The sequence below is a fragment of the Desulfolithobacter dissulfuricans genome (assembly GCF_025998535.1).
In the GTDB taxonomy this organism is placed as follows: Bacteria; Desulfobacterota; Desulfobulbia; order Desulfobulbales; family Desulfobulbaceae; genus Desulfolithobacter; species Desulfolithobacter dissulfuricans.
Window position 1 is genome coordinate 3,552,472 of sequence record NZ_AP024233.1, and the last position, 43,957, is coordinate 3,596,428.

Sequence of the window (43,957 nt, forward strand, 5' to 3'; positions counted from 1 at the left end):
TCGGTCAGGGCCACCGCATGCTGGATGATGTTTTCCAGTTCACGGATGTTGCCGGGAAAATGATACTGCATCAGCAGGTTCAGGGCCTCCGGGGTGATACCCTTGATTTTCTTTTCAAAGGCCCGGTTGGATTTTTCGATGAAATGCTGCACCAGCAGGGGGATATCCTCGCGTCGTTCCACCAGGCGGGGCAGGTGGATGGAGACCACGTTGAGGCGATAGTAGAGATCTTCCCGGAAAAGGCCTTCGCGGATCTGTTCCTGCAGGTCGCGGTTGGTGGCGGCGATGATCCGGATATTGAGATCAATGGGCCTGGTGCCGCCTACCCGCAGGACCTGGCGTTCCTGGAGGACATGGAGCAGTTTGACCTGCATGGACAGGGACATTTCACCGATTTCGTCCAGGAGTACCGTGCCGCCGGCGGCCGATTCAAAGAGGCCGACCTTGGTCGACACCGCGCCGGTGAACGAGCCCTTTTCATGGCCGAACAGTTCGCTGCAGATGAGTTCCTCGGTGAACCCGCCGCAGTTGAAATAGACAAAGGGATGTTTTTTTCTCGGTCCCAGTTCGTGGATGGCCCGGGCGGTGAGCTGCTTGCCGGTGCCGGTCTCGGCTTCCAGCAGGACATTGCAGTTGACCTGGGCCACCTTGCGGATGGTCTCGAAGATGGCTCGCATGGACTTGGAGTTGCCGATGAAACCCGGGATCAGACAGTGCTGGTCCATCGAACCGCGCAGGGTCCTGTTTTCCTGCCGCAGCCGGACCTTTTCCGCCGCCCGCTCGGCCATCAGGCAGATGTCATGCTTGCGGCACGGCTTGGTCAGGTAATAAAAGGCGCCTTCCTTGGTGGCCTCCACCGCATTTTCGATGCTGCCATGGCCGGTGACGATGATAGCCTCGGTTTCCGGGCTGGTGAGCCGCAGCTGGTGCAGCACGTCCATGCCGCTGATCCCCGGGAGCTGCATGTCGATGAAGACGATATCAAAGGGATTCTCCTGCATCCGGGCGAGAAAGGGTTCACCGGCGTTGAACACTTCCACCTCGAAACCGGCCTGCTCGAGAAACCGTTTGATCATGCGCCGGGCCGTGGCCTCGTCATCGATGACAGCAATACGAATCATGCTTTGTTGTCCTGTTCTTCCCTGTAACAGGGCAGGTAGACTGAAAAAGTGGTGCCCTTGCCCTGCTTGCTGGAGACCTCGATATAGCCGCCATGCCGTTTGACAATGCCATAGACAATGGCCAGTCCCAGCCCGGTACCCTTGCCGGCCTCCTTGGTGGTGAAGAAGGGGTCGAAAATCTGGTCGATGGCCTCCGGCGGGATGCCGGGTCCGGTGTCTGTCACGTCCACCCGGATCATGTCGTTATCCGCCCGCCTGGCCCGCAGGGTGATGGAGCCGTTTTCGTCCATGGCCTGTTCGGCGTTGATCAGCAGGTTGAGGAAGACCTGCTGCAGCTTGTTGATGTCGCCCTTGATCCGGGGCAGCATGTCCTCGATGTCCTTGGTCAGGGTGATGTTGTGGATGCGCAGTTCGTTGTCGATGAGATCAACGGTCTTGTGGAGCACATAATCCAGGTGGAGGGGCTGCATCTCCGGCGGCTGGACCCGGGAGAAGTCGAGCAGGTTCTTGACGATCTTGCTGGCCCGCTCGGTCTGGGCCATGATGTCCTCCAGGATCTCCATCTGCTCTTCCCTGTCCAGGGCGTCATACTCTTCCAGCAGGGTATCCGTTGACAGGGAGATGTTGTTGAGCGGGTTGTTGAGCTCATGGGCGATACCCGAGGAAAAGGTCCCGATGGAGGCCAGCTTCTTGGACTGGAGCAACTCCTCCTGCTTTTCCTCCAGAGCCACGGCCATCCTGTTGAAGCCTTCGATCAGCTCGGAGATCTCATCCCTTTCGTCCTGAACTTCCTTGATGGGGGTGAAGTTGCCCTTCTGCAACTCGGCCGTGGCCTTCTGGACAGAGGAGAGACGGTTGAGGACGTTTCTGGTCTGAAAATACATGGTCAGAACACTGCCCAGCACCAGGGCGGCCGGGACAAAGGTGTACCAGAACAGCAGTTCCCGCAACCCCCGGGAGAGGTTCTCCCGCTTGATGCCGACCAGCTCCGAGGCGGTGTCGGCCAGGGCCTTGCCGTGCATGCGCAGGACTTCGCTTTCGCTTTTGGCCAGCACCATGCTCTTGTCCTCTTCCTTGGGCCAGTGCTTGAATATCTTTTCATAGTCCAGATAATGCTGCCGGAACTGCCTGTACCTCTCCATGCCGATCAGCTTCGTAATCTTCGGTCCCAGCACGGCGATGTTTTCTTCTATCTTGTCCAGGTAGAGGCCGGCATTTTCCACGTTGTCGCTGCCCACCCCCAGCAGGATATCCTTTTCATAGCGGCGCAGTTCCAGGATGTCGCGCAGCAGGTCGTCGAACTGCTCCATGGTGATCAGCTTGTTCTCCAGGGAGACAATCTGGAACGAGTAGAGGGAGATCAGCATGAGAATGAAGGTAAAGGCAAGATAGTTGAGCAGGATCAACCGCTGTCGTATGGTGCATTTGCTGATCAGGCATCGAAGTTTCATCGGAATACTCCTGGTTAAGCCCCTGCCGGGGATTTATGGCCGGTACATGAAGGATGGACAGAAGGTCCTGCCGCCACGGACATGGTCCCTGCGCCCGTGGCCCGCTCCGCCTGCAGGAAAGACATAGTAGCACAGAGTGGAGGCCAGGGCAAATCACCCTCATGCAGGAACCCGGCGATGCGGTCCCTCGCAGGAATATCATTGTCAGGCGCCGTCCCTCACAAATCGCTGTCAGGGCGTCGGGGCACAAAAAAAAAGCAGTGGTACCGCCAGAAGCGATCGCACCGCTTTTTTCTTAACCCGCCGAACAACAACCACTCAAGATACGCGTCTGCAGGCCACAGGTAATAAACCTCGTGCTTGCGGCATCACGCAGGTGACCGGGCAAGCGGTACCAGGGGGAAACGTTCATCGCAGGAGCGGAGGAACGAGAATGTTCGGGCTGTTTTTATTGCTGCCAGGCTCCGTGGCGCCAGGCGTTGCTATCTTCTCATCAAGCTGAGATTCGGTGACAACCAGAAACCGGGGAGGACGTGATCCAGGATTTTATTGTGGACTGGTCGTAATCCCCTCTGATCGGGGCATTGTCCAGAACATAAGGAAAAATAAATCTGATCCCTTTTTCTCTATTCTTTTGCAAAATACTTCACTCCTCGAATACCTTTGAAATCTGAATCCATCGTCCAGAGGGTCGCCTCATACTTTCTGGCTGTTGCCAGAATAATGCTGTCCGCCATCGGCAGGTTATGAGTCATGCCAAGTTTTGAAGCAGTCATAGCGAGTGAAGTAGTAAGATCAATGACATTGCCTTTCTGCATTGCGGCGACAGCCAGCAGGGCTTCATTTTCTGTAGATTCACGCAATACAACCTTGAAAACCCCATAAATTGATATTGTCGGAACGACCAGGGTGGAGGGTACGCAGAAGAACCTCTTTATACTCAGATCTTGCTTGATCCATTTGAAAAACAGCTCGACCTGCCATCGACTGCGATACAATACTTTTCGTCCCAATTCAAAGCAGAAGTTGATGGAGCAGGTGCGCGAGGTATGGTAACTCGTCACAGGCCCCCATCTTCGAAGTCTCCGCTTATCTGATCGGTCGCGTCTGCCCGCATAGGGGGCTATAGCGGACAGCCACGACTGCACAAATCTTGGCACCTGAGACGAGTTACATTTTTTCCCTGGAAATATCGGCCTGGTGCGTACCCTGTGATCAGTAACGAGAGATCAGGCCGACGAAGATAGCTGTTCATGTTCAGGGCGGGTATTGCGGGGTTGCTTTTTTTCTCTTTTGCCATGATACTTTCAAGTAAATTAGATTTGAGGCTCCGTTGCAAGGCTATCGTCTTGATTTAGCAGGTCTTTTTCTTCTGTTTATTCCGGTTTGGGAGAGGTCGGCTCCAAAATGATTGGGGCCCAAAGGTTTGAGGGGAATCTGTGGCATCTGGAAAAGAGCAGCTGGTGTTTATCTGCGGGCAGTGCGGGTACGAGAGCCGCAAATGGCTGGGGCGCTGTCCTGACTGCGGGGAGTGGGGGTCGCTTGCCGAGGAGCGGCGGCCGGGCAAGGTCCGGAAGACACAGCGGAGCCAGGCATCCGTGCAGCCTCTCACCGAGGCCGTGCCCGGCGAGCAGGGGCGGCTGGTGACCGGGATCGGCGAGCTGGACCGGGTTCTGGGCGGCGGGATCGTCCCCGGTTCTCTGGTGCTCATCGGTGGTGATCCGGGTATCGGCAAGTCGACGCTTATCCTGCAGCTCCTGTCCGCCCTGGCCCGGGTGGGGAGGGTGCTGTACGTGACCGGCGAGGAATCGGCCCGCCAGATCCGCATGCGGGCCGACCGGCTGCGTATATGCGACGAGACCATTTTGCTGGCCACGGAAAACTGCGTCGAATCGATCACCGACATGGCCCGGGACACCAGGCCTCTGCTGCTGGCGGTGGATTCCATCCAGACCATGTACTCCGAGGAGGTGGGGTCGGCCCCGGGCTCGGTGACCCAGGTGCGCGAATCCACGGCCCGGCTGCTCACCCTGGCCAAGTCTTCCGGCCTGCCGGTGATCCTCATTGGCCACGTGACCAAGGACGGATCGCTTGCCGGCCCCCGAGTGCTCGAGCACATGGTGGACACGGTGCTCTATTTCGAGGGGGACCGGGGCCAGGTGTTCCGGATTCTGCGCACGGTCAAGAACCGGTTCGGGTCCACCAACGAGATCGGGGTGTTCGAGATGAAGGAGAGCGGCCTGGCCGAAGTGGACAATCCCTCGGCCCTGTTCCTGGCCGAGCGGCCGGTGAATGTGCCCGGATCGGTGGTACTGCCGTCGGTGGAAGGCACCCGGCCCATCCTGGTGGAGGTCCAGGCGCTGGTCAGTCCGTCCAGCCTGGGTACGGCCCGGCGGACAGCCATCGGCGCCGATCCCCAGCGCCTCGCCCTGCTGACGGCGGTGCTGGAAAAGAAAATAGGCGTCACCCTGTTTGACCATGACATCTTTCTGAACATTGCCGGCGGGATCCGCATCGACGAGCCGGCCCTGGATCTCGGCATGGTGGTGGCCCTGCTGTCCAGTTTCTATGAAAAGACCATTGACCCGGCCACCGTGGTCTGTGGCGAGGTGGGGCTGGCCGGAGAGATCCGGGCCGTGGGTCAGATGGACCTCCGGCTGCGCGAGGCCGAGCGGCTGGGCTTCAAGACCTTTCTCCTGCCCGCCTCCTCCACCCGTCAACTGGAGGGCAAGGTGGTGGATGGTATCGATCTGGTCGGGGTGCGAACCGTCCAGGATATTGTCAGCGAGCTGTTCACCGGGTAGAGAAGAGAAGAATGCGTTGCGGGTCCAGCCACCTCTTTCTTGTTGCCCGTCCACCCCTGATCCGATACAGTTGCAAAAATTCTTATTTGAGGAGATCAATGGATTTCGGCTATCACATGGAGCGGGCCTGGCAGGTGTTTGCCCGCTTTCTCCCCTCGGTGCTGCTCCTGACCCTGGCGCTCATCGGGATGAGCATGATCACCCTTGGTATCATGGCCCCGGTATGCACGGCCGGGTACATGCAGTCGCTGCTGCTGGCCCTGCGCGAGGACCGCAGGCCCGAGGTCCGGGATCTTTTTTCCCAGATGCGTCTCTTCTTTCCCCTGCTCGGGTTCGGTATTCTGGTGACCCTGGTCCTTCTGACCAGTTTTGCCCTGCTGGTTCTGCTCGGTCTGCTGGCCATGGTGGCGGTGAGTTTTGCCTGTCTTTACCTGGTCCCCCTGATGACCGACCGGAACATGGGGCTTTTCGAGGCCCTGGCCGAATCCTGGCGCATGGCGGTGCAGAAGCCGCTGGCCGAGCAGTTTGCCGTGGTGGCTGTCTACGTGGTTCTGACCTCCATCGGCAACTCCACCGGCCTGGGCGCGCTTTTTACCCAGCCCTTTGCCACCCTGTTTGTCCTGTCCGTGTACGAGGTCAAGCGGCGGCGTCTACTGCCGGAGCCGCCCCCACCTCCGATCCCCTGAATATTTTTTTATGATTACCACTGAAATTCAGCCACCGATGGATGAAGGTGTCGGCCTCACTTGTTGCACGGGTGTCTGTGGCCTGGATGGCCACAGTCAAGCCCCCAGGGACGGGTTTATGGCGTCCCGTGAAACAAGTGAGACCGACACCGATTTCAATGCTGAAGATTGATGGTAATCAGATACGTTTTTGAACTGGTACCACTATGATAGACTGGTCAGCCCGTCTGCACCGGCTGGAGCAGGACGGTATCCCCATTTATGTGAACCCTGAAACCCCTGACTGGTTTGTCCCCTCTACCCGGGGCGACCGTTTACTGACGGCGGCCGCGGGTTGCCAGACGATCGAACAGGCGGTGTTGAGGTATCGGGCGTTGTATGGCGAGGATGCGCAGCAGCTCGGGCGCGACTACCAGCGGTTGGCCATGGTTCTGGATACCCCTGAACCGGAGCCTTACCTGGGCCGCAAGGCCCATCTTCGTCTGGGGCGGCTGCGGGAGATCTGGTACCATCTGACCGACGCCTGCAACCTGGCCTGCCGCCACTGCCTCTTTGGCTCCTCTCCGGCCCGAAGCCAGGCCCTGGAACGGGATCTGCTTGACCGGAGCCTGGTGGAGGGATGGAGGCGGGCTGCCGGCTCTTCTATTTCACCGGTGGCGAACCCTTTGTCTATCCCGGTTTTGTCGAGATCCTGGCCCGGGTGCAGGAGTTGCATCCCCGGGCACATGCGGTGGTGCTGACCAATGGGTTGCTGCTTGAGCGGTGGCTTTCGGAATTGGCAGGATTGGACCGGGAGCGGCTGCACCTGCAGGTGAGCCTGGATGGGCTGGAACGGGAGCATGATCACCTGCGGGGCAGGGGCAGTTTCGCGGCCCTGGCTGCCAGCATGCGGTCCGTCCGCTCCGCCGGTCTGCCGGTGACCGTGTCGGTGGCTGTCAACCGGGTCAATGTCGATCAGCTGCCCGCGCTGGCCAGGCTGGCGGCCAGCTGGGGGGCCGCCGGCCTGCATGTGATGTATCATTTTGTCCGCGGTCGGGGGACCGATGCCCAGTTTGTCCCGCCGGAGCATATCGCGGCCAGGATGGTGGAGACCGGGGCGGTCTGCGCCGAGCTGGGGCTGAGGTTCGATAACCTGGAGGCCCTGCAGGCCCAGGTTTTCACCATGCCCGGAACCCGCCATGACCTGAGCGGCATGGGGTGGGAGTCACTGGCCATTGGTCCTGACGGGCGGGTCTATCCGTCACCGGCGCTGGTCCGGGTCGCAGCCCTGGACTGCGGTGGCCTGGACCAGGGTCTCACCTCGGTCTGGCGCCAGAGCCCGGTGCTGGCAGAGGCCCGCCGGGCCTCGCTGGCGGACGACCCGGACCTGGCGGCTGATCCGCTCCGTTTCCTCACCGGTGGCGGTGACCCGGATCACAGTTTTGTGCGCGGGGCCAGCTTTGTCGGCCACGATCCCTACCTGGAACTGGCCAACCGCCTGGTCCTGCATCTCATTGCCCGGGAAGCCGGCCGTTATCCGGATCAGGGACTCTTCCGGCTGCGGATGGGGGATCTTCGTTTTGATTGCCCCGACGGGGATGAGTCGGGCTCCGATGGCTCGGTTTCTCTCACCCACTGCAACTGCGTGGTTTCCCTGGCCGGACCGGACGGCCACCGGTCGGTGCGCGAGTTCTATGGTGAGGCCGCCCGGGAGGCCAAGCGCGATATCGTCAACCCTTTCGGACCGTCCGGCCTGGAGACCACTTTTATCCCTGACCAGTCCACCGAGCGTTCCTATGGCTGCGGCAGCCCGGTACGGGACGCGGCTCCACAACCCGGGGAGACCCTGGTGGATCTGGGCTCGGGCAGCGGGGTGGAGTGTTTCCTGGCTGCGGCCGAGGTCGGGCCGGAAGGACGGGTCCTCGGGATCGACATGACCGACGACATGCTGCAGCTGGCCATTGACTCGAAAAAACCGGTGAAGGAGCGGCTGGGCTACGACAATATCGAGTTCAGGAAGGGGTTTCTCGAGGCCATACCCCTGGAGGATGGCTGCGCCGACGTGGTGATCTCCAACTGCGTGATCAATCTCAGCCCGGACAAGCGGCAGACCTTTCTCGAGATCGGCCGGATCCTCAAACCAGGCGGCCGGCTGGTGGTCTCCGATATCGTTACCGATGGGCGGGTGGCGCCCTCCATTCGCAATTCCGCCCGGCTGCGCGGCGAGTGCCTGGGCGGGGCCATGGTCCAGGGTGACCTGATGCAGATGCTGGAGGATTGCGGCTTTGCCGGAATTTTCATCCACAGCCGTCATCCCTACCGCCTGGTGGGCGGGGACCGGTTTTTTTCTCTCACCTACGAGGCGCGCAAACCTGCCCACGGGGCGACCGGCGATCCGGTCCGGGTGGTGTACCGCGGTCCGCACCGGGCCCTTGTCACCGAAGAGGGGACCGTGCTTGAACGGGGGCGAATCACCACCATGGCCGCCTCGGAGGCCGCCCGGTGCGATGAATCGGTCTTTGTCCTTGATGATGAAGGGGGAGTGGTCAACGTGGAGCAGGAGCCATGCTGCTGCGCGTCCCCTCCCGAAGAGGCCACGGCGGCCGATGCTCCCCGGCACCCGCCGGTGCAGCCCATTGTCCGCCACCGGAGCGGCTGCATGCTCTGTGGCGCGGAGCTGGTCTATGACAACCAGGCCCGGGAGCAGGCCTGCCATTTCTGCGGCAGCCGCCAGCAGACCAACAGCCGCTGCCGGGAGGGTCATTTTATCTGCGATCGGTGCCACCAGGAGGAAGGGCTGGAGGTTATCCGCCATATCTGCCTGGAGAGGTCGGAGCAGGACATGATCCGGTTGCTAACGATCATCCGCTCCCATCCGGCCGTGCCCATGCACGGGCCTGAACACCATGCCCTGGTGCCCGGGGTCATCCTGGCCGCCTTTCGTAACAGCGGAGGCCGGATCAGCCACGAAACCATTGGTGCGGGAATTGAGCGCGGTGCCGGAATTCCGGGCGGAGCCTGCGGTTTCTGGGGCAGCTGTGGTGCGGCCATAGGTGCCGGAATCGCGGCCTCGCTCATCCTGGATGCCACCCCGCTCACCCCCCATCCCCGGCAGCAGGCCCAGGAGTTCGGCGCCCGGGTGCTGGCGGCCATTGGTGGTATCCGTGGCGGCCGTTGCTGCCAGCGGGAGACCTGGCTGGCCCTGACCACCACCGCCCGCCTGGCCCCGCAGTATTTCGGAATCTCCCTGCGGGCGGACAGTGTGATCCACTGTAGCCAGTACCGGCAGAACCGGGAGTGTATCGGTCGCCGGTGTCCGTTGTGGGAACACCGGCAGACAGAGGTGGAAGAGGATGGTAGCCGCCTGGGCCTGGATGTGCTGCAGCAGAGGATGTTGTGAGTGGTGATCGGTCTGGTGCGCACACTGTGAACAGTAACGGGTCAGTCCTGTTGCGGCTCCAGGGCGGTGGCGATCTCCTTCTGGATCCGGCTGACCATCTCCAGGGGCGCGGACGCGTCCCGGATGGGGCGGCCGATGACCAGGTAATCGCTGCCGTCACCAATGGCCCGGCCCGGGGTGGCGATGCGCTGCTGGTCGCCCGCATCACTGTCGGCCGGGCGGATACCAGGGGTAACCATGTCAAATTTTCTGCCCAGTTCGTGGCGCAGCATGGATGCTTCCCGGGCCGAGCAGACCAGGCCGTGGCAGCCGACATCCAGGACCCGCCGGGCCCGGGTCAGGACCAGTTCCTCCACCGTGCCCCCGAAGTTCAGCTCCGCCAGTTCCTGGCTGCCCATGGAAGTCAGCACGGTCACCGCAAGGATCTTCACTCCACTATCCGCTTCAAGGGCGGCCTCGACCACCGGCCGGTAGCCATGCACGGTGGCAAAGGTGATGCCCCGGTCCCGGAACTGTTCCACCGCCAGCCGCACGGTGGCCGGGATGTCGTAGAGCTTGAGGTCGAGCATGACCCGGTTGCCGCGGCTGGCGATATGTTCCACCACCGGCCAGCCTCCGGCCAGGAAGAGCTGCAGCCCCACCTTGAAGAAACGTATCCGGCCATCCAGCGCTTCCACCAGTTCCCGGGCCGCGTCCGCGGTGGGGACGTCGAGGGCGAAGATGATCCGCTCCTCCAGGGGAATCTTTTTTTCTTTTTCTTTTTCTTTTCTGTCGTTTTTCATGTCGCCTCTCGTGCCCGTTGGATTTCAGGCCGAAATCATCTCCTCCTCCAGGAGCCGGTCGGCGAAGTCGAGCACGAACTGGCGCTGGGCGGGCGTGGACCGGGCAATGCAGGAGCAGTGCATGTTGTCGGAGTTGCGGACCAGTAATTCAAACTTGAGCGCTTTTTCCTCCAGAACCACGGCAATGTAGAACGGAGCGCATTTGTCGTGTCCCTGCTGGGCCTCGGACCAGAGGTCACGGGGCAGTTCCAGCCAGAAGATACCCTCCATGGGGCCTGGCTTCAGGGTCCGTTTGAGGTAGCTTTCGATATTGTCGCGTTCAAGAAAGGAAAGTTCATCTATGACATACTGACGCATGGTTTTTGTTTTTCCTGTTTTTCTTTGATGCTGGAGGATTGTTGGCAGCCGGGAGGACGTGGCCCGGATCAGATATCGAGAAAGGTTGTATCCTGGTTGAGGTTTTCACAGCCGTCCTCGCGGACCACCACCATGTTTTCCAACCGGATACCGCCCCATCCGGGCAGGTAGATGCCCGGCTCCACCGTGACCACCATGCCCGGACGCAGCTTTTTCTTCGAGCGGCTGGAGAGGCGTGGCTCTTCATGGACGGCCAGGCCGACCCCGTGGCCCAGGGCGTGGCCAAAGGCCTCTCCGTATCCGGCCCGGGCGATGACCTGGCGGGCGGCCCGGTCCACTTCCCGGCAGGTGACCCCGGCGCGGATCGCCTCCATGCCGGCCAGCTGGGCCCGGCGAACCACCCGCAGCCGCTCCCTGAAGGTTCGGTCCGGTTTGCCGGCCACAAAGGTACGGGTCATGTCCGAGCAGTAGCCCTCAAGGACAAGACCCATGTCAACCAGCACCAGGTCGCCGGTCCGGAGTACCCGGTCGGTGGGTACGGCATGGGGTTTGGCCGCGTTTTCGCCAAAAGCGACAATGGTCTCGAAGCTCGGGGCCTCGGCGCCCAGTTCCCGCATGGTCAGCTCCAGGGCCAGGGCCACCTCCTGCTCGGTCATGCCCGGTTCGATGGTGTTGTAGACCAGCTGGAAGACCTGTTCGTTACGCTGGACCGATTTGCGAATGGCCTTGATCTCCTCTTCGCTCTTGATTTCCCGCATCCGCTCCACCAGCCCGGTGATCGGCACCAGGGTGAGGCTGATTCTGTCCGCCATGGCCTGGAGCTTGAGGGCGGTGGCATGGAGCATATAATCACTTTCAAAGCCGAGACGGTGGACGTGGAGCCTGGGCAGCAGCTGTTGCAGCCGGTTTTTGAGCCCGCGGGGATAGAGCTCGATCCGGAAGCCCGGAGCCTCTTCCCCGGCCTGGAGATGGAAGCGGGAATCGGTGAGCAGAAGCGGCTGGCCCGCGGCCGGTATGAGCAGGACGCCTGCGGTCTCCTGGATGCCGTGGTCCGCGGCCCGGTAGCCGCTCAGGTAGCGTCGGTTGTGGGGCTGGGTCACCAGCATGGCGTCGAGTTTCCTCCGCCTGAGCGTTTGCTGGAGCCGGTAGATTCGGTCGGGATAGCGCAGCTCCGCCATGGATCAGACTCCCAGTCGCTGTTTGAGCACGGTCTTGTGCTGTTCCAGGGCCTGGTTGTACTGGCCGCTGAGCTCGTTTTCGATCCGGGCCCATTCCTCCTGGAACTTCTGCTGCAGGGTCGCTTCGAGCTTCATGTCGCCGGGCGGCATGGCCCCCTGCTGACCCATGAGCTGCTCGTACTGCATGCGGACCTGCTCTTCGAGCTGGGTGCGCAGCTGGTCGCGGTGCTGGTTGTACTGGCCGAGGATGTGACCCATCTCCTGGCAGATGGCGGCAATGTCGCCGGCACCGCCGCTGAGCTCGACGAGGCCGTCGGCGGCCCGGTCACCGCGCTGTTTCTGGATCTCGTCGCGCGGCAGTGAGAGGTTGCGCATCAGCCCCTCGATCATGCCCTGGCGGATGATCATCTGCAGGGCCGGGTCTTTTGTCTCCAGTTCGGCTGCCAGGCTTGCCAGCTTGCCGGCCAGGTAGTCGGCGGCCAGCCGCATGCCTTCCTTGCGGGCTTCTTCCTGCTGCAGCTCTTCGCTGGAGGCCTTGCCCATGCGGGCGGCCCGTTCCATGACAAGATCCATGGTGGATTTGATTTCAGCCATCTGTCTTTTCTCCCCGGCACACGGCCTGCTGAGCCGACCCTGTCCGAAAGTAACTGGTGAATGGTAAGCAAACATACGGCGGACCCTGTCCGGGTCGGCACCGTGGTATGGTGTTCAGTATATGCAATTCGCCCTCAAAGCTCAATCTTCATCTCCGCGGACCATGCGGGCGCCGAAAAAGCCGTCGAGCCCGTCGGCCGGGGTCGGGCGGAAAAAGCCCTCCCGGTCGACCAGCTTCCGGGCCGGTTCCGGCAGCAGCTCCCTGCAGCTCTGGAGCTGGAATTGCGGATGTTTCTCCAGGAAGTCAGCCACCACCTCCTCGTTTTCCTCGGGTTCGAGCGAGCAGGTGGTGTAGACCAGCACGCCGCCGGAAGCGAGCAGGGCGGCGGCCTGGTCCAGGAGATGGAGCTGTTTTTCCCGGTATCGGGGAAAATCCGTGGCTTTCCGGTTCCAGCGGATATCGGGCTGCCGGCGGATGACCCCGGTTCCGGAGCAGGGGGCGTCGACGAGGATACCGGCGAACCGCTCTGTGGTCCGGGCGCTGAAATCCTCCAGGGTGGTCTGTGCCGGGGTGACCCGGTCCAGGAGTCCGAGCCGCCGGAGGTTTTCCCGCAGGAGGCGGAACCGCCGGCTGTCCGGCTCAAGCGCCGTGAGCGCGGCTCCATGCTCCAGCAGGGCGGCCAGGTGCAGGCTCTTGCCACCCAGACCGGCGCACCCGTCCAGGTAGTTCTGTCCGGCCCGCAGCGGTCCGAGCAGGAGGCTGGCCAGCTGGGCCGCTTCGTCCTGGATCTGGAAGAGTCCCTCGTCAAAGCCGGGCAGGCTTGTGACCGCGCCGCTGTGACCGGGGAGGATGATGCTGCCCGGTGCAAAGCGGCCCGGGGTAGCCTTGATGTCTTTGCGGTGCAGGAGATGGAGCAGCTCGTCCGGAGAAATTTTCAGGGTGTTGGTCCGCAGGCACAGGCTCGGTTCCAGGTTGTTGGCCGTGCAGATGGCCTCGGTCAGTGGCCGGCCAAACCGCTTTTCCCACCGGGTCACCAGCCAGTCGGGGTGGTTGCGGACCGGGGGATCCATTTTTCCGGGGGGTGGAATACGGCCCTCCTGGTGTTCCCGGGCGATTCGCCGCAGGACCCCGTTGACAAAGCCGGTCAGCCAGCGGGGCTGCCGGGCCTGGCGCAGGGCCTTGACCGTTTCGTTGACCGCGGCGCTCGCCGGGATCCGGTCCAGGAAGAGCAGCTGCAGGATCCCGACCCGCAGGGCCATCAGGGTGAGCGGTTTCATCTTCTCCGGCGGTGTTTTCGAGTAGCTGGCCAGGACGCGGTCCAGGTACTGGAGCTGGCGGAGCACGCCGCGGACCAGGTGGACGGCCAGCTGCCGGTCCCGGGCCGGAAGGTCACGGCCAAAGACAATGCGGTCCAGGTGGGAGGCGATGACCTCTCCGGAATCGTGCCAGGCAACCAGGACCTGGATGGCAAGGGAGCGGGGGCTGGAGGTGTTTTTCACAGTTCGGAAAAGGCGGTGACGTGGTTTTTACCCTGGTTCTTGGCCGCGAACAGGGCGTGGTCGGCATGGGCCAGCAGGTCGGTCAGGGTCTGGGCGTCGTCCGGGAAAGTGGCCAGCCCGCAGCTGACCGTGATGTGGATGGAGAGGCCCTGTTCGGCCAGAAACTCGGCCTCTTCGATGGCCCGGCGGATCTTTTCCGCCATGATTCGACCCTGTTCCCGGTCGTGACCGGTGAGGACGATGACAAATTCGTCGCCACCGTAGCTGACCCCGTAGCAGTCGGCGGGCAACCCCTGGCGCACCACATCGGCCAGCTCGGCGATGATGCGGCTGCCGTTTAAGTGGCCATAGGTGTCGACCACGTTCTTGAAATTGTCGATGTCCATGAATATCACCGACAGATGCCGGTTCTGGGCCCGGTGCATGTCCAGCTGACCCTGCAGGGTCTGGTAGAGGTAGCGGGTGTTGTAGAAGCCGGTCAGGTCGTCGCGGATGGCCAGCTCCCGGTAGCGGGCCTCGGAGGCCTTGAGTTTTTCCTGGGCCTGCTTGAGGGCCAGGTGGGTCTGGACCCGGGCCAGGAGTTCTTCCTGGGTATAGGGCTTGGTCACGTAATCCTGGCCGCCGGCGGCAAAGCCGGTGACGATATCCTCCTTTTCATTGCGGGCGGTGACAAAGAGGACCGGGATGTCGGCCAGGGCCGGATCTTTCTTCAGCCGCCGGCAGACCTCGAAGCCGGAGAGACCGGGCATGTCCACATCGAGGAGGATCAGGTCCGGCATCAACCTGGGGGCCAGAGCCAGGGCCTCGTCGCCGCTCTGGACAGCGGTTACCCGGTAACCGGCCTCGCCCAGAACCCGGCTGAGCAGTTTGGTGACAATTCGGCTGTCGTCAGCCAGGAGCAGTGATGGTCTACGGGGCTCGGTCATGATCGGAAGGGGGCTGTTTTTTTCGTCAATTTGAATTGGTACATGGTTATAAAGCAGGATACTGAAATTGCAAGCCCGGGGTGGTTTTCAGGGAAAGAAGATTGGTTTCGGATACTCCCGTTGTCGGGGCCTGGATATATTCAGCCCGAGGGTGCAATCGGGTGTAGACATTTGGTGGAAGCTTTGATATGTAATCTTTTCTGTAACAGGATTGTCGGCTGCGGGCCGGCAGGCCGTACGGGTTATACAAGAACGTAAACAAAGGAGTGCAGCATGAAAAAATTATCTTTGATCATGGTGGCAGTTTTTCTGATGATTTCCGCCTCTCTGGCCATGGCATCCACCAAGGATGAGGTTCAGAAGCGCGGCTACCTGCAGTGCGGTGTATCCACCGGCCTGCCCGGATTCTCCAATCCGGATGAAAAGGGCAACTGGACCGGCCTGGACGTGGACATGTGCCGGGCAGTCGCCGCCGCAGTGCTTGGCGACGCAACCAAGGTCAAATTCGTCCCCCTGACCGCCAAGGAGCGTTTCACCGCCCTGCAGTCCGGCGAGATCGATATGCTTTCCCGGAACACCACCTGGACCTACACCCGCGACACCTCCCTGGGCCTGAATTTTGCCGGTACCGACTACTATGACGGCCAGGGCTTCATGGTTTCAAAGAAGCTCGGCGTCAAGAGCGCCAAGGAGCTCAACGGAGCCGCTGTCTGCATCCAGGCAGGTACCACCACCGAACTGAACCTGGCCGACTACTTCCGCCAGAACAAGATGGAATACCAGGCGGTTGTCTTCGACACCTCCGATCAGACCGTCAAGGGCTTCGAGGCCGGCCGCTGCGACGTACTGACCTCCGACCAGTCCCAGCTCTATGCCCTGCGCATCAAGCTGGCCAACCCCGACGACGCCGTGGTCCTGCCCGAGGTTATCTCCAAGGAGCCCCTGGGACCGGTTGTGCGCCAGGGTGATGACGGCTGGTTCAACATCGTCAAGTGGTCCCTGTTCGCCATGATCAATGCCGAGGAAATGGGTGTGACCTCCAAGAATGTCGACACCATGAAGAACTCCAGCAATCCGGCTGTACAGCGTCTGCTGGGCACCGGTGGCGTCAAGGGTTCCTTCCTGGGCCTGAACGATGACTGGGCCTACCAGATCATCAAGCAGGTGGGCAACTACGGTGAGATGTTCGATCGCAACGTGGGCGCCGGCTCGCCGCTGAAGATTGCCCGGGGTCTCAACGCCCTGTGGTCCAAGGGCGGTATCATGTACGCCCCGCCGATCCGCTAAGGATTACGTCCCTGTACATACCGCAAGGAGCGTTCCTCTTCGGGCGCTCCTTGTGTTGTTTTGGCTGTTTCTGGTTTTTGTTTATCCGAAAATCGACCGTAGCTATGAGCCGGGATCAGATTTTCATAATTGGTTGTGGCCGGGAGCAAAAAACCTGGTCCAGCCATGCTGGTTTATCTGCATTTGAGGTGAGCTTTCTCACCGGATCTGCAGGCAAACGAACCTGAGTATCATGGCACCCGTGACACAGACTCGACCCAAATCGACTTCGTGGTGGAACAGCGCGCAGAACCGGGCCCTGGTTTTCCAGGTCCTGCTGGCGGCCGCTGTCATAGCCTTTTTCGTCTATATCGGCCGCAACACCGTGCACAACCTCGAACAGCGGGGTATTGCCACGGGTTTTGGCTTTCTGAACCAGAAGGCGGGATTCGGCATCATCATGCACCTTATCCCGTATGATGAGTCCTACACCTATGGCCGGACCTTCCTGGTCGGCCTGCTCAACACCGTGCTGGTTTCAGGGCTCGGTATTGTCTTTGCCACCATCCTGGGCTTTATCGTCGGCGTGGCCAGGCTGTCGCCCAACTGGCTGATTTCCCGGATGGCAGCGGTCTATATCGAGACCTTCCGTAATGTTCCCCTGCTGCTGCAGATTTTTTTCTGGTATTTCGCCGTGCTCCGGGCCCTGCCCGCGCCGCGGCAGAGTCTGCACATCGGCTCGGGGGTGTTTCTCAACATCCGCGGGGTGTTCCTGCCCAGGCCGATCTTTGAAGACGGGTTCGGCTGGGTGACCGGTGCCTTTGTTTTCTGTATTATTGCGACCATCATACTGAAGCGGTGGGCCACCAGGCGCCAGGAGGCCACCGGTGAACAGTTTCCGGTCTTCCTGACCTCGCTGGCCGCGTTCCTCATTCTGCCGACCCTGGCCTTTTTCCTCACCGGCAAGCCGCTGCACTGGGAGTATCCGGAGCTCAAGGGCTTCAACTTCCGCGGCGGTATCGCGGTGATCCCCGAGTTGACCGCTCTGCTCACAGCCCTGACCATCTACACCGCCACCTTTATCGCCGAGATTGTCCGCTCCGGTATCCAGTCGGTCAGCCACGGGCAGACCGAGGCGGCCTATGCGCTTGGCCTGCGGCCGGGCAAGACCTTGAGGCTGGTGATCATCCCCCAGGCCATGAGGGTGATTATTCCCCAGCTGACCAGTCAGTATCTGAATCTGACCAAGAACTCGTCCCTGGCCACGGCCATCGGCTATCCGGACCTGGTTTCCGTGTTCGCCGGGACCACGCTCAATCAGACCGGACAGGCTCTGGAGGTCATTGCCATGACCATGTCGGTCTACCTCAGTCTGAGTCTTCTGATCTCGCTGTTCATGAACTGGTATAACAAACGGAGCATGTTGAAGGAACGGTAATCATGAGTGTCAAGGTTCATACTCCACATCCTGATCTTCCACCCCCGGCAACTTCGGTGGGGGCCATAGGCTGGCTCCGGAAAAATCTCTTTTCTTCCGTACCCAACACCTTTTTCACCCTGCTGGGGATCTATATCCTCTACCGGGCGATACCGCCGGTCATCAACTGGGCCTTTCTGGATGCCAACTGGGCCGGCACAACCCGTGACGCCTGTGTCAAGGGAGGGCCTGCTGGGTCTTCATCAAGGTCCGGTTTCACCAGTTCATGTTCGGGTTCTACCCGTCCTCCGAGTACTGGCGGCCGCTTCTGGCCTTTGGGCTTCTGGCCTTTCTGCTGGCCTGGCTGCTTATCGAGCGGACTCCGAAAAAGGGCTGGGTCGGGCTGTTCACCATCCTGGTCTATCCCATAATAGCCTATATCCTGTTCTACGGCGGCCTGGGGCTGCCGGTGGTGGAGACCCATAAATGGGGCGGCCTGATGCTGACGCTCATCATCGCCACCATCGGTATGTTCTTTGCTCTGCCCTTTGGCATTATCCTGGCCCTTGGCCGGCAGTCCTCCATGCCGGTGGCCAAGTCGGTCAGCGTGATGTTCATCGAGCTGTGGCGCGGGGTGCCGCTGATCACCGTGCTCTTCATGTCGTCGGTCATGCTGCCCATCTTCATGCCCGAGGGCATGCACGTGGACAAGCTGGTCCGGGCGCTCATCGGCATTATCTTTTTCCAGTCCGCCTACATGGCCGAGGTCATCCGCGGCGGCCTGCAGGCCATGCCCAAGGGGCAGTACGAGGCCGCCGATGCGCTGGGGCTTTCCTACTGGCAGGCTATGCTGCTCATTATCCTGCCCCAGGCCCTGAAGACGGTTATTCCCGGTATTGTCAACACCTTCATCGCCCTGTTCAAGGACACCACCCTGGTGCTCATCATCGGCCTTTTCGACCTGCTGGCCATTGTCCAGTCCGCCTTTGCCGATCCGAAATGGCTGGGATTTTCCGTGGAAGGCTATGTCTTTGCCGGGCTCATTTACTGGATATTCTGCTTTTCCATGTCCCGGTACAGCCAGTACCTGGAGAGGAAACTGCACACCGGACACGAACGGCGTTAAAAAACATCAAGAAAGGTCAAGGAAGCGGATCAGCCGCTGGTTGGGTCCGTGGCCAGAGACGAAACATTACGGTAGAGAACTAGAACTATGACAGATCAGGCAGCGCAGCGCGAAACGGGCAAGGAAGAGATCGCGATCCTGATACGCAACATGCATAAGTGGTATGGTGATTTCCATGTCCTCAAGGATATCAACCTGACCGTTAAACGGGGGAACGGATTATCATCTGTGGTCCGTCGGGTTGCGGTAAATCCACTCTGATCCGGTGCCTCAACCGGCTGGAGGAGCATCAGAAGGGTGACATCTTCATCGATGGGATCGAGCTCAACGACGATCTCAAGCATATCGAGAAGATTCGTAAGGATATCGGGATGGTGTTCCAGCAGTTTAATCTCTTTCCCCACCTGACGGTGCTGGAAAACTGCTGCCTGGCGCCGATCTGGGTCCTGAAGAAGCCGCGCCGGGAAGCGGAAGAGGTTGCCATGAAGTACCTGGAGCGGGTCAAGATTCCCGACCAGGCGAACAAATATCCCGGCCAGCTTTCCGGTGGTCAGCAGCAGCGGGTGGCCATTGCCCGGTCGCTGTGCATGAGTCCCAAGATCATGCTCTTTGACGAGCCCACCTCGGCCCTGGATCCGGAGATGATCAAAGAGGTACTCGATGTCATGGTGGACCTGGCCAACGAGGGGATGACCATGCTCTGCGTCACCCATGAGATGGGCTTTGCCAAGACCGTGGCCGACCGGGTCATCTTCATGGATTCCGGCGAGATCATTGAGGAGAATGATCCGGAATCCTTTTTTACCAATCCCCAGTCCGACCGGACCAAGCTCTTCCTGAGTCAGATCTTGTAAGGGCTGGACCGGGGGCTTTTTTGCCCGCATCGCCATAACGAGGAATCAGGGGCACGAAGAGCATGGATGAGCTTCGTGCCCCTTTGTCGTTGGCGGCCCCTCCGGAAGAGCTCCGGGCCTGTCCCGGACCTTAGCGTCCCATGCCAGGTATCTCTTTCCGGTTGCAGGTCCTCTGTCTCCCGTAGCCCGGCCAGCCGGCCGGGTCTACCAGGCACCATGGGATGTCGTTGTTGACGAAATGCGATGGAAAAAGGTTTGCAAATCGGTTCTGATGTGCTACATGGTGGTATAGTATCACGCCTAAGCATTAACCCAGACAGGAGGCCGTAGTGAACGAAAGAAATGCGGAGCTGAAGTTTGAAACCCGGGTGGTCCATGAGTGTATTCTGCCGGAAGACTGGGACGGAGCTACCCTGCCGCCCATCTGCCAGTCGGCGTCGCATCGCCATCGCAGCGCCGAGAGCCTGAGCGATACCTTTGCCGGCAAGCAGAAGGAACATATCTACATGCGCCTGACCAACCCCACCAACTCCGTGCTGGAGAAAAAGCTGGCCGCCCTGGAGAACGGCCGCGGTGCGGTCTTCATGTCGTCGGGGATGGCAGCGATCACCAACACCTGCATGGCTCTGCTGCGGGCCGGAGACGAGTTTGTCGCCAGCCGCTCGCTGTTCATGTCCACCTACCTGCTCTTCAAGCGGGTCTTTGCCAAGTATGATATTCGCTGTCAGCTGGTCGATCCGCTGGATCTTGCGGCCATGGAGGCGGCGATCACCGACCGGACCAGATTCCTCTACCTGGAAACCATCACCAACCCGGGCATGGAAGTGCCCAATCTGCGGGCGGCCGCCGATCTGGCCCACCGCCATGGTCTGCCGCTGGTGGTGGACTCCACCCTGGCCACGCCCTGGCTCTGTCGGCCCCTGGAACACGGCGCCGATGTGGTGATCCACTCCACCACCAAGTATCTCTCAGGCCATGGCAATGCCGTGGGCGGGGTGGTCATCGACGGCGGCACTTTTGACTGGCTCGGTTCCGACCGGTTTCCTGATTTTGCGCCCTTTGTCGAGCGCAAGGGGGAACTGGCCCTGCTGGATAAGATCTGGCGCGAGCACCATATCAACTTCGGGACCACGGCCGCACCCCTGCACGCCTACCTGACCATGATCGGACTCGATACCCTGGCCCTGCGCATGGAGCGGCACATGGCCAATACCCTGGAGGTGGCCCGCTACCTCCAGTCGCACCCCAAGGTGAACTGGATCCGCTATCCGGGCCTTCCGGATCATCCCAGTCACGCCACGGCCCAGGAACTGTTCAAGGGCAAGGGCTATGGGGGGTTACTGGCCTTTGGCCTCAAGGACCAGGAGACCTGTTTCCGGTTCATAAACAGTCTCAAGCTGGTCTATCACCTGGCCAACCTGGGTGACTGCAAGACCCTGGTCATCCATCCGGCCTCGAGCCAGTACATCTCTTTTCCGGACCAGGAGCGCGAAGAGATTGGCATCAGTTCCGACCTGCTGCGGCTTTCGGTGGGCATCGAGGATGTGGATGATATCATCGCTGACCTGGAGCAGGCTCTGGCCAGCCTGTGATCTACTGATATGTTGAGACGTCCAGGGCCATGACTGCAAGTGTGAAGAGAACACCGGATGCGCCGCTTCTGGTGGAAAAGAAGTATTTCACCTTTGCCGAACCTCCGGAGGAGATGATCCTTGATTCCGGGGCCCGCCTCGGGCCCATTACGCTCGCCTACGAGACCCTGGGCGAGCTCAACCGGGACCGGTCCAATGCCATCCTGGTCCTGCACGCCTGCACCGGGGACTCGCACGTGGCCGGTTACTATCCCGACGACAATACCCGGCCCGGGTGGTGGGACGGGATGGTGGGACCGGGCAAGCCCATCGACACCGATCGCTGGTTTGTCATCTGCTCCAATATCCTCGGCTCCTGCATGGGTTCCACCGGCCCGGCCTCGATCAATCCGGCCACCGGTAAACCCTACGGACTCGATTTTCCCATGGTCACCATCCGCGACATGGTCCGGGCCCAGCGCCAGCTCATCGAGCACCTGGGAATCAGCCGGATCATGGCGCTTATCGGCGGATCGGTGGGCGGCATGCAGGTGCTGCGCTGGTGCGTGGAGTATCCCGAGATGGTGGGCTCGGCCATTGCCCTGGCCACCACCACCCGTCACTCGGCCCAGGCCATTGCCTTCAACGAGGTGGCCCGCCAGGCCATCATGTCGGATCCCGACTGGAAGGGCGGCCAGTACTACGACGGGCCCGGTCCCAGGCACGGGTTGGCAGTGGCCCGGATGATCGGCCATGTGACCTATCTCTCGGACGAGTCCATGCGCGAGAAGTTCGGCCGCCGGCTGCAGAACCGCAGCTCGCTCTCCTTTGATTTCGGGGTGGATTTCCAGGTGGAGAGCTATCTCCATCACCAGGGGGCCAAGTTCGTCGACCGGTTCGATGCCAATGCGCTGCTTTACATCACCAAGGCGGCGGATTATTTCGACCTGGAGTCGGGCGATGGCTCCAACCTGGTGGACGATCGGCTGCAGCATATCCGCTTTCTGGTCCTCTCTTTCTCTTCGGACTGGCTCTACCCCACCTACCAGTCCCGGGCCATTGTCTCGGCCCTGAAGAAGAACGGCTGCGATGTCAGTTTCTGCGAGATTGAATCCCGCTGGGGGCATGACGCCTTCCTCATGCCCTCCGAGCGGCTCTATACCCTGGTCAACCGGTTTCTCGACAGGGTGGACCGGGAGCTTAAGGTGAGTTGACCATGCGTTTTGATCTGCAGATCATAGCCTCATGGATCGAACCGGGATCCCGGGTGCTCGATCTTGGCTGCGGCAGCGGCGATCTCCTTCTCCATCTCCAGCAGACCAAGCAGGTGCGGGGAACCGGCATCGAGCAGAACGAGGAAAAGGTCAGCCGCTGTATCGAGAAGGGGCTCTCGGTGCTCCAGGGAGACTTCCGCGACGAGGTCCATGATTATCCCGAATCCAGTTTCGATGTGGTGATCCTCAGCCAGACCCTGCAGCAGGTGATGGATCCCAAGAACCTCATTCGGGAGTTGCTCAGGATCGGTGACCGGGTGATTGTCAGTTTCCCCAATTTCGGGTATTACCGTTCCAGGTTGCAGCTGCTGTTCAAGGGCCAGGCCCCGGTGACCGATCAGCTGCCCTACGAATGGTACGATACCCCCAACATCCGGGTTATCACCATCCGTGATTTCAAGCGGTTCCTCCGGGTGGTCGGCGTGCGGCTGGCCCGGGAGGTGGCCATCAACACCCACCACCATGACCGGGCGGGTAATATCGTCACATACTGGACCAACCTGCGGGCGACCTATGGCATCATGATGCTGGAGCGGCCCCACTGACATGGTCCGGTTTCCAGCAAGAGAGACCTGCCCGGATGCGTGGCAGGAACGTGTTTCAGGTGAACCAATCATGGGAAAACAGGAAATAATCACCGGCGAGTGCAACACCGAGGTTCAGCCGGCGGAAGGGTATTTCAGCGAGGTGCCGGGCATTGTCAGCGAGCTGACCCGGGGCTTTCTCGACGGCAGGTGGTCCAGCCATATCGAACCGGTGCCGATTCCGTCCCGGGACGAGGTGATCTCCATCATCAATCAGGCCCAGCGGATCCTTTTTCCCGGTTTTTTCACCCCGGACATCCTCAGCCCGGCCAGCCTGGAATACCATGTGGGCCAGGAGATGAGCCTGTTTTACGAGAACCTGGCCCGCCAGGTGAATTGCGCCATCCGTCACGACTGCCTGCGCCACGATCAGGTCTGCTCCCAGTGCGGTGAGCGCAGCTACCGGATCGCCCTGGATTTCATCCGTTCGCTGCCCAGTATCCGCGAGCAGCTCGAATCCGACATCGAGGCCACCCTGGCCGGTGATCCGGCGGCCGCCAATGCCGACGAGGTGATCTTCTCCTATCCCGGCCTGTTCGCCACCTTTGTCTATCGGCTGGCCCACCGGCTGGTGGAGCTGGAGGTGCCCATCATCCCGCGGATCATGAGCGAGTACGCCTATCACCGCACCGCCATTGATATCAACCCCGGGGCCCGGATCGGTGACTCCTTTTTCATCGACCACGGGGCCGGCGTGGTCATCGGTGCCACCACCGAGATCGGCAACCGGGTGCGGCTCTACCAGGGGGTCACCCTGGGGGCCCTGTCCCTGCCAAGGGACGCGGGCAAAAAACTGCGGGACAAGAAACGCCATCCCACCATCGAAGACGATGTGATCATTTACGCCAATGCCATTATTCTCGGCGGGGACACGGTCATCGGCGCCCGCTCCATTGTCGGCGGCAACGTGTGGCTTACCCAGTCCATAGGGCCGGATACCAAGGTCATCCTCAAACCCGCCGAACTGGTCTACCTGGGGAATGGCACCAAAAAAACGGAGGAGAGGTGATGCAGGTTTTTGATTCTCAGGCCGGCTCGGTCGGCCGGACGCCCCTTATCCACCTGCGCCGGATATGCGACCGCGTGGATATCCTGGCCAAGATGGAGTCTCGCAATCCCCTGGGTTCGGTCAAGGACAGGATCGCAGTGGCCATGATCGAGGCCGCTGAAAGGGAAGGTATTCTCAGGCCGTCCACCACCGTGGTTGAACCGACGTCCGGCAATACCGGCATCGGCCTGGCCTTTGTCTGTGCCTCCCGGGGCTACCGGCTGGTGCTGACCATGCCGGAGACCATGAGCATGGAGCGGCGCAAGCTGCTGGCCCATCTTGGGGCCGAGCTGGTCCTGACCCCCGGCGATCAGGGCATGAAGGGGGCCATCAGCCGGGCTTCGGAGCTGACCCGCGAACTTGAGGACGCCTGGATGCCCAACCAGTTCTCCAATCCCGCCAATCCCGCGATCCATCGGCAGCGCACCGCCGAGGAGATCTGGGGCCAGTGCGGCGGCCGACTCGATGTCTTCATCGCCGGGGTCGGCACCGGCGGTACCATCACCGGTGTGGCCGGAAGGATCAAAGAACTGGCGCCGCTCCATGCCGTGGCAGTGGAACCGGCCGATTCTCCGGTCCTGTCCGGTGGCAAGCCCGGGCCCCACAAGATCCAGGGTATCGGGGCCGGATTTATCCCTGAAATCCTCGATACGAGCCTTATTGACGAGGTGGTGCAGGTCACAGGCGATGAGGCCCTGGAGATGGCGCGAAAGCTTGCCAGGACAGAAGGGATTCTTTGTGGTATATCATCTGGAGCGGCAATGGCCGCGGCCCTGCGGCTGGCGGATCGGGATGAGTTTGAAGGCAAGCGGTTCGTGGTGGTGCTCCCCGATACCGGCGAGCGTTACCTGAGCACCGATCTGATGGCCTGAGCAGGGCGGATGGAACGGCCCCGGGTAGAGCTGCCCGACGGCTTATAACAACAACAGGAAGGACTGATGGGAAAGATTGTTTCGCTTAATATAAGCAGTAAGAAAGGGGTGAACAAGGAGCCGGTCGAGGCGGTGGAGCTTCGGGTGGACCATGGTATCGAGGGCGACGCCCATGCCGGCAAATGGCACCGGCAGGTGAGCCTGCTGGCCCAGGAGGCCATTGACTTCATGCGGGCCAAAGGGCTGGAGCTGGAGCCCGGTGCCTTTGCCGAGAATATCACCACCGAGGGCATTGACCTGGCCAGGCTGCCGGTGGGAACCCGGCTCCGGGCCGGCGAGGTGGAGCTGGAGGTAACCCAGATCGGCAAGAAATGTCACAAGGGCTGCGCCATCTTCCAGCAGGTGGGCGACTGCATCATGCCGCGGGAGGGTATTTTTGCCAAGGTGATCGTGCCGGGTACCCTGCGCACGGGCGATACCCTGGAAGTCGTGTGAATCCGGAGAGCGGTTCGCCGCAGACCGGTTGCCTGCGCTGCGGCTCCTGCTGCGAGCAGGGCGGACCGGCCCTGCACACCGAAGACCTGGCCCTGCTCGAATCCGGCAGCTTGCACCCCGAGCAGCTGGTGACCGTCCGTCGGGGCGAACTTGCCCTGCCGCCGCTTGGCACCCGTCCGGAGCCGGTCCAGGCCGAGTTTCTCAAGATCCAGGGCCGGGACGGTTCCTGGTGCTGCTGTTTTTTTGACCGGAAGAATTCCGGCTGCACGGTCTATGACCATCGACCGCTGGCCTGCCGGGTTCTCGAATGCTGGGAGCCGGGGCCGCTGCTTGAGATCGCCGGCCGTGACCTTCTGGATCGGTTTGCCTGTATCGCTGCCGATGATCCCCTGCTTACGCTTGTTCGGTTCCATGAATCCCAGTGTCCCTGTCCGGACCTGTCCTGCCTGTCCGACCTGCTCCAGGATCCGGCCAGCCGGGAAGCCCGGCTACACGCCCTTTCCCGCCAGGTGCAGCTCGACCTGATGCTCCGCGACCGGGCGGTCCGGGAGCATGGGCTGTCGGTGGCACTGGAACTCTTCTACTTCGGTCGGCCGCTGTTCCAGCTTCTCCGGCCGCTGGGGATCCTGGCCCGGGAGAGTGGACAGGGGATCGTGCTGCACTATGAGGGGCCCTGAACCGGGAGTCGGCCCTGTTGTCCCACCCGGTGTCATTATCTTGTCAGGCGGGGTCTGGTCCGGGCCGCAGCCGCTGACGCGCTCTGCTATTTTGTGTTGAAAAATACTGGAACAGCGTTATTGTTGGGGTCAGTGATTTCCCTGGCACGGTGTTCGCATTCCCTTCCGGGAAGAGGAGCAGGCTGTTGAAAAACGTAGCGAGCGCAGTAGTTTTTCAACGGGCTGGAAAACCAGGTGTGAGCGCGAAAAGGAGGTTGGCTATGTCTGCACAGGATAGGCGAAGCAGTTACCGGTATCAGCTCTACTACCCGATCAACATGCGGGTGGCCAGAAGTTCCAGCGAAGACGACTGGCATCTTGCCGAAATACTTGATGCCGGCCGGAACGGCGTCCGGCTGCTGGTGACCGGCGGTGAGTCGCTGCCTGTGGGCAGCGAGCTGGAGTTTGCCTCCCTGCCTTCGCCGCGGGAGGAGAACGGCAGGGGCCGCCGCAGTGAATTCCGTTGCCGGGTGGTCTGGGAGGACAGTGAAAACCACCTGGTGGGCCTGACGTACATCCAGTAGAGTTTTGTATCTCACCCCCTGATCAGCGTTGCCGGCTGCTGACAGGGGGTGTCTCGTCTCCGCGCTGTTTCCTGCCAGCTATCTTCGTCTCCGGCGGGTTGCCGGGCACCACCTGTTGTCCGGTCAGATTTACCGTTTTTATCCGTTGTGAGGGTGCATGAATCCCTGGCTGCTTTTTGTCGTTTCCGTTCTCCTGCTGGGCTACCTGCTGGACGTACTCGTCGCCCTGGGTACGCTTGGACGGCTGGACCGGGAGCTGCCGGCCGAGATCCGCGATCTGTGGAATCCCGAGCGGTTACAGAAGAGCCGCGAATATATCCGGACCACCACCCGTTTTGCCCTGCTGCAAAACAGTATCACCACGGCGCTGCTGCTGGGATTCATCCTGGCCGGGGGATTCAACCTGGTTGACCGGGCTGCCCGGGCTCTGGAACTGGGCCCCATCCCCACCGGGCTCGTTTTCACAGGTCTCCTGCTCCTGCTTTCCGGGCTTCTCAACCTGCCTTTTTCCATCTATGTCACCTTTGTCATCGAGGAGCGGTTCGGCCTGAACCGGACCACGGTGCGGACCTTTGTCTTCGACCTGCTGAAAACCATCCTTCTGGCGATCCTGCTCGGCGGACCGCTGCTGGCCGGAGTGCTGTGGTTCTTCGAATCGGCCGGGTCCCTTGCCTGGTTTTACTGCTGGCTCCTGGTGATCACCTTTGTCCTTGTCGTGCAGTGGCTTGCCCCGGTGGTTATCATGCCGCTTTTCAACCGTTTCACCCCCCTGCCGGACGGGGGGCTGAAAGAGGCCATCGAGATCTATGCCCGGCAGCAGAGTTTTTCCCTTCAGGGGGTCTATACCATGGACGGCTCCCGGCGCTCTGCCAGGTTGAACGCCTTTTTCACCGGTTTTGGCCGTTTCCGGCGCATTGTCTTCTACGACACATTGCTGGAAAAGCTTGAACCAGGGGAGATCCTGGCGGTGCTTGCCCACGAGATGGGCCATTACAAGCTCAGGCATATTCCGAAAATGATGCTTGCCTCCATGGTCCAGACCGGCATCATGTTCGCCATCCTTTCCTTTTTCATCGGCAATCAGGGGCTGTTTGCGGCCTTTGGCATGGAGCACGTCTCGGTCTATGCCAGCCTGGTTTTTTTCGGCTTTCTCTATGCGCCCATCTCGACCCTGCTCTCGGTGGTGTTCAACCGGGTGTCGAGGAAATATGAGTTTGAGGCCGACGCCTTTGCCGTCCGGACCACCGGGCTGGCTGCGGAACTGATCAGCGGTCTCAAGAAGCTTGGCCAGGCCAACCTGGCCAATCCCGATCCCCATCCCCTCGACGTCTGGCTCCACTACAGCCATCCGCCCCTGCTTGAGCGGATCCGGGCCATTGCCCGGCTCCAGGACCGGCAGGACCCGGAGGTGTCGAGCCAGGATTTTGGCCGGTGTGCCCTGTGCAACCGGGGAATAACCATGCGCGACAGGCTGGAAAACAGCCGGCGGCCCGATCTGTGCCGCTGGTGCCTGGCCGAGGAGACAAGCTGTGGCTGTGCAGATGAATGATGGCGTCGTAAAAACTTCGATCTACTGCGTCGTGTGTCCCAGGGCGACTCTCGACATACTAGATGTATAGTCGAGTCCCGCCCTGGAACACTACTCCTTGTATATCTGTGTTTTTACTTAGCCATCTTTGAAAGAGAAGCTGACTTTTTACGAGGTTCTCATGAATGAGAAGCTTGAAAATCTCTGCCTGCGCCAACTCCATCAGGAGCACGGTGATATCTGTCTGCTCTACGGAGTGGACCTGGGGCCCCCGGTGATGGAACTGACCGACTCCAGGCACTGTTTCGGGGTCTGGGATCCTGTAAAAAGGAGTATCGGCATCAGCGTCCACCTGGTGGCAAGCGGCCGCTGGGACCAGGTGCTCCAGGTGCTCAAGCATGAGATGGCCCATCAGATGAGCACCGATCTTTTCGGTGTGCGCCGCCCGGATCACGGGGAGGTCTTTCAGCGCTGCGCCCGGATGATCGGCCTTGATCCAGCCTGGTGCGGTGCCAGTGGGGACCTGGCCTCCGGACCGGTCTTCAGCCCGGCTTCTGCCACCACCGAAGCCGGCCGGAGGGTACTTGCCAGGATCCAGAAGCTTCTGGCCCTGGCCGGCTCGGATAACGAGCACGAGGCGGCGCTTGCCATGCAGAAGGCCCGCGCCCTGCAGACGGCCTGGAATCTGGAACAGGTGGAAGAATGCCAGTACAGGTCGGTGGTCATCACCACCGGCCGCAAGCGGCTGGCCGGCCACCAGCAGGCCATCGGTGCCCTGCTGACGGATTTTTTCCAGGTTCGGGTTATTGTGTCAACCCTGTATGATCCAGCCGTGGGAGAGTCGTTCAAGACCTTTGAGCTGCTCGGTCGGGATGAGAATGTCCGTATCGCCGAGCACTGTTACCATTTCCTTGAAAACCGGCTCCAGGTTTTGTGGCAGCAGAACCGGGCCCGTTTCCCGGGCAATGGCCTGCGGGCCCGCAACAGCTATTATCTGGGGCTCCTGAAAGGGTTTCGGGAAAAACTCCAGCTCCAGGACCAGGAGTCGGCGGGGCAGGCGTCCCTCCAGGTATCTGCCGGAGAACTCCGGGCTCTGCAGGTGGCCGCCGATGCCCGCCTGGAGGCGTGGGTCAGGTTTCGATTTCCGCGCCTGGCCACCCGCCGTGGCCGGCGACGGACCGTGTACCGGGACAGTTTTGAAGAGGGCAGAGTTGCCGGGCGCAACCTGACCCTGCACCGGACGGTGACGGAGCGCACCGGGTCCGGCCGGTTCCTTCCCCCGGGTCCGGAATAAGGGCAGATAAGGGGTTTCAGTTCACTCTGGCGACTTGTCCGCCTGCCGCTCCAGCCGGTCGACGATGATCTCACATATCTCTTCAGGCGAGAGGTCGGTGGCCCTGATCCGCAGGTCACAGTACGTGTTGTAGAGGGGTAACCGTTCCCGGTAGAGGGCGTCAAAGCCGATCCCCGAGGGATTGATCAGGCCCCGGCTGTGCTGGTTCCGGACCCGTTTCTCCAGTTCATCCAGGTCCACATCCAGGAAAACGATCCAGCCGATCTTTTTGAGATGGGCCATACCCTTCCGGGAATAGATCACACTGCCACCGGTGGCGATGACATGGTTCAGGCAGGAGAGATTCAGCAGGACGCGCTCTTCCAGGGCCTGGAACGACGCCAGGCCATCCCGGTCAAGGATGTCCTGCAGGGTGCCGTTGCCGGCGGCGCTGATCAGGTCGTCGGTGTCGATGTATGGCCGCCCGGTACGATCGGCCAGCAGGCGGCCCACCGTCGATTTGCCGGCTCCGGCCATGCCGATGAGAATGATGTTGGAGTGGATGCAGGACATCTGGATCGACCTTCCCTGGGAGTTGCTCCGGGTCTGACACACCGTGGTGGTCAGGTCAGGCGGGGTGAAAATTCGCTTGCCGTCTGCCCGGAAATACACTACAAAAAGGATATATTCTTCATTGATATAATGAAGTTATACCGTGTCCGCATCAAGTTGGCACCAATTTATTTCCACCTGTATCTGTAGTATCGCCCATCTGGAGGATGGAACCATGAAAAACAATACCTTGCGGGCCCCGCTCATCAAGGCGGGTGTGGTTCTGGGCATTTTTGCCCTCCTGGTCTATTTCACCAGCACCTCTGCCGAGGGAAGCGTCTGGAATTCCCTGGGAAGTATCATCGTGTTCCTGTTTCGCACTGTTCAGCTGGCCGTGGGCCTGGCCCTGAGCCTCCTCATCTGCCTGGCGGTACTGATAGGCATATTCCTCGGCGCGGTGGCCCTGGTCAACCGCGATGGTGCCCGGCGCATGTATGAAGCCCTGGTCGAGACCGTTGGCCGCTGGCTGCAGCCCTGCACCGGGCTCCTCAGACGGGACCGGGCCGCAGAGCTGGAGGCCCGTCTCGAGAGCTTTGGCCAGGAATTGAAAACAGAACTTTCCAGCGGTCTGAACCGTACGGCACGGGAGCTGCGCGAGGCCCAGGAGGTTCTGGAAAACAAGCTCCAGTCCCTGGTTTCCAGGCTCCGTGACATGGAAGAGAAAGCAGAGCAAAAGGCAGGTGCCGACCAGGTCGAGGAGCTGGCTGCAACCGTGGCCGATTCGGGAGAGACCCTGGCCAAACTGGACCAGGCAATTGCCCGGATCGAGGCCGAGGTGAAAAAGGCCATGGATCAGGTCCAGGCCGTGTCGCCCGATTCTCTGCTCGGTGATCTGCCCGCCCGGATCGAAGCCCTGGAGAGCCAGGAAGGCAGCGGTGTGGAAGAAAAGATCGTTGCCCTGCAGGAAGAGATCGTTGCCATCCGCAGGGGGCTTGACGAGACCATGTCGGCGGTTCAGGTGATCACCTCCCGGGTCGAGGCCGGTCCTGCCGCTGGAGGTGACGAGAGCGGTTCCGGGAATGGTGGAGAAGAGGAACACCGGTTGTTCAGCTACTTCGAGGATCCCGCCGACCGGGCAAAACTTGCCGAGCTGGTAGGCTCTACCCTGAAGAAGGATATGACCTACTCCCAGGTCATGGAATTTATCGGCCAGGAAATGGGTCCCGAGGCGGCCAGGATCATCAGTGAGCATCCCTCCCTGACCAAGGATTACATCCGCCAGCGCCGCCGCAGCGCCTGAAACCGGCGGGTCCTGGTAAAAAGACGGCCAAACGACATAGCCGCGACCGCACTATTTGCGGTCGTGGCTATTTTTTTTTGTGATTACCACCAAAGTTCAGCTGTCACCGACAGTAGGGATACCATCGCTTTTTCTCTCTACCTGGAGAAAAACTCAAACTCGTGATCACCGCTCCGCGGTGTCACGCAGGTGACCGGACAGCCGACGAAGTGGCCGGCAGGCCATGCCCCGCTCTGCGGGGTGATGCCGGAAACAGGTGTCGGAGCAACTGGTCTCTGCAAGGGTTGTCTGCGGGCCTTGCGAACCAAGGGCCATCCCTGCCAGGGTACATCAGCGTACCGCGGGAGCGGTACCAGGGGTAATGGAACGTTCACCGCAGGAGCGGAGGAACGAGAAGTTCGGGCGGTTTTTATTGCTGCCCGGCTCCGTGGCACGCAGGCGATGGTATCTCTTCTTCAAGCTGAGGTTCGGTGGTAATCAGAATTATTTTTTTGGATGGTGGTGAACCGGAGCGGAGGCTCAGTCATTTGCCGGGGAAATCAGTTCCTTGAAGAATTCGATGGAGGGAAAATGGTCTGAATACTGGACCGGTTTACGGGAGCTGGGCCGGGCGACGTAGATCAGGTACCTGATCCCGTATTTTTCCGCTGACTCCAGGACCTTTTCCGTATCATCGGCCAGCATGGTTCGTTTCGGATCAAAGCCGAGCATCCCCTGGAGCTTTTCCCAGAACCGGGGATCTTCCTTGGCAAGGCCCACCTCTTCGGCGCAGACAATCCGGTCAAACCAGGCCCCGATGGCGGTCTTGTCCAGCTTGATGGACAGGGTCCGGGAGTGGGCATTGGTGATCAGGTAGAGCTTTTTTCTCCGGCCCAGGCAGAACTCCAGGAATTCGATCACGTACGGGTGAACCCCAATCAGGTGATTGATCCGCAACTTGAGCTCGGGTATATCCAGCCCCAGCTTTTCGGACCAGTAGTTGAGATCGGTCCAGTCCAGGGTGTTTTCCACTTCCCGGTATTTTCCAAGCAGTTCCTCCCTGGCCTGTTCAATGGGAATATTGTGCAGCAGGCTGTAGTGCTCGGGCACGTACTGTTCCCAGAAATAGTCGTCGAAATGCTTGTCCAGCAGGGTCCCGTCCATGTCCAGGAGGACGGTGTCAATGTCCTTCCAGTCAAAATCAGGGCTGATTTTTTCCGTCTGTGTACTCATCATCCAGGTCCATCCAATGGCTGTTTATCTCTTCCCTGAATCCGTGAAGCCCCGAAGGGCGGCTTCATAGTAATGGGCGAAAAGAAACATCTCAGGTTATCTTTTCTTTTTGATGGTTATTCAAGGCAGATAACAAAGAAACAATATTTTTCCGTCACGGATTCTTCTTGAGACGGCTCAGTATATCACGAATCTTCAAAAAGATATCGGTTGATTCTTCGATGGGCACAACGAGGCGCTGATCCGGGGTCAAGCGGATGACCGTTTTATCCCTGGCCGTGGACTCGATGAGCTCCAGAATGGAGCGGGGATCCACCGGCGCGTTGTCGGCAAAGGAAAAGACCAGGGCCCTGGGACCCTGTTCCAGCTTCTGGATGCCGAACTCCCGCAGCTGGTGCTTGAGACCGATGATCTGCAGCAGGGTCCCGGCCTCACGGGGCAGGTTGCCGTAGCGGTCCTCCAGTTCCTCGCGCAGGTCGGCCAGTTCGTCCGGTCCCTGGCTGCCGGCGGCTGAGATCCGCCGGTAGATGTGGTAGCGCTGGGAGGTGTCGGCGATGTAGCTCTCGGGCAGAAAGGCAGCCAGGTGCAGGTTGATCTCCGGGTCGATGGCGGCCTGATCCGCGTCCTCTCCCTGCTCGGCTTTTTTCTTCAGTTCCGCCACCGTGGACTGCAGAAGCTCCAGGTAGAGGTCGTAGCCCACAGCGGCGATGTGGCCGGACTGGGAGACCCCGAGCAGGTTGCCGCCCCGCGGATCTGCAGGTCGTTCATGGCCAGCTTGAAGCCGCCGCCCAGTTCCGAGCAGTCCATCAGGGCCCGGAGCCGCTTCTTGGCATCCGGGGTCAGCGCGTCCAGGGAGGGGACCAGCAGATAGGCATAGGACTGGCGGCTGGAGCGGCCCACTCGGCCGCGGAGCTGGTAGATATCGGCCAGGCCCAGGTGATCGGCCCGGTTGATGATGATGGTTCCGGCATTGGGGATATCGAGACCGGATTCTATGATCGTGGTGCAGACCAGGATATCGATCTCATGGTTGATGAACCGGACCATGATCTCTTCGAGCTGGCTGCCCGGCATCTGCCCGTGGGCTACGGCCACCCGGGCCTGGGGCACCAGCTCGTTTATGTTTTCCGCCACCCGTTCGATGGTCCGCACCCGGTTGTGGACAAAGAAGAGCTGTCCGCCCCGCTGCAGCTCCCGGAGGACCGCCTCGCGGATGACCAGCTGGTCGTGCCGGGCGAGGAAGGTCTTGACCGCCCGTCGCCTTTGCGGCGGGGTGGAGATCACCGACAGGTCCCGGATGCCCAGGAGCGACATCTGCAGGGTGCGGGGGATCGGGGTGGCGGTCAGGGTCAGGATATCCACCTCGGCCCGCATCTTCTTGATCTTTTCCTTGTGGGAGACCCCGAACCGGTGCTCCTCGTCGACAATAAGCAGGCCCAGGCGGTTGAAGACAATGTCCTTGGAGAGCAGCCGGTGGGTGCCCACCACCAGATCAATGGTACCATCGGCGAGTCCGGCAACGATTTTTCTCTGCTCAGCCGAACTGCGGAACCGGTTCAGGCAGGCAATTTCCACCGGAAAACCGGCGAACCGGTCCCGGAAGGTGGCGGCGTGCTGTTCGGCCAGCACCGTGGTTGGCACCAGGACCGCGACCTGATAGCCGTCCTCCATGACCTTGAAGGCGGCCCGGACTGCGACTTCGGTCTTGCCATAGCCCACGTCGCCGCAGACCAGCCGGTCCATGGGCTGGTCCGAGGTCAGATCGTCCAGGACCTCCTCGATGGCCTTTTTCTGGCCCGGGGTCTCATCGTAGGGAAAGGACTCCTCCAGCTCCCGGTACAGCTCGCCCGGGGGCGAGAACCGGTGTCCCTTGCGGATGGCCCGCCGGGCATAGATCTCCAGCAGCTCCTGGGCCACCTTCCATACCGCGTCGGTGACCTTTTTCTTGGTGGTCTGCCACCGTTCCGAACCCAGCCGGTCCAGCCTGGGCTGCTGGTCGGGCAACCCCTGGTAGCGGCTCACCCAGTGGAGCCGATCCACGGGTACGTAGAGGGTGTCGCCGTCCCGGTAGCGGATCTCCATGAAGTCGCCCCGCTGACCGGCAAACTCCATGTTGACCAGGCCCTGGAAGGTGCCCAGGCCATGGTCCCGGTGGACGACGATATCGCCCACGTCCAGTTCTTCCACCTGGACCGGCTGGGCCTCCTTCCCTCTGGTTCGGCCTGGTTTGCCGGGCCTGAGTCGCTTTTCGCCGAACAGTTCGGTGGCCGAGAGGATGTGGAGTTTTTCCTCCACCAGGTCAAAGCCGGACGACAGGGGATGTTCCACCAGGGTCACCTGTCCGGTGGTCCCCCTGGCCAGGTCCAGGGGAATATCGCTCCGGCCGGTGCGGATATGGTAGCTCTGGAGCATTTCGCCCAGATGTTTTGCCTGCCGGGGGGAGCGGCAGGCCAGGTAGACCCGGTCTTCCCGTTCCAGCCAGGTCACCAGCTTGTCGGCCAACGGTGCCAGAACACCCCGTTTGCGCCGCTGGAGGTCGATCTCCTGGCGCAGCAGGGTATGGTCGCCACAGGGGATGGTCAGCGGTGGGGCTGGTCCGTCGGGATCCGGGAGCTGGCAGAGGTTGATCAGGGTTCGGGGGCCAGGGTCTCTTTCAGGGCGTCCTGGTCAAGAAAGAGGCGCTCGGGAGGCAGCAGCGCCAGACCTTTGGCCCTCCCCTCGTCGTAGTTGGTCGTGATCCGTTCCCAGACCAGCTCCAGCTTGGCCTGCACTCCTGCCGGATCATGCTGGACCATGATGACATCACCGGGCAGATAGTCAAAAAAGGTCTGGACCACTTCCGGCGGTGGGTAGAGCAGGGGGAGCGAGAACTCGATCCCGGGAAAACGAATCTGCTGGTCCAGGGACTCGAAGAGTGTCGCCGCCTGGTCCGGATCCCATTTAAGCTCCCGGGCCGTGGTCGCAAGATAGGTACGCCAGTTTTCCTGCGCTTCGTGGCCCGGGAACAGAATATCCGAGGCCGGCAGGAGGACGGCCTCCTCCAGTTCGTACAGGGAACGCTGGCTGACCGGATCAAAGACCCGGATGGATTCTATGGTGTCACCGAAGAAGTCGAGCCGCACCGGGCCGCTCATCTCCGGCGAGGAAGGGGGGCATAGATGTCGACGATCCCGCCGCGCACCGCCATGTCCCCTTCGTGCTGGACCATGGCGCACATCTGGTAGCCGGCCCGGGTCAGGGACTCGATCAGCTGGTCCCGGTCGGTCTCTTCGCCGGCCATGACCAACTCGGCATAACGGTTGAGGACCGATGGGGCAGGATCCGGCGCTGCAGGGCCTCGATGGAGACCAGGACGATGGCCGGTCCGGTCTGTTCCTGCAGCTGGTAGAGGGTGGCCAGCCGCAGGGCCACAGTGGCCGGGTCCGGGGCGAGCGGGGTGTAGGGCGGAATCTCGAAGCTGGGATAGACCAGGACCGGCAGTCCGGTGAACAGGCCGATATCCTGGGCCAGCGGTTCAAGCTGTTCGTCCGAGGGGACGATACAGCATACACTTCGGCACAGTCCGGCCGCGGTCCGGGCAAGAAAAAGGGCTGCACTACCACCGTGCAGCCCGCAGATGTCGGTTCGTTTCCGGTCGGGCAATAGCCCTATGATCGATTGCACAACCAGTATATCCTGTCAGGCAGGCCCGCCCGCAGCGGATGACCAGCCTATGTTTTGTGTTGATTCAAGCATCCAGACCTGTCCCGGCAGATACTCTGTCTTTTATCCGAAAATCACCGCAAGTTTTGATAATTCCATTGTGATTTTCATAGGTTGTTGTGGCTGGGACGTATCGAAATATGGTCCAGCCATGCTGGTTTATATGAAAGTCTCGTCCCATCCTCCAGGGGGACAAACAGCTTTCATGTTTCGTTGTGCAGGCCTTACGAGCCTGCATGGGTGTTAGAACTGACCGCCTATGGAGAAGTCCCAGACCGAGCTGTCCTCGTCATCCTTGGGATCCAGGTTGAAGCCCAGGACGAGGCGCAGCGGACCCATGGGCGACATCCAGCGCACACCGATGCCGGCGGTTTTCTTGAAATCACTCACGTCCCAGTCCTCCCAGGTGGCGTAGACATTACCAAAATCAGTGAACGCCACTCCGCGCAGGCCCGCATCGGCGAGGAGGGGGAAGATATACTCGAAGTTGGCATACCACATCTTGTCGCCACCGATACGGTCGCCGGTAACGGCGTCGATGGGGCTGATCTTGCTCGATTTGAAGCCGCGGATGGAGTTCATGCCACCCAGGTAGAAGTGTTCATAGACCGGCAGTTTGTCCTGGTTGCCGGTGAAGATCTGGCCGGCCGCGCCCTTGACATGGAAGACCGTGTCCCAGGGCAGGGGGAAGAACCAGGAACTGGCCCCCTGGATCTTGGTGAACTCCGCGTCGCCGCCGAGAAAGACCCCGGCATGCTTGACGCTTATCTCGTTGCGGGACCCGGAGCGGGTGTCAAAGGTCATGTCCCGTGTGTCGCGGACCAGGGCCACCTGCAGCGAGCTGATATAGTTGATGTCCTCGGACAGGAGGATGATCGACGAGGTTGTATCCTGGATATCGGAGAGTACGATGTGGGAAAAGGAATAACCGTACGAGATCCGCCATCTCTTCCACAGCGGGTGGCCAAGCCGCAGGCCGAAACCGGTGGAGTCCTTGGTGTAGTCGTCGTACTCCCGGGTCCAGTTGTACAGGTCTATCCCGCCCATGACCTGGGAGTCGAAGAGTCTCGGATTGGTGAAGTTGAGGTTGAACCGGGTGGTGGTGCCGCTCAGGTTGGCGGACAGGGCCAGTCGGTTGCCGGTGCCAAAAAGGTTGTTCTCGGAGATCTCGCCCATGAGGGTCAGGTATTCCGAGGAGGAGTAGCCGGCACCGATGGAGAACTGGCCGGTGGGTTTCTCCTTGACCGCGACCACCACGTCCATCAGGTTTTCCTGCAGGGTGGGCTGCGGCGTGACCTTGACCTCCTCGAAGAAGCCGAGGCGCTGTAGCTTCTGGGTCGACTGGCGGATGGCCTTGGAATCGAACACTCCACCTTCCCTGACCTTGAGGTCCCGGCGGATGACATTGTCGCGGGTCCGGGTATTCCCCTGGATTTCCACCCGGTTGAAATAGACCAGCGATCCCTTGTCGACCTGGAACAGGATGTTGACCCGTTTGCCGGTGGCCGATTTGTTGATTTTGGGCCTGACCTCGGCAAAGGCATAGCCGTGTTCCGCGAAAAGATCGGTCAGTTTCATGGTGTCGTCCCGCAGAACCTGGCGGTTGAGGAACTCTTCCCGGCGGATCTTCAGCATGGAAAGCATCTTGCTCTTGTCCTCCACCAGGTCTCCCTGGATGTCCACCAGTCCCACCCGGTAGCGGGGCCCCTCTTCGATGGGGAAGACAATGGTGAGCGAGCCATCCTTGTCCTCGACAACAGGCTCACCCACCCTGGCTTCGATAAAGCCGTGGTTGTGGTAGAAGGAAGCCAGGCGGGCCGCGTCCTGCTGGAGGACATCCATCTTCAGGACACCATCCTCGGTGATCCAGGAGGTGAGCCAGCTCCAGGTACCGGTCTCGATCACGTCCTGGAGATCGTCGTCATCAAAGCTCTTGTTGCCCTGGAAGACGATCTTGCGGATCTTCATTTTGGTCCCTTCATCGATATTGAAGGTGATTTCGACGCTGTCCCTGTCCGGGTAGTCCAGGGTGGCTTTGACCCGGGGATTGAAAAACCCTTTGGCCCGGTAGAGTCCCTTGATCCGCTTGACGGCCTGGTTGAGGCGGCTGGGGTTTAAGATGGTGCCGGTCTGGATGCCGGCCGCCTCGCGAACCTCGTCCAGCTCCACCTTGTCGTTGCCCTTGAAAGAGACCCTGGTGATGACCGGTTTTTCCTTGACCCGGAAGGTGATGGCCTTGCCGGCCGGCGTGTCCTCGGTCTCGATGGTCACGTCGTCGAAATAGCCCATGGAAAAGACCGACTTCAGATCCTGGCGCAGCCGGGCCGGATCGTAGAAATCACCGGGCTTGGTGGAGATCTTGTTGAGGATGGCCCCGGAATCGATGCGCTGGTTGCCGGCCGGGGCAATGGAGGCGACGAGATAGGCGCGGTTGGTGTAGCCCAGGACATCGGCTACGGTTTCGTCAAGGACCGTCGCCAGCATGTCCGGCGAGGTCCCTTCCCGGTAGGCGACGTGCGGCTTCTGCGGTGCCAGGGCATCATAGACCTGCATGTCCACCGAGATCTGGTCTCCGATCATGGTCAGGCTGCCGGCTGCCACGTAGTCCAGGCCGGTTTTTTCAGCCACCCTGGCGAGCACCGCCGGCGGGGGCGGCCAGCTGCCCCGGTAGTCGACCAGCTTCTCCGCTTCCTGCCTGGACAGCAGGGTCAACCCCTTGTCTCTGAGAATGGCGTCCATGGTCTTGTCCACCCGGGGGGCGATGGCCTCGGGATCAGGGGCGTTTATCTTGAGGGGCAGAAAGGTCGTGTTCTGGACCGCGGCCCTGGCCATGGTCGCCGGCATGGCGGACAGCAGACAGAGTATGAGCACCAGGGTGCTGGCAAACCGACAGGAATTTTTGGTTGTTGACTGCATAGGGCGTCCTGATAAGTGGGGAACCTGAATTGGTTTTTTCAGTGTGGTTGCGGTTGCGGGCAACCCGGACCGCATGCGACGGGAAGCCGGGCAGTCCGGGGAAAATTGGCCATCATTATGCCATGTTCCTGGAAATTTGCAAATCAATTACCCGGCCATGGCACTCCGGGAGCAGTCGCTGACCGGTTAAGGTGGTCGGGGCGGCCGGTGAAGGGTGTCCGGCGTCAGAGGGGAGGGCGCCGGGAGGGATCAGTGGGCCCCTGTTTCCTCCACGGGCTGCTGCTCCGGGTCAAGCAGCCTGGCCACCTCGTCGTGGAGGCGCTTGGCGAGTATCTGCTTGTCTTTAGGTTTGAAGTCGATGGTTGGAATTGGTTTGCCAATCCGCAGGACCACGTCTCCGGAGCGGGCCAGCAGTTTGTGCTTGGGCAGAACCCTGTGGGTGCCGTTGAAACCGATGGGCACCACCGGAACCCCGGACTTGATGGCCAGGAGAGCGGCCCCGGTTTTAAACGGTTGCAGACGGCCGTCCGGGCTGCGGGTCCCTTCGGGAAAGATGATGACCGAGGTGCCGGCGGCGATTTGTTCTGCCGCCTGGTTGAGGCTCTTCAGGGCTTCGCGTCCACGGGAGCGGTCCATGGCAACAAATCCGCTTCGGCGCATGGCATGGCCGAAAAGAGGGATCCTGAACAGCTCCTTTTTGGCGATCCAGCGGAAATCGTGGGGGAAATAGCCCTGGAAAGCATAGATGTCGGCCTGGGAGCAGTGGTTGCCGGCAAAGATATAGGTCTTGTTCGGATCGATGTTTTCCAGCCCTTCGATCCGGACTCGGATACCGGCTATCCGGCAAAGCACCCGGCCCCAGAACCGGGGGAAAGCCTGGGCCTTGGTCTCTGATTTGCGGATATAGATCAGGTCGATCAGGGCCAGAGAGCAGACCGCAAAGGTCAGGGGCGGAATCAGAATCAGATCAATGAGGGCGCGGAGATATTGTACAGGGGACATGGGGTGACGGGTTGGTTAGTTTCTTGGCCGTGTATCCTGGTCGAGGATATCATAAAATGGGGCCGTGGAGTCTTCGTGGATGGAGTTGAGCAGCTCGCGGGGTGAGTTTCGGAAATCTTCTTCCAGCTCATTATCGCCAAAAAACTCCTCGTTGAAGGTGGTGATCAGGTTCAGGTGTCCCCACCGGGTCAGGTAGTAGATCACCAGCCGGGGCAGCGCGGTATAGATGGTTTCGTCGGGATCAGGATCGACCCAGCTCGAGGCCCGGAGCTTGTCCGTGCACAGGGTCTGGGACTTGTAAAAATTTTCCAGGAACATCAGCTCCGGCGGCAGCCGGACTATGATGCCGAACCAGTTGAGGACCTTGGCCAGCCGTTCCAGGAAGTACTTGCCCGAACGGATCACCGGGTAGGGAATGTAGATCTCCCGGGGCCGTTTGAGCTCCAGATAGGAGCGGATGGTGAGGATCAGTTCGGCCAGCTCCACCGGTTCCCGGTCGACGAAATGATAGGTCTCGCCCCGGAACTCGTCCCGGTTGTCCAGCACATGGTGGACAAAATAGGGTACCTTGTTGCAGTTGGTGTAGGAATGCTTGATCCCCCTCTTGGTGATCATGAAGGGCATGGCTTCATCGGCGATGGTGAAGAAGAGCCGGTGAAAACCCTGGATCTTGTGGTCATGTTCGCCATAGACAATGGCCAGCCGGATCACCGTATAGTCAAGTCCCCGGTGCTGGCCCATGAACTTGAGGGTCCGCTCGGACATGAGCTTTGACTTCGCGTAGTTGTTCAGGGTCGGCGACAGGGGCAGGTGGTCATCCTCGGTCAGGTTTTCGCCATTGGGCAGGGTGGCGGCCGAACTCATGTGGATGTAGGGGATATTGAGGGCCGTGCAGGCGCGGGCCAGGTTGACCGTGCCCAGGTAGTTGACCTCGAAAGCCAGCTGGGCATCGGAATCCAGGGCGGCGATGGCGGTGTTGATGACAAAATCCGGCTTGACCCGGCGCAGGTAGGTTCTGATATCCTCGGAGTTCCGGATGGAGAGCTTCTTGGAACTGGGGGCCCGGATCTCGATATCATCCGGCGTCTTGGTCTTGAAATAGTGCGCAAGAGTGCCGCCGATCAGGCCGGAGCCGCCGATCAGGACCCCGAGCCGTTTTTCCTGGACCTCGATGATGGGCCGCCTCTGGACGGTATCTGTTTTTTTTATCTCTGTTGTCATGGCATACCTGTGAATTTCCAAATATAGCATAATAATAGCGCATTTCCACAGTATTTTATACCCACCTGTTCTCCCTGTCCCCCGGGCAGGTATCTTGACGGAGGGTGGCGGATCGAATATATTTTCATTTTTTCGTATTTTTTGGATTTGAGAAGGAACTGGATCAGGATTCCTGGTCCCAGACGTAGTGAAGGAGGGAATTATTTTGAGTGGCAAGGCAATTACCGTAAACGAGGATGGATCCTTAAACGTACCCGAAAGCCCGGTTATCCCTTTTATCGAGGGGGATGGCATTGGTCCCGACATCTGGGCCGTGACCCGCAAGGTGATCGATGCGGCGGTGGAAAAATGCTATGGGGGCGACAGGAAGATCGACTGGCTCGAGGTCTATGCCGGTGAAAAGGCAGTGGAAAAGACTGGCGAGTGGCTGCCCGAGTCCACCCTTGAGGCCATCCGCAAGTACATTGTCGCTATCAAGGGCCCGTTGACCACCCCGGTGGGCGAGGGCATGCGCTCGCTCAACGTGACCCTGCGCCAGGTGCTGGATCTCTATGCCTGTGTCCGGCCGGTACGTTATTTCCAGGGCGTGGTCAGTCCGGTCAAAACCCCGGAAAAGGTCAACATGGTGGTTTTCCGGGAAAATACCGAGGACGTCTATGCCGGTATCGAGTGGCAGGCCGGCTCGCCGGAGGCCGACAAGGTGATCGACTTTCTGCAAAAAGAGATGGGAGCGGACGTCCGCGACGGCTCCGGTATCGGTATCAAGCCGATCTCGGAGTTCGGCACCAAGCGGCTGGTTCGCAAGGCCATCCAGTACGCCATTGATCAGAACCGCAGCTCCGTGACCCTGGTCCATAAGGGCAACATCATGAAGTATACCGAGGGCGCGTTTCGCAACTGGGGTTACGAGCTGGCCCGGGACGAGTTCGGCGATGTGACCATCTCCGAAGACGAGATGTGGGAAAAGTTCGACGGCAAACAGCCCGAGGGCAAGATCCTTATCAAGGACCGGATCGCCGACGCCATGTTCCAGCAGATTCTGCTGCGGCCCGATGAATACTCGGTCCTGGCCATGCCCAATCTCAACGGCGACTACATGTCCGATGCCCTGGCCGCGCAGGTGGGTGGACTGGGCATGGCGCCGGGGGCCAACATCGGTGATGGCTATGCCCTGTTCGAGGCCACCCACGGCACGGCGCCCAAATACGCCGGCCAGGATAAGGTCAATCCCGGCTCGCTCCTGCTCTCCGGGGTGATGATGCTGGAGTATCTCGGCTGGCAGGAGCCGGTGGACATGATCCAGCGGGCGCTTTCCACCACCATCTCCAACAAGACCGTGACCTATGACCTGGCCCGGCAGATGGAAGGGGCGACCAAGCTCTCCTGCTCCGCCTTTGGCGACGCCATCATAGGTAATATGTAGTAACAGGGTTTTTCCGGTTTGATGAGGGGGTTTGTAGCCGCGCTGCAGGATCTCCTCTTTCCACCCTGTTGTCTGGGTTGTGGGCGGCAGCTGCCGGCAAGGCAGTTGCCGCTTTTCTGTTCCTCCTGCTTTACCCGTCTCTCGCCACTCTCTTCTCCCTGCTGCTCCTGTTGCGGCATACCCTTTGTCTCCGGTCAGGACCATCTTTGCGGCCGCTGTCTTAAGGAACCACCCGGATTCGACCTGGCCCGGGGGGCGCTCACCTATCATGAACCCCTGGTCACCCTGATCCATTGTTTCAAATATGGGGGTGAGCTGGCCGGCCTCTCCTCCATGGCCTGGCTTGCCAGCCAGTCTGCCGGTTACCGGGAAATCGGCGATCCTGAGATTATTCTTCCGGTCCCCCTCCATCCGACCCGGCTCCGGGAGCGGGGTTTCAACCAGAGTCTCCTGCTGGCCCGCAGTTTTTTTCCCCGGCTTCGGGACCGTATTGCGCCCGATCTGCTGCTCCGGACCCGGCCAACCATTCCCCAGTCCACCCTGTCCGGCTCTGCCCGGCGGAGAAATCTCCAGGGGGCATTTGCGGTGGCTGACGGTGACAGATTACGGGGGCGCCACGTGCTGCTTGTTGACGACGTGATGACCACCGGTTCCACCATTGGCCAGTGTGCCCGGGTTCTGCGTCGGGCCGGTTGTCGCCGGATCGAGGTCTTTGTTCTGGCAATGGCGGTTCCGGACTGAGACCGGGGACAGGCTGTCCCGCAACCGGGATGCGGTATTACCATTCCGGGTCCGGATAATTTTTTTTTCGATGCCCGGATGGTGTATCGGCCGCAGTAAAGCGGAATTAAAAAGACCCGACGGTCTGTAACCGCATTTTTGAGCTTTAAGGAGTTTTTTTGAGAAAAATATCGTATCGTAGAGTTTAAAATTGTTGATAACTTGTGGATAGTTTTTCGGTAACAATCATAATGCTTTGATTTTAAAAGATAATTAACGCATGAAAAGAAAAAGTACGATTTTATGGACCTTTGACGGTATGACCCATTGCAAACCCTGATGCAGGCTGGAAGAGGTATTTTCCCTCTCATTCTTTGATTTTGAACCGGAAATTCGCCTAAACGGCTTTTGACCGGACCGGGCTTTAGGGCTACATCTATGCCCGTCACTGCGGCACCCCCCCGGGGCGCTGTCTGGATTGGCATTCAACGTGGAAAACGATTCTTCCTGCTGCTCTCGCAGGAATTTTATGTACTGAAAAAAGCAATTCCGGACCCTGGGCTCCGGGTTGATCTTGAGCGTT

37 protein-coding genes and 3 pseudogenes (1 of these 40 cut by a window edge) are annotated in these 43,957 nt (G+C 60.4%); 20 read left to right on the forward strand and 20 right to left on the reverse strand.

Annotated features, from left to right (window positions below):
* From GF1_RS15920 to GF1_RS15935, 4 genes and pseudogenes are all read right to left on the reverse strand, one after another.
* Positions 1 to 1,121, reverse strand: partial view of a sigma-54-dependent transcriptional regulator gene (locus GF1_RS15920; RefSeq protein WP_267927540.1) — the 5' portion only. The gene continues 253 nt to the left of window position 1, outside the view; 1,121 of the gene's 1,374 nt are visible here — the first part of the coding sequence; it begins with the start codon at positions 1,119 to 1,121; its stop codon lies off the left edge, out of view.
* Positions 1,118 to 2,572 (reverse strand): sensor histidine kinase, encoded by a 1,455-nt coding sequence (locus GF1_RS15925; RefSeq protein ID WP_267927541.1) that lies wholly within the window; start codon positions 2,570 to 2,572, stop codon positions 1,118 to 1,120. The genes GF1_RS15920 and GF1_RS15925 overlap by 4 nt, the downstream gene beginning before the upstream one ends.
* A 626-nt stretch (positions 2,573 to 3,198) precedes the next feature.
* The gene (locus GF1_RS15930) at positions 3,199 to 3,516 is read right to left on the reverse strand and encodes a type II toxin-antitoxin system VapC family toxin (protein WP_267929157.1); all 318 of its coding nucleotides are present in this window, start codon (positions 3,514 to 3,516) and stop codon (positions 3,199 to 3,201) included.
* Positions 3,495 to 3,570, reverse strand: a pseudogene (locus GF1_RS15935) (transposase); the annotation flags it as partial. The gene GF1_RS15930 and the pseudogene GF1_RS15935, both read right to left, overlap by 22 nt.
* A 441-nt stretch (positions 3,571 to 4,011) precedes the next feature.
* Here GF1_RS15935 and radA point away from each other — a divergent pair.
* The 3 genes from radA (at position 4,012) to GF1_RS15950 (ending at position 9,441) form a co-directional block, all read left to right on the forward strand.
* On the forward strand, positions 4,012 to 5,376 hold the full coding sequence (radA, locus tag GF1_RS15940) for a DNA repair protein RadA (protein ID WP_267927542.1): 1,365 nt from the start codon (positions 4,012 to 4,014) through the stop codon (positions 5,374 to 5,376).
* A 98-nt stretch (positions 5,377 to 5,474) separates the two neighbouring features.
* Positions 5,475 to 6,062, forward strand: a complete 588-nt coding sequence (locus tag GF1_RS15945; protein ID WP_267927543.1) for a hypothetical protein — start codon at positions 5,475 to 5,477, stop codon at positions 6,060 to 6,062.
* A 619-nt stretch (positions 6,063 to 6,681) separates the two neighbouring features.
* Positions 6,682 to 9,441: a DUF5714 domain-containing protein gene (locus GF1_RS15950; RefSeq protein WP_267927544.1), complete on the forward strand. Its 2,760-nt coding sequence runs from the start codon at positions 6,682 to 6,684 to the stop codon at positions 9,439 to 9,441.
* Between the two features lie 41 nt (positions 9,442 to 9,482).
* Here GF1_RS15950 and pyrF read toward each other — a convergent pair whose 3' ends face one another.
* The 6 genes from pyrF to GF1_RS15980 all read right to left on the reverse strand — a co-directional run bounded on the left by pyrF (position 9,483) and on the right by GF1_RS15980 (position 14,778).
* Positions 9,483 to 10,223 (reverse strand): orotidine-5'-phosphate decarboxylase, encoded by a 741-nt coding sequence (pyrF, locus tag GF1_RS15955; RefSeq protein ID WP_267927545.1) that lies wholly within the window; start codon positions 10,221 to 10,223, stop codon positions 9,483 to 9,485.
* Between the two features lie 24 nt (positions 10,224 to 10,247).
* Positions 10,248 to 10,580, reverse strand: a complete 333-nt coding sequence (locus GF1_RS15960; RefSeq protein WP_267927546.1) for a hypothetical protein — start codon at positions 10,578 to 10,580, stop codon at positions 10,248 to 10,250.
* Between the two features lie 68 nt (positions 10,581 to 10,648).
* The gene (locus GF1_RS15965; protein ID WP_267927547.1) at positions 10,649 to 11,758 is read right to left on the reverse strand and encodes a M24 family metallopeptidase; all 1,110 of its coding nucleotides are present in this window, start codon (positions 11,756 to 11,758) and stop codon (positions 10,649 to 10,651) included.
* A gap of 3 nt (positions 11,759 to 11,761) precedes the next feature.
* The gene (locus GF1_RS15970; RefSeq protein ID WP_267927548.1) at positions 11,762 to 12,352 is read right to left on the reverse strand and encodes a DUF6657 family protein; all 591 of its coding nucleotides are present in this window, start codon (positions 12,350 to 12,352) and stop codon (positions 11,762 to 11,764) included.
* 141 nt (positions 12,353 to 12,493) lie between these two features.
* Entirely contained in the window at positions 12,494 to 13,852 is a 1,359-nt protein-coding gene (gene rsmB, locus GF1_RS15975) for a 16S rRNA (cytosine(967)-C(5))-methyltransferase RsmB (protein WP_267927549.1), read from the reverse strand.
* Positions 13,849 to 14,778: a GGDEF domain-containing response regulator gene (locus tag GF1_RS15980; protein ID WP_267927550.1), complete on the reverse strand. Its 930-nt coding sequence runs from the start codon at positions 14,776 to 14,778 to the stop codon at positions 13,849 to 13,851. The genes rsmB and GF1_RS15980 overlap by 4 nt, the downstream gene beginning before the upstream one ends.
* Before the next feature lie 294 nt (positions 14,779 to 15,072).
* Here GF1_RS15980 and GF1_RS15985 point away from each other — a divergent pair, with 294 nt between their 5' ends.
* The 14 genes and pseudogenes from GF1_RS15985 to GF1_RS16050 all read left to right on the forward strand — a co-directional run bounded on the left by GF1_RS15985 (position 15,073) and on the right by GF1_RS16050 (position 29,347).
* Positions 15,073 to 16,065 carry an amino acid ABC transporter substrate-binding protein gene (locus tag GF1_RS15985; RefSeq protein ID WP_435051717.1) on the forward strand — a complete coding sequence of 331 codons (993 nt, stop codon included), beginning with the start codon at positions 15,073 to 15,075 and terminating at the stop codon, positions 16,063 to 16,065.
* Positions 16,066 to 16,297: 232 nt separating this feature from the next.
* The gene (locus GF1_RS15990) at positions 16,298 to 17,482 is read left to right on the forward strand and encodes an amino acid ABC transporter permease (protein ID WP_267927552.1); all 1,185 of its coding nucleotides are present in this window, start codon (positions 16,298 to 16,300) and stop codon (positions 17,480 to 17,482) included.
* Positions 17,483 to 17,484: 2 nt separating this feature from the next.
* Positions 17,485 to 18,587, forward strand: a pseudogene (locus GF1_RS15995) (amino acid ABC transporter permease).
* An 87-nt stretch (positions 18,588 to 18,674) separates the two neighbouring features.
* Positions 18,675 to 19,441, forward strand: a pseudogene (locus GF1_RS16000) (amino acid ABC transporter ATP-binding protein).
* Positions 19,442 to 19,770: 329 nt separating this feature from the next.
* Positions 19,771 to 21,033 carry an O-acetylhomoserine aminocarboxypropyltransferase/cysteine synthase family protein gene (locus tag GF1_RS16005; protein WP_267927554.1) on the forward strand — a complete coding sequence of 421 codons (1,263 nt, stop codon included), beginning with the start codon at positions 19,771 to 19,773 and terminating at the stop codon, positions 21,031 to 21,033.
* Positions 21,034 to 21,062: 29 nt separating this feature from the next.
* Positions 21,063 to 22,226, forward strand: a complete 1,164-nt coding sequence (metX, locus tag GF1_RS16010) for a homoserine O-acetyltransferase MetX (protein ID WP_353740415.1) — start codon at positions 21,063 to 21,065, stop codon at positions 22,224 to 22,226.
* Positions 22,227 to 22,228: 2 nt separating this feature from the next.
* A complete protein-coding gene (gene metW / locus GF1_RS16015; RefSeq protein WP_267927556.1) occupies positions 22,229 to 22,831 on the forward strand; it encodes a methionine biosynthesis protein MetW in 603 nt (200 codons plus the stop codon).
* A gap of 70 nt (positions 22,832 to 22,901) precedes the next feature.
* Positions 22,902 to 23,879 carry a serine O-acetyltransferase gene (locus GF1_RS16020; RefSeq protein ID WP_267927557.1) on the forward strand — a complete coding sequence of 326 codons (978 nt, stop codon included), beginning with the start codon at positions 22,902 to 22,904 and terminating at the stop codon, positions 23,877 to 23,879.
* The gene (gene cysK / locus GF1_RS16025) at positions 23,879 to 24,790 is read left to right on the forward strand and encodes a cysteine synthase A (protein ID WP_267927558.1); all 912 of its coding nucleotides are present in this window, start codon (positions 23,879 to 23,881) and stop codon (positions 24,788 to 24,790) included. Before GF1_RS16020 ends, cysK begins: the two co-directional genes overlap by 1 nt.
* A 66-nt stretch (positions 24,791 to 24,856) precedes the next feature.
* On the forward strand, positions 24,857 to 25,285 hold the full coding sequence (locus tag GF1_RS16030; protein ID WP_267927559.1) for an MOSC domain-containing protein: 429 nt from the start codon (positions 24,857 to 24,859) through the stop codon (positions 25,283 to 25,285).
* The gene (locus tag GF1_RS16035) at positions 25,282 to 25,962 is read left to right on the forward strand and encodes a YkgJ family cysteine cluster protein (RefSeq protein WP_267927560.1); all 681 of its coding nucleotides are present in this window, start codon (positions 25,282 to 25,284) and stop codon (positions 25,960 to 25,962) included. Before GF1_RS16030 ends, GF1_RS16035 begins: the two co-directional genes overlap by 4 nt.
* A 260-nt stretch (positions 25,963 to 26,222) precedes the next feature.
* Positions 26,223 to 26,525, forward strand: coding sequence for a PilZ domain-containing protein (locus tag GF1_RS16040; protein WP_267927561.1), 303 nt, complete (start codon positions 26,223 to 26,225; stop codon positions 26,523 to 26,525).
* Positions 26,526 to 26,682: 157 nt separating this feature from the next.
* Positions 26,683 to 28,074 carry a M48 family metallopeptidase gene (locus tag GF1_RS16045; protein ID WP_267927562.1) on the forward strand — a complete coding sequence of 464 codons (1,392 nt, stop codon included), beginning with the start codon at positions 26,683 to 26,685 and terminating at the stop codon, positions 28,072 to 28,074.
* A gap of 160 nt (positions 28,075 to 28,234) precedes the next feature.
* Positions 28,235 to 29,347, forward strand: coding sequence for a DUF2786 domain-containing protein (locus tag GF1_RS16050; RefSeq protein WP_267927563.1), 1,113 nt, complete (start codon positions 28,235 to 28,237; stop codon positions 29,345 to 29,347).
* A 21-nt stretch (positions 29,348 to 29,368) separates the two neighbouring features.
* On the opposite strand, the gene GF1_RS16055 is transcribed toward GF1_RS16050, so the two are convergent.
* Positions 29,369 to 29,998, reverse strand: coding sequence for a shikimate kinase (locus tag GF1_RS16055; protein WP_267927564.1), 630 nt, complete (start codon positions 29,996 to 29,998; stop codon positions 29,369 to 29,371).
* A 115-nt stretch (positions 29,999 to 30,113) separates the two neighbouring features.
* On the opposite strand from GF1_RS16055, the gene GF1_RS16060 reads away from it, so the two are divergent.
* Positions 30,114 to 31,178 (forward strand): hypothetical protein, encoded by a 1,065-nt coding sequence (locus tag GF1_RS16060; RefSeq protein WP_267927565.1) that lies wholly within the window; start codon positions 30,114 to 30,116, stop codon positions 31,176 to 31,178.
* 519 nt (positions 31,179 to 31,697) lie between these two features.
* On the opposite strand, the gene yrfG is transcribed toward GF1_RS16060, so the two are convergent.
* From yrfG to GF1_RS16105, 9 genes are all read right to left on the reverse strand, one after another.
* Positions 31,698 to 32,393, reverse strand: coding sequence for a GMP/IMP nucleotidase (yrfG, locus tag GF1_RS16065; RefSeq protein ID WP_267927566.1), 696 nt, complete (start codon positions 32,391 to 32,393; stop codon positions 31,698 to 31,700).
* Positions 32,394 to 32,544: 151 nt separating this feature from the next.
* Positions 32,545 to 33,090, reverse strand: coding sequence for a TRCF domain-containing protein (locus GF1_RS16070; RefSeq protein ID WP_267927567.1), 546 nt, complete (start codon positions 33,088 to 33,090; stop codon positions 32,545 to 32,547).
* Complete coding sequence (locus GF1_RS16075; RefSeq protein ID WP_267927568.1) at positions 33,039 to 34,892, reverse strand: DEAD/DEAH box helicase; 1,854 nt, start codon at positions 34,890 to 34,892, stop codon at positions 33,039 to 33,041. Before GF1_RS16075 ends, GF1_RS16070 begins: the two co-directional genes overlap by 52 nt.
* A 125-nt stretch (positions 34,893 to 35,017) precedes the next feature.
* Positions 35,018 to 35,524 carry a hypothetical protein gene (locus GF1_RS16080; protein WP_267927570.1) on the reverse strand — a complete coding sequence of 169 codons (507 nt, stop codon included), beginning with the start codon at positions 35,522 to 35,524 and terminating at the stop codon, positions 35,018 to 35,020.
* Positions 35,521 to 35,670, reverse strand: coding sequence for a hypothetical protein (locus GF1_RS16085; protein ID WP_267927571.1), 150 nt, complete (start codon positions 35,668 to 35,670; stop codon positions 35,521 to 35,523). The genes GF1_RS16080 and GF1_RS16085 overlap by 4 nt, the downstream gene beginning before the upstream one ends.
* Positions 35,637 to 36,053 carry a hypothetical protein gene (locus GF1_RS16090; protein WP_267927572.1) on the reverse strand — a complete coding sequence of 139 codons (417 nt, stop codon included), beginning with the start codon at positions 36,051 to 36,053 and terminating at the stop codon, positions 35,637 to 35,639. Before GF1_RS16090 ends, GF1_RS16085 begins: the two co-directional genes overlap by 34 nt.
* A 282-nt stretch (positions 36,054 to 36,335) precedes the next feature.
* Positions 36,336 to 39,008, reverse strand: a complete 2,673-nt coding sequence (bamA, locus tag GF1_RS16095; protein WP_267927573.1) for an outer membrane protein assembly factor BamA — start codon at positions 39,006 to 39,008, stop codon at positions 36,336 to 36,338.
* A gap of 249 nt (positions 39,009 to 39,257) precedes the next feature.
* Positions 39,258 to 40,010 carry a lysophospholipid acyltransferase family protein gene (locus tag GF1_RS16100; protein WP_267927574.1) on the reverse strand — a complete coding sequence of 251 codons (753 nt, stop codon included), beginning with the start codon at positions 40,008 to 40,010 and terminating at the stop codon, positions 39,258 to 39,260.
* Between the two features lie 15 nt (positions 40,011 to 40,025).
* A complete protein-coding gene (locus GF1_RS16105) occupies positions 40,026 to 41,231 on the reverse strand; it encodes an NAD-dependent epimerase/dehydratase family protein (protein WP_267927575.1) in 1,206 nt (401 codons plus the stop codon).
* Positions 41,232 to 41,436: 205 nt separating this feature from the next.
* Between GF1_RS16105 and icd the strand changes: the two genes are divergently transcribed.
* Both icd and GF1_RS16115 read left to right on the forward strand, forming a co-directional pair.
* Positions 41,437 to 42,654, forward strand: a complete 1,218-nt coding sequence (gene icd, locus GF1_RS16110; RefSeq protein WP_326491570.1) for an isocitrate dehydrogenase (NADP(+)) — start codon at positions 41,437 to 41,439, stop codon at positions 42,652 to 42,654.
* Positions 42,655 to 42,675: 21 nt separating this feature from the next.
* The gene (locus GF1_RS16115) at positions 42,676 to 43,395 is read left to right on the forward strand and encodes a ComF family protein (RefSeq protein ID WP_267927576.1); all 720 of its coding nucleotides are present in this window, start codon (positions 42,676 to 42,678) and stop codon (positions 43,393 to 43,395) included.
* The last annotated feature ends 562 nt before the right edge of the window (positions 43,396 to 43,957 follow it).

Excerpts from the sequence above, each read along its gene's own strand:
- GF1_RS16100 (WP_267927574.1), bottom strand. The coding sequence starts at position 40,010 with ATGTCCCCTGTACAATATCTCCGCGCCCTCATTGATCTGATTCTGATT.
- GF1_RS15945 (WP_267927543.1), top strand. The coding sequence starts at position 5,475 with ATGGATTTCGGCTATCACATGGAGCGGGCCTGGCAGGTGTTTGCCCGC.
- cysK (WP_267927558.1), top strand. The coding sequence starts at position 23,879 with ATGCAGGTTTTTGATTCTCAGGCCGGCTCGGTCGGCCGGACGCCCCTT.
- yrfG (WP_267927566.1), bottom strand. The coding sequence starts at position 32,393 with ATGATGAGTACACAGACGGAAAAAATCAGCCCTGATTTTGACTGGAAG.
- GF1_RS15985 (WP_435051717.1), top strand. The coding sequence starts at position 15,073 with ATGGTGGCAGTTTTTCTGATGATTTCCGCCTCTCTGGCCATGGCATCC.
- GF1_RS15970 (WP_267927548.1), bottom strand. The coding sequence starts at position 12,352 with ATGGCTGAAATCAAATCCACCATGGATCTTGTCATGGAACGGGCCGCC.
- GF1_RS16105 (WP_267927575.1), bottom strand. The coding sequence starts at position 41,231 with ATGACAACAGAGATAAAAAAAACAGATACCGTCCAGAGGCGGCCCATC.
- GF1_RS15965 (WP_267927547.1), bottom strand. The coding sequence starts at position 11,758 with ATGGCGGAGCTGCGCTATCCCGACCGAATCTACCGGCTCCAGCAAACG.
- GF1_RS16060 (WP_267927565.1), top strand. The coding sequence starts at position 30,114 with ATGAAAAACAATACCTTGCGGGCCCCGCTCATCAAGGCGGGTGTGGTT.
- bamA (WP_267927573.1), bottom strand. The coding sequence starts at position 39,008 with ATGCAGTCAACAACCAAAAATTCCTGTCGGTTTGCCAGCACCCTGGTG.
- GF1_RS16115 (WP_267927576.1), top strand. The coding sequence starts at position 42,676 with ATGAGGGGGTTTGTAGCCGCGCTGCAGGATCTCCTCTTTCCACCCTGT.
- GF1_RS15980 (WP_267927550.1), bottom strand. The coding sequence starts at position 14,778 with ATGACCGAGCCCCGTAGACCATCACTGCTCCTGGCTGACGACAGCCGA.
- pyrF (WP_267927545.1), bottom strand. The coding sequence starts at position 10,223 with ATGAAAAACGACAGAAAAGAAAAAGAAAAAGAAAAAAAGATTCCCCTG.
- GF1_RS16030 (WP_267927559.1), top strand. The coding sequence starts at position 24,857 with ATGGGAAAGATTGTTTCGCTTAATATAAGCAGTAAGAAAGGGGTGAAC.
- GF1_RS16045 (WP_267927562.1), top strand. The coding sequence starts at position 26,683 with ATGAATCCCTGGCTGCTTTTTGTCGTTTCCGTTCTCCTGCTGGGCTAC.
- GF1_RS15950 (WP_267927544.1), top strand. The coding sequence starts at position 6,682 with ATGGAGGCGGGCTGCCGGCTCTTCTATTTCACCGGTGGCGAACCCTTT.
- metX (WP_353740415.1), top strand. The coding sequence starts at position 21,063 with ATGACTGCAAGTGTGAAGAGAACACCGGATGCGCCGCTTCTGGTGGAA.
- GF1_RS15960 (WP_267927546.1), bottom strand. The coding sequence starts at position 10,580 with ATGCGTCAGTATGTCATAGATGAACTTTCCTTTCTTGAACGCGACAAT.
- GF1_RS16020 (WP_267927557.1), top strand. The coding sequence starts at position 22,902 with ATGGGAAAACAGGAAATAATCACCGGCGAGTGCAACACCGAGGTTCAG.
- GF1_RS16040 (WP_267927561.1), top strand. The coding sequence starts at position 26,223 with ATGTCTGCACAGGATAGGCGAAGCAGTTACCGGTATCAGCTCTACTAC.
- GF1_RS16050 (WP_267927563.1), top strand. The coding sequence starts at position 28,235 with ATGAATGAGAAGCTTGAAAATCTCTGCCTGCGCCAACTCCATCAGGAG.
- GF1_RS15990 (WP_267927552.1), top strand. The coding sequence starts at position 16,298 with ATGGCACCCGTGACACAGACTCGACCCAAATCGACTTCGTGGTGGAAC.
- GF1_RS16085 (WP_267927571.1), bottom strand. The coding sequence starts at position 35,670 with ATGGCCGGCGAAGAGACCGACCGGGACCAGCTGATCGAGTCCCTGACC.
- GF1_RS16080 (WP_267927570.1), bottom strand. The coding sequence starts at position 35,524 with ATGAGCGGCCCGGTGCGGCTCGACTTCTTCGGTGACACCATAGAATCC.
- GF1_RS15925 (WP_267927541.1), bottom strand. The coding sequence starts at position 2,572 with ATGAAACTTCGATGCCTGATCAGCAAATGCACCATACGACAGCGGTTG.
- metW (WP_267927556.1), top strand. The coding sequence starts at position 22,229 with ATGCGTTTTGATCTGCAGATCATAGCCTCATGGATCGAACCGGGATCC.